The organism is Vibrio chagasii (assembly GCF_024347355.1).
GTDB classification, from domain to species: Bacteria; Pseudomonadota; Gammaproteobacteria; order Enterobacterales; family Vibrionaceae; genus Vibrio; species Vibrio chagasii.
Window position 1 is genome coordinate 1095181 of the sequence record NZ_AP025466.1, and the last position, 57671, is coordinate 1152851.

The 57671-nt window shown below is 43.2% G+C and carries 47 protein-coding genes and 3 pseudogenes (2 of these 50 only partly in view); 28 read left to right on the forward strand and 22 right to left on the reverse strand.

Annotated features, from left to right (window positions below):
• On the forward strand, positions 1–2928 hold the 3' portion of the coding sequence (locus OCV52_RS20640; RefSeq protein WP_170222429.1) for an RHS repeat-associated core domain-containing protein. 2376 nt of this gene lie to the left of the window's left edge; only the last 2928 of its 5304 coding nucleotides appear in the window; the start codon falls outside the window, past its left edge; its stop codon occupies positions 2926–2928.
• Between the two features lie 29 nt (positions 2929–2957).
• Entirely contained in the window at positions 2958–3254 is a 297-nt protein-coding gene (locus tag OCV52_RS20645; RefSeq protein ID WP_137407110.1) for a hypothetical protein, read from the forward strand.
• Positions 3255–4382: 1128 nt separating this feature from the next.
• Here the strand turns inward: OCV52_RS20645 and OCV52_RS25695 are convergent.
• Positions 4383–4478, reverse strand: a pseudogene (locus tag OCV52_RS25695) (hypothetical protein); the annotation flags it as partial.
• Between the two features lie 432 nt (positions 4479–4910).
• Between OCV52_RS25695 and OCV52_RS20655 the strand changes: the two are divergent.
• Positions 4911–5246 carry a hypothetical protein gene (locus tag OCV52_RS20655; RefSeq protein ID WP_137407108.1) on the forward strand — a complete coding sequence of 112 codons (336 nt, stop codon included), beginning with the start codon at positions 4911–4913 and terminating at the stop codon, positions 5244–5246.
• Between the two features lie 758 nt (positions 5247–6004).
• On the opposite strand, the gene OCV52_RS20660 is transcribed toward OCV52_RS20655, so the two are convergent.
• Positions 6005–6250: a hypothetical protein gene (locus tag OCV52_RS20660; protein WP_004737054.1), complete on the reverse strand. Its 246-nt coding sequence runs from the start codon at positions 6248–6250 to the stop codon at positions 6005–6007.
• A gap of 23 nt (positions 6251–6273) precedes the next feature.
• A complete protein-coding gene (locus OCV52_RS20665; RefSeq protein ID WP_102426003.1) occupies positions 6274–7143 on the reverse strand; it encodes an AraC family transcriptional regulator in 870 nt (289 codons plus the stop codon).
• Positions 7144–7258: 115 nt separating this feature from the next.
• Between OCV52_RS20665 and OCV52_RS20670 the strand changes: the two genes are divergently transcribed.
• The 3 genes from OCV52_RS20670 (at position 7259) to OCV52_RS20680 (ending at position 10072) form a co-directional block, all read left to right on the forward strand.
• The gene (locus OCV52_RS20670) at positions 7259–8407 is read left to right on the forward strand and encodes an aminotransferase-like domain-containing protein (RefSeq protein ID WP_105023960.1); all 1149 of its coding nucleotides are present in this window, start codon (positions 7259–7261) and stop codon (positions 8405–8407) included.
• 261 nt (positions 8408–8668) lie between these two features.
• On the forward strand, positions 8669–9658 hold the full coding sequence (gene trhO / locus OCV52_RS20675) for an oxygen-dependent tRNA uridine(34) hydroxylase TrhO (RefSeq protein WP_137407106.1): 990 nt from the start codon (positions 8669–8671) through the stop codon (positions 9656–9658).
• A gap of 156 nt (positions 9659–9814) precedes the next feature.
• Entirely contained in the window at positions 9815–10072 is a 258-nt protein-coding gene (locus OCV52_RS20680; protein WP_032498145.1) for a YdcH family protein, read from the forward strand.
• Positions 10073–10126: 54 nt separating this feature from the next.
• Here OCV52_RS20680 and OCV52_RS20685 read toward each other — a convergent pair whose 3' ends face one another.
• Together OCV52_RS20685 and OCV52_RS20690 are read right to left on the reverse strand one after the other, a co-directional pair.
• Entirely contained in the window at positions 10127–11401 is a 1275-nt protein-coding gene (locus tag OCV52_RS20685; RefSeq protein ID WP_137407105.1) for a sensor histidine kinase, read from the reverse strand.
• The gene (locus OCV52_RS20690) at positions 11373–12041 is read right to left on the reverse strand and encodes a response regulator transcription factor (RefSeq protein ID WP_137407104.1); all 669 of its coding nucleotides are present in this window, start codon (positions 12039–12041) and stop codon (positions 11373–11375) included. The genes OCV52_RS20685 and OCV52_RS20690 overlap by 29 nt, the downstream gene beginning before the upstream one ends.
• 104 nt (positions 12042–12145) lie before the next feature.
• Here OCV52_RS20690 and OCV52_RS20695 point away from each other — a divergent pair, with 104 nt between their 5' ends.
• On the forward strand, positions 12146–13357 hold the full coding sequence (locus tag OCV52_RS20695) for a DUF5666 domain-containing protein (RefSeq protein ID WP_137407103.1): 1212 nt from the start codon (positions 12146–12148) through the stop codon (positions 13355–13357).
• 112 nt (positions 13358–13469) lie between these two features.
• Positions 13470–13937, forward strand: a complete 468-nt coding sequence (locus OCV52_RS20700; RefSeq protein WP_137407102.1) for a GNAT family N-acetyltransferase — start codon at positions 13470–13472, stop codon at positions 13935–13937.
• Positions 13938–13963: 26 nt separating this feature from the next.
• Here the strand turns inward: OCV52_RS20700 and OCV52_RS20705 are convergent, their stop codons facing one another.
• Positions 13964–16879 (reverse strand): alkaline phosphatase family protein, encoded by a 2916-nt coding sequence (locus OCV52_RS20705; protein ID WP_137407101.1) that lies wholly within the window; start codon positions 16877–16879, stop codon positions 13964–13966.
• Positions 16880–17238: 359 nt separating this feature from the next.
• Between OCV52_RS20705 and OCV52_RS20710 the strand changes: the two genes are divergently transcribed.
• Both OCV52_RS20710 and OCV52_RS20715 read left to right on the forward strand, forming a co-directional pair.
• Entirely contained in the window at positions 17239–18951 is a 1713-nt protein-coding gene (locus tag OCV52_RS20710) for a hypothetical protein (RefSeq protein WP_240700665.1), read from the forward strand.
• Between the two features lie 26 nt (positions 18952–18977).
• On the forward strand, positions 18978–20186 hold the full coding sequence (locus OCV52_RS20715; protein ID WP_261900882.1) for an IS256 family transposase: 1209 nt from the start codon (positions 18978–18980) through the stop codon (positions 20184–20186).
• Between the two features lie 24 nt (positions 20187–20210).
• On the opposite strand, the gene OCV52_RS20720 is transcribed toward OCV52_RS20715, so the two are convergent.
• Positions 20211–20636 carry a hypothetical protein gene (locus tag OCV52_RS20720; RefSeq protein WP_137409184.1) on the reverse strand — a complete coding sequence of 142 codons (426 nt, stop codon included), beginning with the start codon at positions 20634–20636 and terminating at the stop codon, positions 20211–20213.
• A 485-nt stretch (positions 20637–21121) separates the two neighbouring features.
• Entirely contained in the window at positions 21122–22078 is a 957-nt protein-coding gene (locus tag OCV52_RS20725; RefSeq protein ID WP_137409185.1) for an integron integrase, read from the reverse strand.
• Positions 22079–22422: 344 nt separating this feature from the next.
• Between OCV52_RS20725 and OCV52_RS20730 the strand changes: the two genes are divergently transcribed.
• The 9 genes and pseudogenes from OCV52_RS20730 to OCV52_RS20770 all read left to right on the forward strand — a co-directional run.
• On the forward strand, positions 22423–22758 hold the full coding sequence (locus OCV52_RS20730; RefSeq protein ID WP_137409186.1) for a hypothetical protein: 336 nt from the start codon (positions 22423–22425) through the stop codon (positions 22756–22758).
• 143 nt (positions 22759–22901) lie between these two features.
• Positions 22902–23387: a GNAT family N-acetyltransferase gene (locus tag OCV52_RS20735; protein WP_004741846.1), complete on the forward strand. Its 486-nt coding sequence runs from the start codon at positions 22902–22904 to the stop codon at positions 23385–23387.
• A 60-nt stretch (positions 23388–23447) separates the two neighbouring features.
• Entirely contained in the window at positions 23448–24134 is a 687-nt protein-coding gene (locus tag OCV52_RS20740; protein ID WP_170222482.1) for a DUF4937 domain-containing protein, read from the forward strand.
• 483 nt (positions 24135–24617) lie between these two features.
• A complete protein-coding gene (locus tag OCV52_RS20745) occupies positions 24618–24836 on the forward strand; it encodes a hypothetical protein (RefSeq protein ID WP_137409046.1) in 219 nt (72 codons plus the stop codon).
• A gap of 72 nt (positions 24837–24908) precedes the next feature.
• Positions 24909–25313: a putative signal transducing protein gene (locus OCV52_RS20750; RefSeq protein ID WP_105023324.1), complete on the forward strand. Its 405-nt coding sequence runs from the start codon at positions 24909–24911 to the stop codon at positions 25311–25313.
• A gap of 415 nt (positions 25314–25728) precedes the next feature.
• The gene (locus OCV52_RS20755) at positions 25729–26466 is read left to right on the forward strand and encodes a helix-turn-helix domain-containing protein (protein ID WP_137409047.1); all 738 of its coding nucleotides are present in this window, start codon (positions 25729–25731) and stop codon (positions 26464–26466) included.
• Between the two features lie 9 nt (positions 26467–26475).
• Complete coding sequence (locus OCV52_RS20760) at positions 26476–26835, forward strand: hypothetical protein (protein WP_137409048.1); 360 nt, start codon at positions 26476–26478, stop codon at positions 26833–26835.
• Between the two features lie 182 nt (positions 26836–27017).
• Complete coding sequence (locus OCV52_RS20765; protein WP_137409049.1) at positions 27018–28874, forward strand: MFS transporter; 1857 nt, start codon at positions 27018–27020, stop codon at positions 28872–28874.
• A gap of 78 nt (positions 28875–28952) precedes the next feature.
• Positions 28953–29659 (forward strand): annotated as a pseudogene (locus OCV52_RS20770) (IS5 family transposase); the annotation flags it as partial.
• A gap of 155 nt (positions 29660–29814) precedes the next feature.
• On the opposite strand, the gene OCV52_RS20775 reads toward OCV52_RS20770, so the two are convergent.
• From OCV52_RS20775 to OCV52_RS20790, 4 genes are all read right to left on the reverse strand, one after another.
• Positions 29815–30054, reverse strand: coding sequence for a hypothetical protein (locus OCV52_RS20775; RefSeq protein ID WP_063524886.1), 240 nt, complete (start codon positions 30052–30054; stop codon positions 29815–29817).
• A gap of 91 nt (positions 30055–30145) precedes the next feature.
• Positions 30146–30916, reverse strand: coding sequence for an SDR family NAD(P)-dependent oxidoreductase (locus OCV52_RS20780; RefSeq protein WP_137409050.1), 771 nt, complete (start codon positions 30914–30916; stop codon positions 30146–30148).
• A 393-nt stretch (positions 30917–31309) separates the two neighbouring features.
• Complete coding sequence (gene safD / locus OCV52_RS20785) at positions 31310–32680, reverse strand: sulfoacetaldehyde dehydrogenase SafD (RefSeq protein WP_137409051.1); 1371 nt, start codon at positions 32678–32680, stop codon at positions 31310–31312.
• Between the two features lie 17 nt (positions 32681–32697).
• A complete protein-coding gene (locus OCV52_RS20790) occupies positions 32698–33453 on the reverse strand; it encodes a sulfite exporter TauE/SafE family protein (protein ID WP_137409052.1) in 756 nt (251 codons plus the stop codon).
• Positions 33454–33722: 269 nt separating this feature from the next.
• Here OCV52_RS20790 and OCV52_RS20795 point away from each other — a divergent pair, with 269 nt between their 5' ends.
• Positions 33723–35108, forward strand: a complete 1386-nt coding sequence (locus OCV52_RS20795) for an aminotransferase family protein (RefSeq protein WP_206383582.1) — start codon at positions 33723–33725, stop codon at positions 35106–35108.
• Here OCV52_RS20795 and pdxR read toward each other — a convergent pair.
• The gene (gene pdxR, locus OCV52_RS20800; protein WP_137409053.1) at positions 35092–36582 is read right to left on the reverse strand and encodes a MocR-like pyridoxine biosynthesis transcription factor PdxR; all 1491 of its coding nucleotides are present in this window, start codon (positions 36580–36582) and stop codon (positions 35092–35094) included. The genes OCV52_RS20795 and pdxR overlap by 17 nt on opposite strands.
• 160 nt (positions 36583–36742) lie before the next feature.
• Between pdxR and OCV52_RS20805 the strand changes: the two genes are divergently transcribed.
• On the forward strand, positions 36743–38317 hold the full coding sequence (locus OCV52_RS20805) for an alanine/glycine:cation symporter family protein (protein WP_261900883.1): 1575 nt from the start codon (positions 36743–36745) through the stop codon (positions 38315–38317).
• A 53-nt stretch (positions 38318–38370) separates the two neighbouring features.
• Here OCV52_RS20805 and OCV52_RS25615 read toward each other — a convergent pair.
• Together OCV52_RS25615 and OCV52_RS20815 are read right to left on the reverse strand one after the other, a co-directional pair.
• Positions 38371–38782 (reverse strand): annotated as a pseudogene (locus OCV52_RS25615) (transposase); the annotation flags it as partial.
• Between the two features lie 117 nt (positions 38783–38899).
• On the reverse strand, positions 38900–39664 hold the full coding sequence (locus tag OCV52_RS20815) for an SDR family oxidoreductase (RefSeq protein ID WP_137409055.1): 765 nt from the start codon (positions 39662–39664) through the stop codon (positions 38900–38902).
• Between the two features lie 510 nt (positions 39665–40174).
• Here OCV52_RS20815 and aphA point away from each other — a divergent pair.
• Positions 40175–40909 carry an acid phosphatase AphA gene (aphA, locus tag OCV52_RS20820; protein ID WP_261900884.1) on the forward strand — a complete coding sequence of 245 codons (735 nt, stop codon included), beginning with the start codon at positions 40175–40177 and terminating at the stop codon, positions 40907–40909.
• A 263-nt stretch (positions 40910–41172) separates the two neighbouring features.
• Here the strand turns inward: aphA and OCV52_RS20825 are convergent, their stop codons facing one another.
• Both OCV52_RS20825 and OCV52_RS20830 read right to left on the reverse strand, forming a co-directional pair.
• Positions 41173–42549 (reverse strand): IS4 family transposase, encoded by a 1377-nt coding sequence (locus OCV52_RS20825; RefSeq protein ID WP_102265919.1) that lies wholly within the window; start codon positions 42547–42549, stop codon positions 41173–41175.
• A 170-nt stretch (positions 42550–42719) separates the two neighbouring features.
• On the reverse strand, positions 42720–42995 hold the full coding sequence (locus tag OCV52_RS20830) for an HU family DNA-binding protein (RefSeq protein ID WP_063524878.1): 276 nt from the start codon (positions 42993–42995) through the stop codon (positions 42720–42722).
• A gap of 638 nt (positions 42996–43633) precedes the next feature.
• Here OCV52_RS20830 and OCV52_RS20835 point away from each other — a divergent pair.
• Positions 43634–44341, forward strand: coding sequence for a DUF445 family protein (locus OCV52_RS20835; protein WP_137407942.1), 708 nt, complete (start codon positions 43634–43636; stop codon positions 44339–44341).
• Between the two features lie 112 nt (positions 44342–44453).
• Here OCV52_RS20835 and OCV52_RS20840 read toward each other — a convergent pair whose 3' ends face one another.
• Positions 44454–44942: an Lrp/AsnC family transcriptional regulator gene (locus tag OCV52_RS20840; RefSeq protein ID WP_004736894.1), complete on the reverse strand. Its 489-nt coding sequence runs from the start codon at positions 44940–44942 to the stop codon at positions 44454–44456.
• 278 nt (positions 44943–45220) lie between these two features.
• Here OCV52_RS20840 and OCV52_RS20845 point away from each other — a divergent pair, with 278 nt between their 5' ends.
• Complete coding sequence (locus OCV52_RS20845) at positions 45221–45391, forward strand: hypothetical protein (protein ID WP_008218011.1); 171 nt, start codon at positions 45221–45223, stop codon at positions 45389–45391.
• 707 nt (positions 45392–46098) lie between these two features.
• Entirely contained in the window at positions 46099–46620 is a 522-nt protein-coding gene (locus OCV52_RS20855; protein WP_137407944.1) for a MerR family transcriptional regulator, read from the forward strand.
• A gap of 71 nt (positions 46621–46691) precedes the next feature.
• Here OCV52_RS20855 and putP read toward each other — a convergent pair whose 3' ends face one another.
• From putP to OCV52_RS20875, 4 genes are all read right to left on the reverse strand, one after another.
• Positions 46692–48182 (reverse strand): sodium/proline symporter PutP, encoded by a 1491-nt coding sequence (gene putP / locus OCV52_RS20860; RefSeq protein ID WP_032498305.1) that lies wholly within the window; start codon positions 48180–48182, stop codon positions 46692–46694.
• Between the two features lie 183 nt (positions 48183–48365).
• Entirely contained in the window at positions 48366–49070 is a 705-nt protein-coding gene (locus tag OCV52_RS20865) for a 1-pyrroline-5-carboxylate dehydrogenase (protein ID WP_137407945.1), read from the reverse strand.
• Positions 49071–49081: 11 nt separating this feature from the next.
• Positions 49082–52237, reverse strand: coding sequence for a bifunctional proline dehydrogenase/L-glutamate gamma-semialdehyde dehydrogenase PutA (gene putA, locus OCV52_RS20870; RefSeq protein ID WP_137407946.1), 3156 nt, complete (start codon positions 52235–52237; stop codon positions 49082–49084).
• 181 nt (positions 52238–52418) lie between these two features.
• The gene (locus tag OCV52_RS20875; protein WP_017071242.1) at positions 52419–53243 is read right to left on the reverse strand and encodes a helix-turn-helix domain-containing protein; all 825 of its coding nucleotides are present in this window, start codon (positions 53241–53243) and stop codon (positions 52419–52421) included.
• A gap of 482 nt (positions 53244–53725) precedes the next feature.
• On the opposite strand from OCV52_RS20875, the gene OCV52_RS20880 reads away from it, so the two are divergent.
• From OCV52_RS20880 to OCV52_RS20890, 3 genes are all read left to right on the forward strand, one after another.
• Positions 53726–54829 carry a PEGA domain-containing protein gene (locus OCV52_RS20880; protein WP_137407947.1) on the forward strand — a complete coding sequence of 368 codons (1104 nt, stop codon included), beginning with the start codon at positions 53726–53728 and terminating at the stop codon, positions 54827–54829.
• A 185-nt stretch (positions 54830–55014) separates the two neighbouring features.
• A complete protein-coding gene (locus OCV52_RS20885; protein WP_137407948.1) occupies positions 55015–56847 on the forward strand; it encodes a formylglycine-generating enzyme family protein in 1833 nt (610 codons plus the stop codon).
• Between the two features lie 375 nt (positions 56848–57222).
• Positions 57223–57671 carry the 5' portion of a helix-turn-helix transcriptional regulator gene (locus tag OCV52_RS20890; protein ID WP_137407949.1) on the forward strand. The gene runs 334 nt beyond the window's last position, so only the first 449 of its 783 coding nucleotides appear in the window; its start codon is at positions 57223–57225; its stop codon lies beyond the right edge, outside the window.

The following is a 57671-nucleotide window of genomic DNA, read 5'->3' on the forward strand; positions in this document are numbered from 1 at the left end:
CCTAATGGCTGGCTAACCCAGCGTGATGTAACACTAGAGGATGGAAAAACACAAAGCACGTACTACGATTACGACGATAATGGGCAAGTTATCAAGGAGTCCACATCATCTAGATTGGGCAACAGTTTTGCTATCGAAACCGCCTTTAAAAATGGCGCGGCGTATAAATGGAGTAACGCTGAAACAGGCTTAGTATACAAAGAGATCTTGTCAGAAGATGCGCAACAAAGACCGACTCACGTAAGGTTTGGTAACGGTATAGAGGAGTTTTACCAATATGACCGTGTATCAGGCCAAGTCACGCAGCAATCTGCAGCACGAAACGGTTTATTGGTTTATCAGTTTGATTATCAATATGATCTCGACGATAGGTTAATCCATAGGCTACGTCATTTTTACTATAAAAACCGCAGTGAAACTTCATTTGAGGATGAGTACGGATATGACGATAACGGGCGTTTAGCTTCACATGAAATAAAGCAATTTTGTATCAATGGCATATGCCAAAATATTGATGCAGGTAACTATATTTCAGCTGTCGCAGAGTACGAATACGACCAATATGGCAACATTACCTACAAAAAAGGGGTTGGCCAGTATTACTACGAATCAGACGATCCGTTCAAGTTAACACGCCTTGAAGAAGAAAACGGTGAAAATCGCGATTTTAGTTATGACTTAAACGGTAACTTACTAACTGATGGTGTTCGAGAGTTCGAATATCAAAACAACCGCTTGGTGCATGTCGCGAGCCATGACTCACAAGACAACAATGTTGTCGATCGTGATGAAACGCGTTTCACTTATGGCCCTGATGGTCAACAAATCGTTCGTACCGACAAACGCTTTGATATTGCAACATTGGAATGGACGACAACAAAAACGCTATCAACGGGGGCGTACAGCTATACCCAGAAGGATGGGGAATTTAGCGCACAAGAAAGTTTTGGTGGCAATGGTTTTTCGGTAAGTTGCAACGAGTCACTGTGCGGCACGGCCTACTCTCATACTGATCGCTTAGGCCAACGAATTATGGTCACAGGTTCTGAAGGCGATATCACCTCTCAGACCTTTACAGACCCGTTTGGTGCCACGCACAACATACTATTACCTGAAATGGATGACGCTTTTGCCGTGTCAACTGCCTATAGTTCAATGTTCGGACATGTGGGCGTGGCAGGCTTTGACCTTATCCATATGAAAGGAAGAGTCTATGACCCATACCTTGCTAGGTTCATTCAAGCTGACCCATTTGTAAAAGGGCAAGAGTCTGTTCCGAATTACAATCGCTACAGTTTCAAGCAGAACGATCCACTAAATACCCTAGACCCTAGTGGTTATTGGAGCCTAAAAAAGAAATGGAAAAAAGTAAGAAGGAAAGTCAAAAAGGTCTTCAAACGAGCAGAAAGCAAGATCAGGAATGAAGCCAAGCGCGCAGAGAGTAGAGTTCGAAATGAAGCGAAACGTGCTGAGAGCCGAATTAGAAAAGAAGCGAAAAGAGTTGAGAGCCAAATACGCAACGAAGCTAAGCGTGCTGAAAGCAACGTTCGTAATGAAGTGAAGCGTGTTGAAAGTCGGGTCCGAAACGAAGCAAAACGGATAGAAAGTCAAATACGTCACGAAAGCAAACGTTTTGAGCGAAGAATCCGCCATGAAGTAGGACGCTGGGAATCAGATGTTCGCCATGGTGTCAAAATCGTCGGCATGATGATCAAAGAAAATCCGGAAATGGTGATTGCCATGCTGGCTGCGGCCTGGGTTGTTGGGCCAGCGGCACTTTATTATTTTCAAACCACTATGCCTGCACTGCTGGGGACCACAGGAGCTGTTGCTGGTTCACTATCGGCAGTAATGACGCAAACTATCGCAGCTATGGCCGCAGGTGCCGTTACAGGTGGCGCAACTCACCTCATCGCCAATAAGGGAAGCTTAAAAGGTATCGAAAAATCGATATTAATGGGGGCGGTAACAGGCGGCATCGCAAATGGTATAGCTCACGGCATCATGGAAAGTCAATTTATGGTTGACTTACTAGGTAACAATACGTTGCTGCAAAGTGCTACGAACATCGGTTTAAAGAGTGCGATGTTTGCGAGCGCCGATAACCTGATTTACCACCGAGATTTTTCTGATGCTCTGTTAGCCAACATATTGATGACCGCTACTAATAGCCAAATTGGTCAGCACATGTCGGATTTCAGCACCACGCTTCAGAGCTTTGTTGCGGCTGTAGCCGGTGGTATTATTACCACTGAGATCTATGGTGGTGATTTTGCGACAAATGTCGCTTCAGGGTTTATCCGTTCCTATATTGATTACACCAGTAATGAGTTAGGCGGTAACCTATTCGACGGTGATATCGTCGAAGCTTTAGAACTGACCATGGATTTCATTCCGGTTGTCAGTAATCTTAAAGCAGCGTACGAAAGTACGATGGGCACCACGATTTTTAGCCATAATGAGCTAACGGGGGGGGAACGTGGGCTAATTGCGGCGGCGATTTTCCTTGGACCTGCGGCGAAAGTGGCAATTCGTGGCACTCAATTTACTAAAGCCACTTTAAAGCATAGTGACGACATACTGGGGTCACTATCTCATGTTACAAAGAGTGCACCTTCTGGAGCTAAAAATCCTGCAACAGCAGCGTTATTAAAACGTCAGTTATCAGCAGAGCAGATTGCAAAAGGACATGCGTTCGAGAAACATGTATTGCAACAAGGACAATTTCCTTTTATCAAAACAAAGAAGCAGTTTGCAGAACATATAGAAAGCGTAATGGCTAACCCAACGCACTCAAAGAAACTGGGTGCTGGTCGTCATGCATATTACGATGATAAAACCAGTACATTCATTGTTACTAACCCTAGAGATCCTGATGGTGGAACAGCATTCCAGGAGTCCCTGAAGTATTTCAATAATCAAAACTAAATATAGTTTTTCAAGTGAGGATTGTATAAGTGAGCAACATTGAAGAAGTAATCAAAACCGCATTGACTCAGCTTGAAGAGTCCGGCGATATAGTGATTACAGCTTCTTCGCCAGAGCCAATAGCCGAAAAAATGATTGGCTCTCTAGGAAGCAGTTTAGGAGCTTTACTAGACGGTGAGGAATATAGAGCTGTAACTAATTCATTGAATGCGCTTGTTAACGACGTAAAAGTCGATGACAGAGATTTTCAGACTATTATTGGTTTAGATAAAAGTGAGCTGGGAGAAGTACTTGATAAATTAATCAAGCATATGCCTCCACTATAACTTCCCAAATCCTAATGCACCAAAGGGCTCTGTCGCAAATTCTGGAAAGACGTGGCAGAGCCATTCCCTAGACCCAATTATCCTGCTCGTACATAAAACGGTTCCGTCGCAAAGTTTGAGCTTTAGAATTAAACTTTGCTTAATTTCTATTCATGAGACTGATCCTTAATGTTTAATGGCTGCTACTTTTCCTCGGAAGTTATTCTCGAAACTATCCGCTATTACCTTGCATACAAACTCAGCTATCGTGACATTTAAGATATACGATTAGAGCGTGGTGTCGTTGTGGATCATGCCACTACCAATCGTTGGTTTATCAAATTTGCATCATTATTAGAGCATAAAGCGAGGGGCTTTGTTTCCTTACTCAACTCACTCTGTCTTTTAATATCATTAGGCGACTTGGTAGCTTTAGGGCATACCAATCTGGGTAAATCAATTCAATATTGATGCCGCTAGTATCATTTCCTGTTGTTGATTATTAAAGTCTCTACTGTGTAATTTGGGGCCTATCATTGGTTTGTAACGTTGCATCGCATTCTCTGACTCATTCCGTCTTCAATACTGCTTTTTTTTTACCAGCGTACAGGACCTGAGGAGGAATACGCCACCAAATTACTCATTCTTTTAGGGTTATGAGCGTCGTCTGCATACAGATTTTCTTTAGGAGGAATGGCTGGTTCACTCTCTGAAAATTTGCTCGTTAAGACATCATCGATATCGAAATCTTCCGTCTCAAAGAAAGAAAAGTCGGTCATACCAATATTGTGGCACTACAAAACGAGATAAATGTTGAATCCTTTACACTTAGCTAGGGTCTATTGAACTTTCGAGCAGTTCTAAAAGCAAGCCTAAGGTTACAGCATAAATAGCGAACCGAAAACTTAAGCCCCTTGCTGATTCGTTAGTCATCAAACATCATGTTGATAGCCGCACCCAGCAGGATAAGCCCAATAATTGGCCCCATTACCGCCAGTGGTGCACGTTCAATGTATGGCAAGTTCTCTGCAATCATAAACACCATTCCGGAATTGGTGGTTTTGTCCCTACTCCTTCATCGGGTTTGTTTGTTTTTTTGAATTTCGGTGCCTTAGCTCCAAGCTTAGAGAGACGCTTTGATAGACACGAAAAGTCAGGACAAGAGAAGTTTGTGTAGCCCATTTCCTTTAGAAGGCTATCGATAAAGCCTTGAGGCTGACGAAGGTGATGACCCTGTGCCCTCATAAGAACGTTGCTCGGTTTGCCAGTTCTCTAGGATGTCGTCAGTAACCATATATCAATGCATCTACGATCTCGCAGACTTTGGTTGTATTCAGCATAATTGGTTTGCCGATAGATAGGCTTTTTGAAGTGATGGCGTCTGGATTCGTTGTATTTGTAAAGCATGAGTTTTGAGCTAGACACAAAGCTAGATGGTAAGGATAAAGAAAGACAAGCTCAAATCAAAATTGATGCTTTAATGAGCGCTTCAACAAAGCCGCTTCGTGTTTGGAAAACAGTGGATACGAGCGCTCACAATCACAGAAATACGAAATAAACATAGGATCCTATTAACATATACAACTACGCACCCATTAATGTATTCACCTATGGATGATAAATGTTATCATTCAAAGTCACACATTCTGAGTAACTTTGTAAATTATAGGAGTAAGTATGAAGGCTAGGTTGTCTTTGTCGTTGTTGGGCATTTTATGTTCACCAAGTTTAGTTGCTAGCGAAAGTAATGGTAAAGTAATAGATTATTGGATTCATAATACACATGACAGTTTTGCATTTAGCGTTGAAAACCAGACAGGAAGACCTAGTTGTGCCACGTATGGAAATCCTACTGGAAGATATGTTGTAGACACACGTACACAATCAGGGAAGCTAGTTGTTTCTGCAGTTATGGCAGCGAAAGCAAGCGGTGCAAACATATCAGCAGTGGGTCAAGGTAAGTGCGATTACTATATAGATTCGGAAGATCTTCTGTATCTCAGGGCTTATTGATTATTAGATAGACAGGATTGTTAGAAAAAAGGAGGCTGTCGCAAACTTTGAGCCTTTTAGTTAAGAATTGCTTCATTTCCACTCATTATACTGATTCTTGATGCTCAAGTCTGGGCCTAAGTTTGGTATAGGGATGGGCTGTGGGGTTTTAAGAGAGCACTTCGATGCATTTGATGAAAATTTATTAGATCCAAATTGAGTAATACCAAAGCCCTTCGGGGCTTTTTAACTTGCAACTTGTTGGATCACCGCAGCTAAAATTTCCATCTCAAACTCGAGATGCTCTGCTTACCCATAACGAAAAAGGTTGCCTGAACGGCAACCTTCTGTGGCTCTAGTTAAAGCTCCCTCATGATGATTTGACAATATATGTCGTTTTCTGGGCAAAAACTTAACGAATTGTTCATCTCGTTGTTGAGTTCTTGAGCGTGACTGGTAGAAGCCAACATGAGTTGTATCAGTGCGGCCAAAATGGTTGTTTTCTTCATTACTGTTTTTCCCAATGTATACTGAAATAGAGAGCCCTTAAAATTTAAGTATATTAAAGCTGGCTCACTCCGAAGAACCATACTATTCAGAACTTTAAACATGAATGCCCATTTCTTAAAAAAGACAATGGAAGACTCAAAGCCGCATGAACTTTCTTTGAATAATGACTACCAGTCCGAACCAAGCTAAGTTTAGTGATAAGCGATATTAAGGATTTTCAATATGTTACAATGCACTTTGTTTAAACGAGACCATACTCATCGCTATGGTTACGCACTAATGAGTGTCGCTAACTCTTGCGCAGAATAGTGCTCAGCCTCTTGACCTCTGCTGACCAAATCAATCACTTGAAGTTCACTCATATCACCAAACTCTTTGGCCAAGTAATCACGAAACGCTTTTTCGTTCGGCCATTTTCCTCGCACGATATAACCCTCTTCTTTGTCGAAATCTTCCGTTTCAAAGAAAGAAAAATCAGTCATACCAATATTGTGACAATACAAAACGAGATACATGTTTACTCCTCAAAATGGGTGGATTAATAAAAACTTACCGGAAGATAGAAATCAAGTTCAAACACTTCATCACTATTTAGGAAATGATTCTGATGATAATGCACATAGGCGGGAGTTGAACGCTGCTTGAAGCCTGATGTAGGTAACCATTTTTCTAATACCATACTGATTTGTGGTAGCAACTCTCCATAACGGCCATTGAGTCGAAACACGGCATGCAAACCACCGGGAATCACCATCTGATTAACCACGCTACGGTACTTAATCGGTTCACTGATCGCGATACACGCCACATAGCGACACTGGTCCATCTCGACCCAAGCAGGGTTTGAATGGTGCAAACCAAACTGGGTCGAAAAATCACGTTGCTCAGAGTTCGCCCACGCTTTCAATATCAACCACGCATTGCGAATAGAACGGTTATAGCCAGTGTGGCGAACATAGGCTGCCATACGTTCAGGTGTTTCCACTATTTTGGGTTCGGGTAGTATCCGCTGTGCGACATTTTGATAACCCGCCGCCACTTCAGGATCTTTCAAATAAGGCTTTTCGGCGATCTGTAAATCGTGTTTGCGCCACTCGCCCGGAGACATATTAAAGGTCGCTTTAAACGCTCGGCTAAACGAAGACACCGAACTGAAACCACATTTATTGGCTATCTCAACCACCGACGAGCGGGTATCGAACATCAACTGATTAGCGGCATACTCCATTCGGGTACGTCGAATGTATTGATGTAACGACTCCCCCACCACACTTTTGAACGTGCGATGAAAATGTTGCTCTGAGTAAGCCGCAATCTCAGATAGCGCTTTGGCAGACAACGGCTGACTGATGTCTTGATGAATATGGAACAGAACATCATTGATTCGAGATATATGTTGACGTGACATCGTTTAAATAGCATAAATGGACATGTTTAAGAGCATAAATGGACACGCTAGTTTTTACAATTACCGTGTAATATCAAGCGATAGAATAAAAACGGAAAACGACGAGACACAACACATGGAAATCGCACAGTCATTACAACAAATTCAATCTTCATATATTCGAGAGATCCTCGCTGCAGCAAGCGATCCAAACGTCATCTCGTTAGCAGGTGGTCTGCCGGATGAGAAAACATTCCCAATCGATTTAATGAAGCCAACGCTAGAAAATCTAGCGAACATGCCTGAAGTTTTCCAATACGGCTCTACGGCTGGTTACGGCCCATTGCTTGACCATCTAACGCAAAGCTACCAATTGCCAGAAACTCACACTGCGATGATCTGTACAGGCTCTCAGCAAGGTCTAGATTTGATTGCTCGTGCGTATGTCGATCCGAATGATGTAGTGGTAATGGAAGCGCCGAGCTACTTGGGTGCGATGCAAGTGTTTGGCTTGGTTCAAGCAAACATTGTGACTGTGTCTCAAACTGAATTTGGCCCTAACCTAGATGAACTAGAAACGTGCTTCGCCGAGCAATCGCCAAAGATGTTCTACGCGGTGCCAGATTTCCATAACCCAACAGGCGTATGCTGGACAACAGAGACTCGCCAAAAAGTGGCTGAGCTGTGTATCAAATACAACGTCGCGTTCATCGAAGATGCACCATACCGAGAACTACGTTTCACAGGTACAGAGCTGCCGTTGGTTTCGTCTTTCTGCCCTGACAACTCTATCGTTCTTCGTTCATTCTCTAAGATCGCATCACCTGGCTTACGTATTGGTGCGGTAACGGGTAAACGCAGCTACCTTGAACCACTGATCAAGGTGAAGCAAGGTGCAGATTTACACTCAAGCGTTCCGATGCAGGCCCTACTGCTTGGCCTTCTAAAGCACCAAGACTTTAACGCACACATGGAAAGCATTCGTTCACTGTACAAGTCTCGCTATGAAGTGCTGTTTTCAGAACTAGAACAACAACTGCCTGCTGACTGTGTATTAAAGGCAGTAGATGGCGGGATGTTCATTTGGGTTGAGATTCCAGAATGCGATACTTTTGAACTGGCTAAGACCCTACTTTCAAATGGTGTGGCGGTTGTACCAAGCCCAGTATTCTATCCAAAGCCGGAGGGAGCAAAAGCTGCACTGCGCTTAAACTTCACTAACGCTAACCCAGAAGAACTGACTGAAGCGGTCAAACGCTTAGCGGAAGTACTTAACCAAGCGTAATCGCTGATTAAGTAAGACAGATTCAACACCAAGCCCTACTGTATTTGTACAGCAGGGCTTTTTCGTTCCTCAAATCATAAATCCACAATAAAACAGGTGATAAATAGCCCTACACTTGGTTGGTTTTTGTCCTACATCGCCTTAGTTATACTGCTGCGGATTTTAATAAGCCATCATGACGAGCTAGGTATCAATACCCAGCTATGATCAGAATAGGCAACCGCTCTGGATTTACGTTCCAGCTCGCAGAAAGGAAAAACCATGTCTCAATATGTTGTATGTGCTCTGTATAAATTCGTAGCACTTGATGATTACCAAGAAATTCGCCAACCGCTAACTGAGCTTCTAGAAGCCAATAACATTCGCGGTACTTTGTTACTTGCAAGTGAAGGTATCAACGGTACCGTTGCAGGTAAGCGCGAATCTATCGACGCCCTCCTTCAATGGTTCAAGCAAGACGACCGTCTAGCGGATGTTGTTTACAAAGAGTCGTTCAACGACGAACAACCATTCAACCGCACCAAGGTTAAGCTTAAGAAAGAGATCGTAACCATGGGTGTTGAAGGCATCGACCCTCGCCATGTTGTCGGTACTTACGTTAAGCCAAACGAATGGAACGACCTTATCTCTGATCCAGATGTGGTCTTGGTTGATACTCGCAACGACTATGAAGTGGACATCGGCACATTCAAAAACGCGGTAAACCCAAACACGGAAACTTTCCGTGAATTCCCTCAGTACGTTGAAGACAATCTAGATCCTAAGAAGCACAAGAAAGTCGCGATGTTCTGTACAGGTGGTATTCGTTGTGAAAAATCAACAGCCTACATGAAAGAGCAAGGCTTTGAAGAGGTTTACCACCTTGAAGGCGGCATTCTAAAGTACCTAGAAGAAGTGCCTGAAGAAGAGAGTATGTGGGAAGGCGATTGCTACGTGTTTGATGGCCGTGTTGCCGTTAACCACCAGCTAGAAAAAAGTGGCTACGATGTATGTAACGCTTGTCGTCTACCAATCACAGAGGAAGACAAAGCCTCTGAGCACTTCGAGAAAGGCGTAAGCTGCCCTAAGTGTTTTGATAAGCACACGGACGAGCAGAAAGCGCGTTTCCGTGAGCGTGAAAAGCAAGTACAGCTATCAAATGCACGCGGCGAAACTCACGTAGGTGGCGATGCTGCTCACCTAATCGAGCAACGTAAGAAAGAAAAATTGGCATACAAAGAGCAACAACGCTCTGGCAAAAAAGCTCAGTAATATTTGATTCTGCTGAAATAACAAAGGGCATTAACGTATCCACAATGGAAGGTTAATGCCCTTTTTTGATCCTACTCTCGCTTTGTGTTTAGGGACACATTTATCTTCAAAAATAGGTTCTATACTGAAGTTAATTTGATGAAAGAGGAAGTGCCAATGCTCAATGAAAACCATGCCTTTATCTTAGATTTCCCAGAGCTAAAATTAGACATTGTTCAACTCAACCACGACGACGAAACCTTCAAAGCGGACATGCAGAAATACCATCAACTCGACTACGACATCCGTCAGCTTGAGATCTCGGGTAGTCCAATTGATGACGACAGCATGCACAACCTAAAAGTAGAACGCATGGAGCTCAAAGACTCGCTTCACAAGCAACTCACTCGACATCACGCCCTGAAAATGGTGTAGCCATACAAACACTTAGTGTGGCCGCAATCGTCACACTAAGTGATTAGCTAAACGTTAAGTTACCTTATTCCCATCAGAAAAATTCAAATAGGTATGAAACCTCTCGCCATCATCTCGGGTTTCAAAATGCCAATTCATACGCTCACAAATACGCTGAACAATAATCAGACCACAGCCGTAGCCTGCGTTATAGGTTTCGTTACCATCATGCCTATTGACGATCACCAACTCTTTCTCAATCAATTGAATATCAATGTCGCCGATACTGTAGCTAAATGCATTCTTGATTAAGTTGTTCATGACCACGGTGATGAAGCTTTCAGGCGCATACACGGTAGCTGATCTTGAAACATTAAGGCGGTAGCTCGCATCCTGTTTGGCAAACAAAATTGCCAACTCTTTCAGTTGCTGTCGGACCATGGTTTCTAAATCATGCTCAGAGAAGCGGTGTTCATCGACACTTTCTTTCCCAAGCAGCAAAAACATCTCAGTCAGAACACGCATTTGTTCACTGGCTTCTTGAACTCGATTGATAGCTTTCAACGCCACAGGAGGCTGGTTGTCGACTTTGGCGAGTAAATCTGCAGAACCTTGAATTACCATGATTGGCGTACGAAGTTCATGAGCGGCAAAGCGACTAAACTCCTCTTCTCGCTGAAAGTAGCCCGATATATCGTTTTTAGAATCGAGTAGAGTTTGCTCGATATGACGGGTTTCCGCGTAACCAGTTGTCACCTCAAAAGAGGGCTGGTCGGGCTGCATTAAACTGATTTTTTGCTCTATCTGATTCAGTGGACGTGACAATGAACGCACGACATAAACACTATAAAAAACCATAGCCAAGGAAATAAAGCCCACCAACAGCATGGTGTAATAGTGGAGGCTCCACTCGTAGTTATCTAGGTAATCATCTGCATCATCTTGAAAGACGATGTACATCATCCCCTTGCCCGAAGGATGCTTCAAAACGATGAAATGTTTGTCCTCCGCCCCCAGAAGGTATTCATAGAAGCCTGGTGTTTTATAGTAACTTAACCAACGGGGTAATTCGTTCTCGCTCCAATAGGTGGAGAACTCATTCGGATTGGGCAATAAGGTATTTTCACCATATAACTCATACTCTGCGGTATAGCGGCTCGCTTCGGTATCTAACCAGTGGTGTAAGCTAATGACTTCCATCTGGTTTTCGGCCAAATAAATGGCTGTCCAGAACATGCTGAACATAACAAGTGTCATGATCCCAAAGCTTCTACGAATTTTCTTGTAGATACTTGGGTACGTGCTTTCTTTGACTGAGCTTTTACGCTTTAAGTCGGTATCCTTGTCCATGAATCGTCTCTAATCTTGAATGCTCAAAACCCTTATCAAGCGCATTTCGTAAACCATAAATGTGGCTTCTTAATGCATCACTCGATGGAGATTCGTCTCCCCAAACTGAGTCAATTACTTCTCTGCGCGACACTATTGCTGGGGCGTGTCGAATAAGCACTTTCAATATTTTCAGTTGAATACGACTTAGCTTAATCAGGTTGTCACCACGGAACACTTCATCGGTTTGAGAGTCCATCGTGATATCGGCAAAGCGCACCTTACCAACATCTAGCCTAGGACCACGGCTTGCCAATGCGTGCAGTCGTAAACTCAATTCTTGCATCGCGAAAGGTTTCAGCAAGTAGTCATCACCACCCGCTTGGAATGCTGCAATTTTGTCGTCCAGCTGCTCTTTTGCTGTCAGAAACAGAATAGGAGTACGACATGCTTGCTCTTGTCGCAGCTTTCTGACCGCCGAAATGCCATCTAATTTTGGCATCATGATATCCATAATAATGACATCGTAATGGTTTTCAGCTACTAGCTTTAATGCCGCTTCGCCATGATATGCGCAGTCAATACCAATACCTTCTAACTCGAGATAATCAGCAATGGTTTCAGAGACACTATGGTTATCGTCAACAATCAAAACTTTCATCGATTTATTTCACCTTTCTTCACGAGTGCTTCACGTTCGAGTCTATAAGATAGCGCCTAATTAAAACAAATAAACTTAAATTAATTCTATTAAAGAGTATAAAAATGAGAAAGTTAGCGTTAATTATAGCGATTAGTTTAGTCCTAACTGGTTGCGGTGGCGGCAGTAGTGACAGCAGCAACACAAACGAAGCTCACACACCTTCATCTATCCAAAGCACGATCGACTCTGTTTCAGGCGATACCATTGTTGTTAATGGTTATAGCTATCAAGTAGGCAGCGCGAACTACGCAGGCGAAGAAGTCGCGATTGCTGACCTAGAAAAGAACATGATGGTTTCGATTGCATCTAACACTCGCAGCGCATCCGCTCACACTGGCGGGGCCCAAGTTGGTCTTGAACCGACGATCGTAGGTCTGATTGCAAATACTAACCACGTAAATGGCACATTTGAAGTCAACGGCATACCTCTAACTTTCTCAGCGCTTTCGACTGAGATTGAAGATGGCGATTGGGTGATGGTGTCTTCTCTACCGACCGCTAACGCAGGTTACAAAGTACTGTCGGTAGTGAAATTCGAACACTCTAACTTAACAGAGTCAGTTGAAGTTGAAGGCCTGATTAGCGAGTTAGACAGCAACGCAAAAACATTCAAACTCGGTGCAAATCTAAGCGTTGATTATTCAAATGCTCACATCGATAACGACGATTACAGCTCTGAGTTATCTAATGGTCTTTGGGTTGAAGTAACAGGCTCTGAGTTATCTAATGGTCTTTGGGTTGAAGTAACAGGCTCAATGACAGGCTCTGTACTAACAGCCAATGAAGTCGAAGTTGAAGACTTTGATGAAGTCAGCAATGACACGGAAATCGAAGGCATTATTACTTGGGTGGCGAACGACCAATCATCATTTGATTTAAGCTATAAAGGTCGCTTTGTTGTAAATAACAGCACTCGTTACGAAGACGGAAACAAATCGAACTTAACCGTTGGTGCAGAAGTTGAAGTCACAACGAAAAAAGCTAACGGCGACAATGTTGCAACCGAAATCGAATTTGAACACGACGATGATGCACTAGATTGGAATGACAACGATATCGACCTAGAAGGCATTGTTCAGAGCATTGATGAATCAGCATTGAGCTTTGTTATTCAGACAACTTCTGGTAATAAAACCGTCTACGTTAACCACAACACTCGCTATGAAGATGGCTTAACGTTCAACACGCTAACCAATCAACGAGTTGAAGCAGAGACGTATAAGGTAAATAACCAATACATCGCTAGCGAAATCGAAGCTGAAGACAACAACTAAATGTCATGAGTTTAAAAGCCACGTATCTACGTGGCTTTTTCATTTAGTATAAATATCAGCCGCTTATGGTATTGTTTGCCTATCCAAGATTCAGGGTAAGGAAATAGAAGGAATGACTATCATATACGGAGAACTTCGATTAGAAACCGTCTTAAGCTCCGAGTTCGGCGACCTGTTTGATTGCGTTAAGCAAGGTATCTTCGAACACGTCGACAATGTATTTGGCTGGGATGACGAGTTTCAACGTAACCGCCTCTCAAACGACTACCACCGCTCTTGGTTTCATTGGGTGTATAGAGACTCTCAAAAGGTCGGACTTACCTGCTTCAAACCTTATGACAACGCATATCATATCCACCTTCTGATCATTGACCCTCAATACCAAGGCAAAATGCTCGGTAAAAAAGTAATGTCACTCATCCACACCAAAGCCCTTCGAGAGCAACGAAATCAAGTCACCCTCTCTAGCTTTAGGAGTAACGCTCGCGCCATCAGCTTTTATCAGACGCTTGGCTATAAAGTTGTTGATGATAGTGATGAAGATTTTGTCGGAATGGCTCTCTCCCTAAATAACCATTAATGAGCCATTAGGGAGAGAATAAAACATTAACGAGCTGAAGTAATATCCAACTTATTCAACAATGAAGGGAATCCCCAACCATTCTCGCCTGCTACTACGGGTTCTCCGGTCAAGTACTCATAGAGAGTCGGTGCTAACGAACCATTGGCTTCGATCTTTAATGGTAATGAGTTCTCACCAATTGGGGAGCCCCAGAATCCGATAAATGCATCTTTCTCTAAATAGTCTTCACCAGCGTGACGCCCCGGCACTATTGTGTTGTAACCAATTCCCGCTTTAGGGAACAAATTAATGGTACCGGCTCTATCCTCAAGATAAATGTTAGCCAGTTGATTGACCGAATCAGGTCGAGGAGTCAATTGGGTTAAATCCGTCCACTCACTGCGACTACACCACGTTGAATCATCTTCTTTAACTGAACGGTTAATGCACTTTTCCACTAGCCGAGAGTAAACAGAAAAGTCAGCTTTACTCGGTGATGCAAGGTATGGGTTTAACGTTTGTATATTCAGTAAAGTAGGTGCCTGATTTCCCATTAATGACTCATAAAATAGTTTGTCACCGTGTCGAGTGATCAACTCGTCAACGCGCTTAAGATCGCGGTTGCCGATCACTCGAACAGAACAAGCTCGCTCGTCACAGGCACTCTCTCTCACCACCATATAATCGAGACTCTCAGGTAAGCGTTTTGCTATCTCGTCAATAACATTAATACTGTCACCTTTGTTTGCTGCAATGGGCGCCCACTGTACCAACTCTTGATAAACAGGCTGTACAGTCCAACCCTGCTTTGAGTTAAAGAAATCCATCATAAAGTTGCCACCCGCGGTCGAGGCAACCACGACATCAACATGTTTAGAGCTTGGATAATTCAACGCATTCGTTATTTTAGGCCCCTCACCTTCATCCGAAGAAATTTTCTTCACCACAATTGAGTAATCAAGCTCTGTTTGTAACCCATCAAAAACTTGCTTCTCAGGATTCAATGAATAGAACACAGGTGTTAGCCCGTGATCCCCTGCCATTCCCCACAACGTTCTATCGTAGACACCGGCACTTTGGTAAGTCGCCTCAATTTGACGAATCCAATAATCCAAGCGATTTAACTCACCGGTTGGCATCAAAATCTCATCACTAAAAGGCCCTGTAAAATGGGCGAAATGATCGGGCCACGGGTTATACACCAAGGTGTAATCTGGCATCCCGTTGCCATCAAGCTCCGCCAACTGAGTGATCGACTGTTTAACTAGCGCTTTTTTAGAGAGCTTGGTGAACAAGTCAAAGCTGGAGATAGACTGGTAGGCCTCGATGTCTTCTATCAAAGCCGTTCTTTTCTCTCGTAAAGCGACTTCAACTTCAGAGCGTGCCTGAAGCTCTTTTACACAACGTTTCTCACCGTAATCGCGTAATGACTCCCCTAAGCCTAAGTTCACCAGACCATCATAACTTGTATGCGCATTCCAATCGTATTGAGCATTACAATTCAGAGTTTTAAGGTATTCGAGACGATCAAACATCGTCTGTACCTTGTTGTCTGCCATTAGTACATCAAGCTGTAGAGCATCATTCCCAAAGAAGTAATAAGCTCGGTCGATATCCCTGTCGACAAAGTGGAAGTTAGGCACGCCTGTACCACCTTCACCAGAAACCTTAGCGCCCGTTTTGATGATAGGCAGGTTACGCACGCTGATGGTTGGAGTCGATGAGATACCGACGCGGCTAATGTTGTCTCGATGCTCTTGATAAAGCTTTTTAAAGAAAGGCAGATAATGTGGATCACGATAGGTTTGTTCAGATAGAACTTCCATGAACCTCACTTGTTGTTGATGCTCAGGTTCGATCACCTTTTCTATCTCGGGTTTATATTTCGCTCGGTCTTTATGGTTCTGATAAGCAACCGAAATAAAAGGCGAGTCTTCATTGACCAAACCCTCAATCAACCCTTGCTGTAAGCCATCTACCGTCACTTGCACAGCAAAGCGTTTATTCTGTTGGGATTCCAAAAACTGGATTAGAGAGTCCGGCTGATCATCAAAAGCTTGCTGCATCCAATCATCAAGCGCTTCAGCTCGCTCATCTTTATAAACAAATTGTCGGTAGGCTTTGAGTAAATTCAAGCGAACAAAATCAATAAGGGTGATAGTAAGAGCTTGTGCTTTGTTATTCGACTTATCGGCATTTTCCGGCTTACCATCCTCGGCAATTGCGAGCATTGCCGATTTCATGTCACCCTCTTCCATTCCCGACGCTACCTGAGCAATTAATTCGACAATAATCGGTTGAATCTGATTAATGATTGCTAAATCTTCAGGACTGTTAGTTAAATAGGTGTAGCTCTCTGGCAATGTGTCCATATCTTGCCAAACGCCAATCTCAAACAGCGCATCGTAGATCACAACCATGTTCGCAATGAAGTGTTCGTCGATTCGAATGCCCTCATGATGTCCGGTTGCTTCTGTGGACGTATCAGGCTCTTTGTAATCAGAATCAGGCGCAGCACCCACATAATAGAGGCTATGTTCAAAACCTCTTAATACCTCATCATCGTAGGCTGTCGATAGGTATGCTTTGAATACATCTTCACTACCCAAGCCCGAATAGCGATCGTAGTAACTATAGAGAAAGTAGCCCAAAGGAATGGAATAAGTCGGGTTAGACAACTGAGCGATCACCCGCGCTTTCGTTTTAGCATCCAAAGGCAGTGCGAGAATGTACGCATCAAGCGTTACACCCGCGATCGTAAAGATCGCTGCATCGCGAGTTAGTGTGGCCGAGTAACTCAGGCTTGAAAGCACCTGGTTTTTCAAAACCTCACTTGAACTGAATACACCACCAATGACAGGCGTTGTCGATATATCGGCAACACTAGACGTTGGTACAACCGCTAAGGAAAGAGTGCTAAATAAAAAGGCACGGCAACGACTTGGGGAATAGAAACTCATCAAATACCCTTAGTTTAATGTGTTTTTATAAATGTAAGTTATTGTTCCAGTTTAGTTTAACAACCAAAAAATGCGCAATGATGCACATCTCAACTCCCAAATGAGCTGTCACTTATTAACTGGTAGTAATATCAATTACAAACACCATTCATTCACTAGAGATATAACTCGCATATAAAAACATTCAAATTTGATGTAACTCTAGAATAAAAGCTCCTGTGCTTTCCGCGTAATCCCTACTTGATACATTCCACAATAATGGTACTCGATTTATAAATAGTCATATTTATCAATGACATTCCGCCAATTGATTTCTGAATAGAAGACTTTTATCAATAACTCAACAAAGGAGAACTAACATGAATGGTCAACGTTCACTGTTAGCTGTGGCAATAGCCCTAGGGATAGCAGGATGTGGTAGCGATAGTTCGAATAGCCCAACAGATAGTGGTGGTTCAACGGCAACAACAGCATCTCTCACCGCCAAAGCCGCAGATGGCTATTTGGTAGGTGCTAATGCATGTTTGGATCTAAACAACAACAAAGAGTGTGATAAGGATGAGCCAAATGCCGTAACCGGTGACAATGGTGAATTCACCATTGATAACTTAACTCAAGAGCAACTAGAACAGAGCACTCTGTTGATTGAAGTTGTCGCGGGACAAACCATCGACACTGATAACCCTGGTGTTGTGTTGAACAAAAGTTACCGCTTAACGGCTCCGCCACAATCAGAGTTTATTAGCCCATTAACCACACTCATACAAAATGAAATTGAAAGTGGCGCATCATTAGATGAGGCCAAAGCAACTATTCAAGAGAAGTTAGGGACAACGCTCGACTTAACTCAAGATTACATTGAGGCCAAAAATAACAACAAGCTAGCAGACTCACAAAAAGCAGCTTTTGAGAACCTACACCGCGTTGCTCAAGTCACCGCATCGGTCATGGCAGAGAATACTGACGCACTATCAGAAACCGCAGCGGGTGCTGGTATTTCTGTAGGAGCGCTCACGGCGTTGATCAATGAAGAAGTGACTCGAGTCCTAGATGAAGTCGTCAAAAATATTGAAGCAGCGGGAGAGAACTTCAACCCGAGCGACATTGCTGGCAGCATTAATCGCGACCACATCGCCATTAACGATTCAAACCTCGAAAACAAAATCAAAGAAAACGAAGCAGATAGGGGAGCCAAACCAGTCGATCTTGCGAAAGTCATTAAAACAGATGGCATTAATTGGTTTGATGGTGCAAAAGAGTCCGGTACAGACTTAGTGATTTCATATGGGACACTAAAAGCATCTTCAGATAACTCTGTTACCGAGACTAATTTCATCTATGACTACGATACAGAGCAATTTGTTGAGTTTGAAAACACTCCAGACGAAAACAATATGGTACTCGACAAAAACGGTTGGGTAACACTTGATTATACCTTAGCTAGTATTACGTCGAATAAAGATGGCAGTGTAACCCTAAAAACTAACAGTTCAGTTTTTGATGAAATTGCTAATGCTAAGCAGTTGGATATCAGTGGTCTTAATATTCGCTCAATCATGGACCAAACAGATGATGAAAATGTTTGGTCCAACCTTATGCCAGCAAGCTTAAAATTTCCAGATAACACCAAAGCATACAAACTTTCTGTGGAAAATGTCTATGGCAACATTTACTACTACTACAAGGGGGATTGGTGTGCAGAAGATACTCCAGATCGTTATAAAGCGCTCAATAACTCGTGTAACGGAATAAGCGCTTTCAAGAATGGCGGCGTTACAGATACATGGCTTACAACTTTAGCATCGACCATTGCTGACGATGAGTCAGATCGTCATGAAACAGCGTCTAACAATCATGATGATCTAATCCCGATGGCAAGCCTAGAAAATGCTGAGGTATTTGCACAGCTTCTTTCTAACGGAACCGTTGTTTATTATTCAAGAGCGTCGGAAGGAAATACTCAATTTTCAAGATATCCAACGCTCGGTTTATGGAAAGATATTTCTTTAAACGGTGAGGTTTTACGTCAGGTGAGAGCCTGTAATTTAAATTGTGTATCTGCTTATAATTAAGCCAGTCATGGCGAAGGATAAGCAATATGGATAAGAAAGCTTTAGAAGCCTTCGCTCGCGAAGCCGCTAAGTCAATTAAGACTCCTTCGGATCTTGATGACTTCAGGAAAATGTTAACCAAGGTGACGGTTGAGACAGCTTTAAATGCTGAACTTGATGATCACCTTGGCTACGAAAAACACTCACCGACCAACGATAGTAACAGTCGAAATGGCTACTCATCTAAACGCCTAATTACTGACGATGGTGAGATCCAACTAGAAATCCCTCGTGACCGTGACGCGTCCTTTGAACCCAAGCTCGTTCGTAAGCATCAAACTCGATTCCAATCGATGGACGACAAGATCTTAAGCTTGTATGCCAAAGGAATGACTACCCGAGAAATCGTCGCAACCTTCAAAGAAATGTACAATGCTGATATCTCCGCCAGTCTAATATCTAAAGTCACTGATGCTGTTTTAGAACAAGTTGTTGAGTGGCAAGCCCGCCCTCTTGATTCGGTTTATCCCGTCGTTTACCTAGACTGCATTGTTGTGAAGGTGCGCCAAAATAAGCAAGTCATCAACAAAGCCATTTACCTTGCTCTCGGTGTCAATATGGAAGGTCAGAAGGAACTTCTTGGGATGTGGATGTCCGAAACTGAAGGGGCGAAGTTCTGGCTCAGTGTACTTACCGAACTTCAAAATCGTGGTGTAAATGATATCCTCATCGCTTGTGTTGATGGCCTCAAGGGCTTTCCTGATGCCATCAATGCCGTTTATCCAAAAACTCAAATCCAGCTCTGTATCGTACACATGGTACGAAACTCAATGAAATACGTTCCGTGGAAAGATTACAAGACTATTACCGCAGACTTAAAGGAAATCTATCAAGCTACGACTGAAGATGAAGCTCTGTTGGCGCTAGAGCACTTTGGTGATAAATGGGATGAAAAGTACCCTCAAATCAGCCGCTCGTGGACGGCTCATTGGGATAACCTCAACACTCTGTTCAGCTATCCTCAAGATATCCGCAGAGCTATCTACACGACCAATGCGATAGAATCACTAAATAGCGTCATCAGGAAAGCGACCAAGAAACGTAAGCTGTTCCCGACAGATGAATCCGCCAAAAAGGTGGTGTACCTGGCGATTATGGATGCTTCCAAGAGGTGGACAATGCCAATTCATCACTGGAAGCAAGCGCTAAACCGTTTTATGATTATGTTCGAAGATCGATTAACTGAATACTTGTAACCAAGAGCAGTTACACAGAATTATTTACAGGGTCTCGAATCGCTCTTGAATAAGTCTTTTATTTGAGTGTCTGTGCCCTCTAACGTTGAGCCTTGAAACTTCAATACCATGATTGATGTCTCCATGCGTCATGAACATCGGCATAAACCAGTCCACAGAATTCCAAAAATGCTCATAGTCTTGGTTTGGCTGAACGTTTTGGTTATACAAGTCGATTTCACCTAACTTTTGCCGAGGATATAGTGCTGTGCCCTCGTTTGTTTTAATCTGAATAGCTTTGATTCGGGGATTATATCCAAAGTCCACCTCTTCAACGCTTTCAACTATTAAACCTCGTTTCTCTGCAAAATCTTTTATCTCACCAAGAGTCACTATCGACATTTTGTTCGGCTTATTGAAGCGATCCCATGTTGCTCTGATGTGTTTATTTGTTTTCTCATTGATTGCCACAAGTTTCCCCTAACTTTTACAAATGTCTGTGCATTGCAAAATAAGCAATTTGTACTGACCTGTCTTTTCCCCAAAGTGCACTGGAACAGTAAAGGTGGTCGCTGCTCGGTAGTCTGAACGAGTATTTTTCCTTAGTTCAGATTATCTGAAATATTCCCATCCTTCAAAAGTCGTAACAAGGTTTTGTCCAAAGGCGTGCTGACGCCGAGCTCGGCAAACACGTCTTTGCCCCAAGACGTGTTTAGTGCGCATGAAACCAACATGAGATTTATCTGTACAACAAGCTGCTGCACAATTAGTAAATTGCCTGCTTCATCGAATGTCCAACAGGCTGCTGGACAAACTCCAACCCCAATTTTGCAACAGCCTGTTGCAAAATTCACTATGAAGCACTTCTGCCCCAAAGCAATTAAGATTGTTTACTCCACTCAAGTATCTGTTCCAAATAAGCCCTAATTTTCCTTATGTTTGGTTCATGGCCAGGATCATTGGTTTTCCTTATAGTTTTCAATAAAGATTTTATTTTGTGGGCTTACAGTACCCGCAAAATGTTCGCCAATAACATGGTTATAGATTTGTGTCGTCGCTACATCTGAATGTCCTAATAGCTCTTGGACTGTACGAATATCTTGCCCCGAGCGCAGCAGTTCGGTAGCGAAGCTATGACGGAAGGTATGGCATGTTATTCGTTTATTAAAGATTTTAGCCTGTTGCACCGCTCGTTTGAGAGCCTTTCTTGGTGCAGAATCGTGTAAATGATGCCGACAGATGCTTAAAGAAGGAAAGATAAACATCCAAGCAATTTGTTTAAAAGCGTTCGGGTACTTTTTACCAAGGGCGTGTGGAAGCGAGGGACCGATGCCTTGTTTGATATCTTCTTCTTGTATTTTTGACGCTTTCTGAATTTGCAATTGAAGAGAATCAATTAACGTTGGGCTAAGTAAAGTTACGCGATCTTTTTTTCCTTTCCCATCTCGCACGGTTAAAGATAGGTACTGTAAATCAAGATCTTGAACTCTAATTCTCAAACACTCATTAACTCTAAGTCCAGAACCATACAACAGAGAAAAAATGCTGTGATTAACACCAGAAAGGTGTGACAGTATCAGTTGGACTTCATTTGGCGTAAGTACGCTCGGAACCTTGCGCTGCTTTTTAGCATAAGTAAAACCTAGATCACCAAGGTGTCTTTGTAAAAACTGGTTGTAAAGGAACGCAATCGCATTAAGCGCGACTTTTTGAGTGTTGATAGCAACGTGTTGTTCATTAGCAAGATAAGACAGATAGGCTGTTACCTCAGTCGTTCCCATATCTTGAGGATGCTTTAGCTTATTAAAGCGAATGAAGTATTTTATCCAGTATATATAGGCCTTTTCTGTTTTGAGACTATAACCTCGCATTCGCATGTGTCTACGGATTTCTTCAATGAATTTGCTTGCCATTTCCCACCTCCCAAAACTGTTTTTTTATACAGTTTATTGGTGTTAGAAGGAGTTTGAGTATGAAAAACGGCTTGTTTTATCAAGAGTAGTGGCTCATTTTGTCGGCAGAGCAATTAGTAAGTCGTTGTTAATAGGTAAGTTGAAGCAAGAACTCCCCAAGATAACATGCCACGTAAAAAGTGATAACAGTCCGGCTCGTTTTTATGTGAAGGTAAAATAATAAAATTTATGTATATTCTATATTTTTTAATGGTTTATGGTAGATTGATTGTAAGTTAGGTTGGAGGGAAAACGAGCCGGCCTGTTATTAAGAATGTTATATTTTTGAAATGTATGAGGTATATATGAAGAAATTAAATTTAATCTTATTAGTTTGTCTTTTGCCAAGTTTAACTTTGGCAAGTGAAGCCAATCCGACAAAGATCAAACAAGTTTTGTCTGGTCCCGAATATGGGAAACAGGTTCTAATTACGGTGGATACTAATCCTTCTGGTTTGCCTGAGTGTCATACAAATCAATGGTATAACTATGTTTTTGATGGAACAACGCCTGAGGGACAAATGACGCTAAGTCTTGTTCTAACTGCTTATGCAGCACAAAAACCTGTTTGGGTAGCTGGAACAAATAGCTGTACCATCAGAGGTGGAGTTGAAAACTTAAAGCACATAGTAGTCAAATAAATATAACAAAGCCATCAATACGACCACCAACGCTCGGCATTCTAGGTATTGATTGGCTTTAGTGTTTTCGGTGGTCTATCAACATTATCGTAATACGTTGTGGCGTATTATGGCAGGCGTTATGTGGCTCAATTAAAATAATCATGAAAATCATATTTGCTAATAAAACACATATTGAACAGATATTGCCTATCTTTATGGAGCTGGAAGAATATTACTTTGGTGGTAAAGCAGCTTCGCTTGAAAGTATTAGGAATTATTTTCAGAGCAGAGTTTTCTCCGAAATATCTGGGGTTCAGGTTCTTCTCGCTATAGATGAGTCAGATCAAGCGGTAGGTTTAGCAACATTCTCAGTCTTATATCCTGCGCCAAGACTTTCTGGTCAAATCTACATGAAAGATCTTTTTACGTCTGCATCATCAAGAGGTACAGGAGTTGGAAAACAGCTTATGCAATTCATTGCAAATTACGCTCTTGAAAATGGTTGCAATCGACTAGATTGGACAGCAGAAAGTTCAAACCCTGTAGCTGGTGAGTTCTATGCTGCAATTGGTGCAGATCAAGTTAAAGAAAAGCAGTATTTCAGGTTCGAGGGTTCTGCTCTCAGCAAATTTGCAACCGCCACATAACAAAGCCTTCCAGCCGACCGCCTTCGGCGGCGGCTGAAGGCGGCGTTAGGAGCTTCTCTATTGGCAATTACAAAACTAATCAAATGCACAATCAAACCCGATAGAAAGGAACAGTTTTACCGAGGACAGCTAGCTTGGAGTGAGCTAGATAGTTGTGATGGTTTTGAAGGCCAACTCGGTGGTTGGACGAATGATGAGGAAGCTGTAGTTCTTGGTGGATGGAAGTCTGATGAAGACGTTGTACGTTTTATGGATACAATCCATGACAGTATATTTGAAAAAAGTAAGCAATCAGATACCTTGAGCCATTGCCAAATCCAATACTTTGAAAACGTATTGAATATCCCCTCCTTGAGCAACAACGATGCACCTATAGAAGGCTGTATTCTTCGTCTTGCTCAATGTGAAGAAGTACAAGATGTAGATAGATTCATGCTCGACCAAACGCGAGTTTGGAACCCAGAAATGCAAAAAGCTGAAGGAATGCTAGGTGGTTTTGTAGCCCGCAGTCTGACGCACAGTAACCACTTTTTGGTCATTACTCGGTGGGCATCCATTTTGCACCATAAGAATTACAGAGAGAATATATTTCCCAGCTTAAGCCGACAGATAGCGCCAGAGACTTACATAAATAAGCTCTCAGGTTACGTTGTGCATGAGATTGATTCGTGGAAGGTCGCTCCTAACAAATGCATTAACGGGACGTTTACTCGTGGCGCATTTTTTCAAAGGAACACTGTGATTTAGGTGTTTCATTCAATTTTGGCTAGCAAAAGCCCGTTATACTAGACGTTACTTTTCCATACTTGGACTAATTCGTTATATTCTAATTTAGTAATATAACTGACTCAGTTCTGTCCAATAATGAGTTACGATTAGTTGAAAGTCGGTGTTCTAAACTCTTAAAGAGCACATCAAATATACCGGTACAGTTAAGCTTCACCTGCCTTGTCGTTGAGAGGCTGTATCTTTTATTTTGATAGTGAAATTACTACGACTAATGCCCAATAACTTCGCGGGTTTTGCTTAATTGTCACGAGTATGCACAATTACGGCTTTAAGAGCTTCATCTTTGACCATCGCCATGACCCAGGAAACGTCGGTATTTTGGGCTTTATCGAGTAACATCGGTTTAAGATAGATTTGTAAGTGTTTCAGGATAGCCTTGTGGCTAATGACTTTATTATCTTTGTTCATTGAGTGGGAGTGAGGCTGTTGAAAGATTGAAGTATGTATATGGATATTTCTAATCGACCTGGGCTCATGCTTATAAAACAAGCATTAATCCTAGAAACGTTACTTTCTGATGAAGCACTTGAGGGGATCCACCTTGTCTTCGGTTTCAAAATTCATGAGCTAGACAGTGAAATGTTGAACAAGTTAGAAGTGAGTCATTTAGAATCTGTAAGCTTTTGTGATGATAAGGTTATCTACTCCACAGCGTCATAATCGAGAAATGGTGACTGTTAGGACTTTAGCTCATTCGTGGGGGCATTATGTCTATGCCTTGAGGAGAAATTCATGATTGTAGTAGCAAGGTTTTCTTTTCCACATGAAGCCCATATTGCCAAAGCTAACCTAGAAAGTGCTGGTATTAAAAGCTTCATTGGAGATGAACATACGGTGAATACACAATGGCTATATTCGAATGCAATTGGAGGTGTTCGGTTAATGGTTTCAGAAGAAGACTTAGAGGAAGCAACCGAAATTCTTAATAGTGATTTTTCTGAATGCCTAGAAAGTCACTCTCAAGAAATAGGAGAAAAGCTAGACATTTGCCCTCACTGCGGAAGTAGTGACTTATCTGCCTATACAAAGGGTAAGCGGCCAGCGTTTCTGGTGTTCATATTGTTAGGCTTTCCTCTGTTTTTCTATAAACAGGGTTATAAGTGCAATCAGTGTGATGAGTTCAGCGAAAAACTTTGAGTCGTGACTTAAATAGAAATGTAAGCAAAGCCATAAAAACAAGAAGAAGCAAGTTAAGTGGTTCAAATACTGATTTTATATCTGTCTTTCTAGCTAATTTAGCCACTTTCTTTCCAATCGATAAAGACGATAAGTACCGAGCATATTGAATCATGTGAGTTACATTTTGCAACACTGCAAAAGGGCTTTTTTCCCCCAATTAATCGCAATTATCACCGACCAGATAAATAATTAGTCCACACTCATCATTGGGTCGATTTCTTTTAGATTAACGCTGTCGTGTGTAAGAATATCCAGCTTAGATTGAACAGTATCAACTGGATACAGCGCTTGAGATAGTCGAATATGCGAATCGAGAACATTGAACAGTAAATCAATCTCGCTAGAATAATTACACTGAGGAGTAAAGGTTAATATGTCAGAAAGTCAAGACCTTATCAAAGAACTCAAACGCCAACTCAAGCTGTATGGCTTGCACTATGTCGATGTTGCACAACATTTGGAGTTAAGCGAGGGCTCCGTAAAGCGCTTATTGGCAGAAGGCAGTCAAATTAGCCTCGATCGATTGGAGCGTATCTGTCAACTAATTGGTTTGGAGATGTCTGAGCTATTTAAGCGGGCTGCGGCACACAACAAAGGGCTGGAGTCGCTCACGCTAGAACAAGAAAAACAGCTGGTTGATGATAAAGGCTTATTGTTGGTTGCGGTTTGTGTGGTCAATGGTTATCGCTTCGAGCAAATCATCGAGCAATACACCTTTGATGAGTTAGAGCTGATACAAAAGCTCGCCCAACTCGATCGTCTCAATATCATCGACTTGCTGCCAGGCAATAAGATTCGTCTGCGTATTTCCCCGACTTTCCGTTGGCACACAGGTGGCCCTATTCAGTGTTTCTTCCAGCAACAAGTTCAAGAAGCTTTCTTCCAGAGCTATTTCTCTAGCGAGGGTGAAAAGCTAGTGATGGCAACGGGCTTAATGAGCTTGCCAACTAACAAGAAGATGCAGCAGAAGCTACAAAAGGTCATTGATGAGTTTTATACGATCTGTCAAAGCGACGATTCACTGGAAATGAACGAGAAGCACGGTACCTCTCTGGTGATTGCGATGCGTCGTTGGACGTTCCCGCTGTTTAACCCTTGGGAACGTAAATAGGAAGAACTGATGCTCGATAAACTCAAAAGCCTATCTATCAAGACAAGACCTATTCTCACTTTGTTTATGTTGGTTGCATTTGCTGGTTTTGCGGTGTTCATTGCCACACTCTTGCAACTTTCTGATGTGGTTGGGGAGTCCTATCTTATTCCGAGTGGCGTAACGGCGTTGTGGGCGCTTGCCGCTTGGGTGATGATCTCAAGCTTTCAGCATGTTCCTGAACTTACACCAAGCCTCGGTTTTTTCAAACGAATGAAAGCTCGCTTGGTGCGTCTGTTCTTTTATCTCATCACCTTGGGCTTTATTGGACTGTCTGGCTTTATCTTGTTCGTTACATTGAGAATGCTCAGCGTCTGGTTCCGAAATTAAGCTAATCTCGTAACGTATAAAAGCACCTATCCGTTCAATGTCTCAAGTTAATGAAACCAGAAGTATCGCAAAGTGTTACTTTTGGTTTCTCATAACGTAACTCTTTTCTTTACGCTGGTTTCCTAAAGATCAGCCATTAAAGTGCTCCCATCTCAACGCGATTTTGCCCCTACGGAGCCAGCATGTTTTTTACTAAACGATTCTTCCCCTATTTCGTTACTCAGTGCCTTGGTGCACTGAACGACAATATCTACAAAAATATTCTCTTGCTGATGGTGACCTACAGCCAAATTGATTCACTACCGATGTCGGTCGATCTTTTTGTTAACCTTGCGGCTGGCTTATTTATTCTTCCCTTCTTTCTGTTTTCAGCTCACGCTGGTGCGATTGCCGACAACATGGACAAAGCTAAGCTAATCCGCCGCTTAAAACTTATTGAATTGGTGATCATGAGTTGTGCTGCGACGGCTATCATGACGCAGAGTGCTATCCTAATGCTGGTGCTACTCTTCATGACTGGCACTCAATCGGCTTACTTCGGCCCTGTGAAATACGCTCTACTTCCTCAAGCGCTAAAATCGGATGATCTAGTGAAAGGTAATGCTTGGGTTGAGATTGGGACTTTCCTTTCTATCCTGATTGGTACATTAAGCGCAGGTCTTCTGCTTGCAGTTCCAAACGGCATGATTATCGCCTCTTGCATTGTAATTACGCTTTCACTTCTAGGCTTTTTAAGCAGCGCTAACATCCCTTCTCTGCCAAGTAAGAAAAGTGACAAAGTAAAATTAGAACCTATTACTGGTTTGAAGAAAACACTCAAACTGGCACAAAAACAACGCGGTATTTGGATGTCTATTCTCGCGATCAGTTGGTTCTGGTTTATGGGTGCGACTTACCTAACTCAATTCCCAAATTTTGCTCGTGAACACCTATTTGCAGACAGCACTGTGGTTTCTCTATTGTTGGCTCTGTTCTCAGTGGGTATCGCAACAGGTTCATGGTTGTGTGAAAAGCTGTCTTTCAATCAAGTTGAACTGGGTATTCTACCATTTGGTATTTTGGGCTTAACGATTTTCAGTGCCGACCTTTTATGGGCAGTGCCTGCAATCGAATCTTTCCCAAGCCAATATTACGATGTACAAAGCTTTGTTGCTCAGTCTTCGCATATTAGAGTGATGATCGACTTGTTCTTGGTAGGTGTGAGCGGAGGTGTATTTATTGTTCCCCTTTATGCGTTTATCCAATCGCGCTCAGAAGAAGGCGAATGTGCTCAATCTATTGCGGCAAACAACATCATGAACGCACTGTTTATGGTCGCTTCCGCTGCTGTTTCTATCTTGGTGTTAAGTGTTTTTGAGTTCTCTATTGTTGAGCTATTTGCGATTTTGGCCGTCGGTAACTTCATCGTAGCCATCTATGTTTACCGTCAAGTACCTGAGTTTACTCAGCGCTTTATTAGCTACTTGCTAAGCCACTGCCTGTACCGAGTTTCGGTAACCGGTCGTCAGCATATCCCGGAGCAAGGCGCTGCCCTGATTGTGGCAAACCATGTAAGCTATGTGGACGCTTTGATTCTAATGGGTACATCAACCCGCCCTGTTCGATTCGTGATGGACAAGTCAATCAGTGAGCTACCTGTTCTTAAACACGTTTTTCGTCATGCTGGAGTTATCCCAATCTGCTCTCCACGCAAATGTGCAGAGACTTACAAAAGAGCTTTCGAACAGATTGAGCAAGCGTTTAGTAATGATGAAGTAGTTTGTCTCTTCCCTGAAGGTCGTTTGACCTCAAATGGTGAACTGGGCGAGTTCAGACCCGGTGTTGAGAAGATTTTAAAGAGAAAACCTGTACCCGTGATTCCAATGGCGTTAAAGGGCTTATGGGGCTCTTTCTTCAGCCATAAAAATGGACACGCGTTGACTAAGCGCCCGACTCGTTTTTGGTCTCGTATCGAAGTCAATATTGGTGAGCTATTACAACCAACCACGTTAGATCGCCATTTGTTACAAAAAGAAGTGCATGATTTGCTAATTCGCTGACAGTAGTGCTACGGAGGATTTAGTAGGATAAAATTAACGTCATAAATCTAGGAGATATTATGAAAATCATAATCTTAAGCGCTGCAAGGTTTTCTAAACTCCGTATTTAAGCTGGCTAATATTCCGCTGGTTTGCCCACACTACACCTGTATAAGCCGTCGATCTAAAGATGTTGAGGTTTCATTTAAAACTAAAACCAGAGGTGTGATACAACACCTAGCCATTAATGCCACTGGTCTCAAGGTTAATGGCGAAGGTGAATGTAAAGTCAAGAAGCATAGAACTGACGGGATACGCAGAGTATGGCGTAAGCTGCACATCGCAGTAGATACAAGCCCCCACGAAATAGCACAGCAGAGCTGAGCTTATCTCACGTAACCGATGCCGAAGTGCTCCCCAAGTTACTCATGCAGACACGTCGGAAAATCATCGAGATATCAGACAATTGCGCTTATGACACAAGGATTTGCCATGATGCCATACGGATCAAGCGAGCTGTTCCGCTCATCCCGCCAAGAGAAAGGGCAGCCTTCTGAGAACAAGGGCATGTTCGAAACTTAGGGGTAGGTTGCCAGAAGCTCTGCGGCTCCAACAAGAAGTGTAAAAAGCGGTATGGCTATCACAAGCGCTCTCTATCCGAGACCGCAATGTAACGAGTAAAGCAGCTGCTAGGTGAAAAATTAAGCCTGGGGAACTACAATGCTCAGGTGGGTGAAACCTATGCGATTATAAAAACGTTGAACAAGCTTACTGGATTAGGTGTGCCTAAAACTTTATCGTATTGACTAAGAAATACAAGAAACGGGCGACTCTATCTCTAAGCTGAATTACGTAACAAAGCCCGTCCACATTATTACCTAGTTCGCACCAATGCTCCCCCTAATCACAAAACGAAAAAACTGCACCCGACGGCACAGTATTTTCATGGCATGATTTAGCGTTAATCACGACGACCTTTCAATTGGAATTTTTGGTCATGTGAAGCATTCGAACTAAATTTCAAACCGCCATTTGACGCTTTATTTCTTCCTTTAAGAATAAAATCAACCTTAACACGCTCTACCTTTACTTGATTGCCTTTGCTCGTTGTCGTATCAATAGTTCCTGTATAAGCCCCATCTGCAGCAAAAACAGTATTCATTGAAGTAGCCATTAATCCAAGTGCAATTATCTTACGCATACATTAGCCTTTCTATTTCTAATTTTTATTCGTTTGGTTACAGTATTTCTTTATTGAAACAACTGCCACATCTTGAAAAGTCGTAAATAATTTAGTTTCGACCCGCCATCACGCCGCCATCGACGTTTAGAATCGTACCCGTTACCCAAGAAGACTTATTCGATAGTAGGTACTCAATCCCGTCGGCAACATCGTCTGTAGAACCAATTCGACCGATTGGGTGGAAGTCGTTAAAGCCTTGTAATGCAGATTCAATCTCATCTTCAGCGATGAATGACTTATAAATTGTTGACATCACGACTGCTGGAGCCACTGCGTTTACACGTACACCGTGGTCACCTAGTTCAATGGCCAAGTTTTTTGTTAGTGCATGTAGTGCCGCTTTCTGCATTGAGTAAGCTGAAGAAGGCGTTGCTTTAATTGCTTGATGTGCCCACATAGAACCGATGTTTACAATTGCACCACCACCGTGCTGTTTCATATTTTTCGCAACAGCTTGTGTAATGAAGAAGAAAGCACGGTTCATATCTAACTGAAGGTCGTAATCTTGCTCAGAATGCTCAAGGAAATCGACAGGTTTGAAGAAACCAGCCGCATTCACCAAGTAGCCAATGTGACGTTTTTCTGCATTTAACTGTTCAATAAAGCTTTGAACAGCAGAAGGGTCGTATAAATCAACCTGAGCCGTTTCAACATGACCATTCGTGGTTGATTCCAGATCCAATTTTGCTTCAGCAAGATTCTGTTTGTCATGAGAGAGAATCATTACAGGCACACCAGACTTAAGCAGTCGCTCTGCTGTTGCTTTACCCATACCAGAAGAACCGCCAACAATTAGTGCAATAGAAGATGTGTTAAACATAATGAAACCCTTAATCTAAAAACTACCTACTAGTAGATAGGTAGCTTATTCAAAAAAATGGAGGAGTAGCAGAGACCATCTCCTCGTCAGTGGGTGTACTTTAAGATCGGATCGGTTTCGCGTCAACAACCTTATCTACCTACCAATAGGTAGATAAGGTTGTTCTCAATAAAAGCCCATTTTTATCATAAACATAGGCTATAAAATTATTTTTACAAAAATGAGTATCGCTCTCAAAATCGAAGCCTGTGAAGTATTGTCCGATAAGCCCGTTAAAACTTCACGGGCTTTAATTTAGAGAAAAACGAGTTACCTTTTGCTTAACTTCCCCATAAATGAGTGAAGTTGCGTAATCTAATGTCCAAACTACATCAACACACCATAGATAAATATTTATAACACTAGCGTTTTAGTAACAGACATTTCTCTTATCGCATACTTTATTCCTTCTCGACCAATACCACTATTCTTCACTCCTCCGAATGGAAAGTGCTCTGCTCTAAATCCAGGACCGTCATTCACCGCAAGAGTCCCCACATCTAGCTCATCGAACAACCTATTTATTGTTCTCAAGTCATGAGTAAATACACCAGCCTGAAGACCATAATCACTACTATTGATAACAGGAATAATCTCATCGATAGACGCAAACTCACGCAATGGAATAACCGGGCCAAACACTTCCTCTGTCATCACTGGGCTATCATCTGGCACATTCTCTAATATGGTCGGAAAAACAATATTGCCTTCTCTTTGTCCACCAAGAACAATGTGGGCACCCATTTTCACACTTTGATCAATCACATCTTGTATTTGAATAGCGGATTGCTCGTTGACAAGCGGCCCGACAAAAGTCGCTTCTTTAGCAGGATCACCTACAACAAGCTCACTGCTCGCGCTCAACAGTGAGTCACGAAATTCATTATATATGTCTTGGTGGACAAACAAACGTTTCGCAGCAGTACAGCGCTGACCTGCCGTAGCAAAACGCTGTTGAATAGCAGCATTAACCGCAGCTTCAAGATCTGCATCAGGCATGACAATGAGTGGATCACTGCCTCCTAATTCAAACAGCATTTTTTTATAACCTGCGTGGGCAGCGATAGCTTCAGCCGCTGGATGACCTCCGGTGAAGTTCACCGCATTAACGTCTGGATGACTCACTAGCCCAGCCATTTGATCAATATCTGGCACAAGAAGCTGCAGCACTTCTTTTGGGATGCCCGCTTCGTAGCAAAGCTCGACCAACTTTGCTGCTGAACCATGGTTAATCGGTGCTGGTTTAAAAATAATCCGGTTGCCTGCAGCAAAAGCTGGGCCAATTTTGTGCATTGCTATATTAATAGGGAAATTAAAAGGTGTAATACATAGCACGGTACCGATAGGAGTGTAACGAACAACACCAGTTTTGCCTCTCGCAGGTGCATAGGCATCAGAGTCCAGCACTTCACCTTGGATTTGACGTGCTTCTTCACTGCAAGCAATGGTGGTATTAATAGCACGCGTCAACTCGATTCGGCTATCTGCGATCGTTTTTCCTGTTTCTTGCGTTATCATTGATGCTAAAGATTCAGCATGGGTTTCTAATAAACCCGCTAATTTACGCAAAATATCAGAACGCTGAAAAGCCCTTAGCTTCGACTGTACTTCACGCCCCTCATGAAGGATGGCAAAACAATTTGCAATTTCTTCTTTTGAACTAAAGTGAAATTGACCAATGCTCTCTTGTGTATAAGGGTTTTTTACCTGATAAGCCAATGTCATAAGTCTTTCCTATTATTCTAGTTAAGGTGTATTGTGATAATTTGATAGGCCAATTGCCCGCCAGATATTAGCAGTGCCCACCACATCAAACGTAAAAATAAGGCTGTGTTTACCTTAGTCAGTAGAAACACTCCTAGCTTTGTTGCTAAAAATGCAGCCAGAGCAAAAATTACAATCAGCCCCGCATTGTCAGAGAATGAAAAGCCAAGATAGAGAAATGCCGGTATTTTGGTTAAGTGGACAAGAAGCTGCATGATAGACTTGTTGGCAACAATACTTTCCTTTGACAAATCATCACGCATGAAAAATGCCGTAAGCAAAGGGTCAACTGCACCCGCTATAATTCCTAAACTTCCTGCTGCCAACCCTACCCAAAAAAAACTCCGATCTTTTATCTTTAACATCGGCAGTTTTTTGGGTTTAAACAATGTATAAGCAATCAGTATTAGTAATAGATATAAGGCAAACAAATCACTTACTAGCTCAACCAGCAATCTGGTCGTCAACGCAGCACCGATCAAAGCACCAATACAAAATGGTATGCACATTTTGGAAGAAACTTCACGGCGCAATAACCAAGCACGAATGCCATTCCCCACAATCTGAATGGATGCATGAATTGCAATTAATGGCCTCACGGGAATGAATACACTCATGCCAGTGAACATCAAGATACCACCAGCACTCCCTGTCAAACTCGATAGCACAGAAGCTAAAACCACCACCAAGGTGGTTAAAGCTAGGGTTGTGGTTGACAGAGAAATAACGTCCATTGCTTGTTTTACTACCCAGTCATAAACAGAACCATTAATGTAGGTGACCTAACCCATTGAGCGTAGAGCCAACAAGCATTTTTTTTGGTACCAGAACTGGACTTAAAACTATCCACATCTGGCTCTACTCAACTCGTCACATTGATCTGTAAACTTTATTCACACGCACAACACCTTAACTAAGCAGTGGTGAGTTAACCTGACCTAATGGTTCATTCATCGAGTATCAAAGTTAAGCCGTTATAAAAAGTAGTAATCTTAAGGAGCTGATGATGAAGGACATGGATATTCAATCACTGGTTGACAGCAACAATGAACACGTCTGGCACCATATGAAGCCACACCAAGCTACGCCTATGATGATCGAAAAAGGCCAAGGTATGTATGTCTGGGATGTCCACGGCAAACAATACTTAGATGCTGTCTCGGGTGGCGTTTGGTGTGTCAATGTTGGCTACGGCCGCGAAGAGATCGCGAATGCCGTTAGAGACCAATTAGTGACTATGAACTACTTTGCTCAAACCGCTGGTAACCTGCCCGCTGGGCGCTTTGCCAAAAAGCTCCTTGAGAAAATGCCCGGACTAAGCCGCGTTTATTACTCAAATTCTGGTTCTGAGGCCAACGAGAAAGCATTTAAACTAGTAAGGCAAATTGCTGCAAAAAAATATGGCGGAAAAAAGTACAAGATACTTTATCGCGAGCGCGACTATCATGGCACAACGATTACGTGCTTAAGCGCAACAGGCCAAGAAGAAAGGCGCGATCAATACGGGCCATTTACTCCTGGATTTGTTAGCGTACCTCACTGCTGTGAGTATCGTTCTCAATGGGGCGAAATGGAAGATTATGGTCTTAAAGCCGCCGATGAAATTGAAAAAGTAATACTGAGAGAGGGACCTGATACCGTTGGCGCTATTTGCCTTGAGCCTATTACGGCAGGAGGCGGTGTTATTGAGCCACCAATTGGCTACTGGCAACGTGTACAAGAAATATGTCACCAATATGATGTACTACTGCACATCGATGAAGTCGTATGTGGCCTTGGCCGAACTGGTAAGTGGTTTGGCTATCAGCATTACGGCATACAGCCTGATATCGTCACTATGGCTAAAGGTGTTGCATCAGGTTATGCCGCTATCTCATGCACGGTAACCACGGAGCGTATTTATCAATTGATCCATGATCAAGATACAACCAGTCGTATGGATTTTTTCCGCGACATTTCTACGTTTGGTGGTTGTACTGCAGGGCCTGTCGCTGCACTAGCTAATCTAGAGATCATAGAAAGAGAAAGCTTGGTCGAAAATGCACGGATACAAGGCGAATACCTGAAAGAAAAGATGCTTGAGTTACAGAAAAAACACCCCATTGTCGGTGATGTACGTGGTAAAGGTCTCTTCGTCGGCCTCGAGATTGTAACAGACAAAGAAACCAAGCAACCTGTTGATGAGAGTATAAGTGCTGCCATTGCGGCTAACTGCCTAAAACAAGGCGTTATTATTGGCAGAACGAATCGCTCATTCCAGACACTCAATAACACCTTGTGTTTGAGTCCTGCGCTTATTACTCAGCAATACGAGATCGACCTGATAGCACAAGCAATCGACAAAGCACTGACAGAAGTAGAAGAGAAGATACTCACGCCAGCGTTGTAGTCGAAAGCACTTGCTCAACCGCATACGATAAAAGACGGACTCCATCTCGAATACGGTCCGTCTTTATCAGAGAAAACCCCAACCTGAAATATCGGCTTGCCTCATATTCGTTATTGGACAGTTGATGAAAGTGCTGTATTCCAGTCTCGATATACACACCATGTTTCAACGCTTCTCTTTGTAAACGGACACAGTCTAAATCTGGAGCTCCTTTAAGCCAAATCGCACTTCCGCCTAATGATGGTGTTAATTCCACGCTAGGAAGAAACTCTTGTAAGGCTGTTTTTAGCACCTCATAGCGCTCAGAATATCTAAGCGTCAGTCTGTGTACTAAAGTATCGTGGTACCCGCCAGCTAGAAAAAGTGCTAATGCGCGTTGATTATTCGATGGAGTGTGACGCATCATTAATCGCCGCAGCGCACGAGCTTCACGTATTAAGGCTTCTGGCCCAACCAAGTAGCCAACTCTCAAGCCCGGAGCAAGTGTTTTTGACAAACTACCTATATAAATGACCCGACCTTCATTATCTAGACTCTTCAGTGCCGGAGTTGGCGCTGAATGAAAATTAAGCTCGCATTCGTAATCATCTTCGATAAGCACAAGATCATGGTCAGCCGCTTTTTGCAACAGCTTAAGGCGACGCTCAAGCGGCATGGTGACAGTTGTAGGTGATTGATGGCTGGGCGTTACAAATACATAGTCACAACCATCAATCTTTTGGTTCACGACCAACCCACCTTCATCTACGTCCAACTCACGAAGTTGTGTTTGGTTAAGATCAAAAATGTGACGAACATCGGAATAACCGGGAGTCTCTAACCCGAGACAAGCGTGATCGCCTCCGAGCAATTGACTCAGTAGATATAATGAATGCTGGGTACCCACCGTAAGCAAGATCTCATTTTTGTTACAACGAACTCCTCGGCGAGCAAGAATACGAGTCCTAAGTTGATCAATTAATAACGAGTCATCTTCATCGAAACGGTCTTGAAGCCACTCTTTTGCATGCAAAGTCTGTGCAGCTCGCTGAGAGCACTCGCGCCATTCCCTAACAGGAAAAAAATCAGGGTCAGGTTGCCCATAAATAAATGGGTATTCACACTGTTTCCAAGCATCCGGTTTATAAAAAAGATGTTGCTCAGACGGCATCAGTTTAAGCTTATTATCCCAATTAACATTCGATCCTCTTGACGGTAAAGAGGAGTGACTTGCCACTAGATTCTCGTCATAAGTAGAGTGGACGAAGAATCCTTTTCTCTCTTTGGCAATTGCATACCCTTCCTCAATCAGCCTCTCATAAGCAAGAACCACAGTATTACGGGAAACTCCAAGCGTTTTTGCTAGCTCTCGACATGAAGGTAATGGTGCACCTGAACTAATGTGACCATCGAGAATGCTGGAGGTGATCATATTCTTAATCTGAGTTTGTAGACTGGCACCTTCGTCAAACTCCATGTAAAACAAATGTTTCATTTTATTATAACTATCAACAATTTAGCAACTTACTGGCCCCATTTTTAACATACTTCTGGCTCTAATAGTATTCGGATCTTTTATCTAAGATGAATCCTATGCCGTTAATAACGCAGGACTTTAAGCAATGCATCTACATCCACTTAATCAAGCCTTTCGAGTGCTAGCTTGGTTTGTACCATTAAGTTTGTCTTCTCCCGCTTTGGCCACAAACTCTGCTCAAGCACTTAACTTTGATCAGCAAGTCAATTCCATCATTTCTCCTATCGCACACCAACTCTCTTCAATCGTTTTCTACAAAATAAACTTATTCGGTTACTCAGTGCCCATCATTGTTCTCTGGCTAAGCGTTGCCGCTATTTTTTTCACCTTTTATTTGAATTTTGTTAATTTACGTGGTTTGGCAACAGCATTTCGATTAATTAGAGGCGACTACACCAACCCAAGAGCAACGGGGGAAATTTCTCACTTTCAAGCTGTTGCCACTGCAATATCAGGGACCGTCGGGATTGGTAATATTGGTGGCGTCGCCGTAGCAATCACTATTGGCGGACCAGGCGCAACTTTCTGGCTTATCATGGCTGGCTTTCTCAGTATGTCGACCAAGCTGGTTGAGTGTACTTTGGGTGTAAAGTACCGAAAAGTAAATCCAGATGGCAGTATTTCAGGTGGCCCTATGTACTACCTTGAGCATTATTTAAAAAGTCGTAACTACCCGACTTTAGGTAAATGTTTAGGAAGCTTTTATGCACTTGCTCTTGTTATTGGGTGCTTAGGAATTGGCAACATGTTCCAATCAAATCAAGCCTATTCACAGTTACTGGTTATCACAGGAGAAAGCCAAAGCTTCTTTGCCGATAAAGGTTGGCTGTTTGGTTTGATTATGGCGGTGCTAGTAGCTCTAGTCATTCTTGGAGGTATCAGTTCCATCGCTAAGGTAACCGCCAAACTTGTTCCGATCATGGCTATTCTCTATGTGATTTCTGCCTGCATTATTCTTATCAAAAGCGTAGAGCACTTACCAAGTGCTGTATCACTCATATTCTTACACGCTTTTAGCCTAGAAAGTGCCACTGGTGGTGCAATTGGAGCCATCATAGTTGGATTCCAACGGGCCGTATTCTCTAATGAAGCCGGAATAGGCTCATCATCCATTGCCCACTCGGCGGTACAAACAGAGGAACCAGCTTCTGAAGGCCTAGTCTCCTTGTTTGAACCACTGATTGACACCGTTGTTATTTGTACTCTGAGCGCCCTGGTGGTGATTTCTACTGCTTATCCAGCCGGTCTGATTAATGGTGACCTTGTCGGTATTGAATTAACTTCGGCTGTCTTTGCACATCATTTTACTTGGGCCCCTTATCCACTAGCAATTGCAGCTCTGTTATTTGCTTTTTCAACTACCATTGCATGGTCATACTATGGGTTGAAGGGGTGGACGTATCTCTTCGGTGAGAAGCGTCACTCAAAATTTTTATTCAAACTTATGTTCTGTTGCTTTGTTGCTCTAGGCAGCATGCTCCATCTCGATGCTGTACTGATGTTCTCTGATGCCCTAGTATTTCTAATTGCGTTGCCTAACGTCATCGGTCTTTATTTGTTTGCCCCGTTAGTTAAACACGAAGTCGAAGACTATCTAAACCGAATTAAGCTTGGAGAGATCATAAATTACCGTCTTCTAGGCAATAGCCTAGATGATCAACCAAGCCATAAAACTATGACATCATCTGACTAATCGCGCTTTGAGACAGTAGGGTAAATATCGTCGAGAGGTCGCGACTGACATTAAATCACTTAATCAGCACCGAGCCCGTTACTTTTGATATCTGCGTTGGTGAGAAAGCAGCATCATACATTTCCTTGAACGTTGCGACGATGTCACGTGTGGCCATGCCCTTTGCGTACAAGCTTAATATATTGTGGTCCATGGATTGAAAGTGAGTTGGGTGTTTGCGGACGAGTTGAGGCTAAAAACTAGCTTCACGATCGCGAGGATTAACTTACCCTATTAGCCGTTGCGGGAATTGGAACTCACTCTAAATTCGTGGTTTTGCTATCCAAGGTGCTCATCGAGTTCAGCGTTTAAGGCCGTTTCAACGGTCACCTTGGTTAACAGTTTTCAAGAGTCATCAAGATCAGATTCTGTCTTAATTGACTTTGCTGCCTCACGAGCAAAAGCTTCAAGTGCTTTCTTAACCATATTGTCGATCTTTAGCCTTTGAGGCTAAAGTCTAGACAGCTACACAGAATTCTGGACACTCTCAAAGGAGCCGTTGAAAAGCTACCTCTGAGTCCATACAAGTTTAAAATAATTCAATCAATACGCCTTGTTAAAACCACCATCTAACAAAATATTTTGCCCTGTCATATGATTCGCTAATGGACCTAACAAGGCAACTATAGATTCTGTAACATCGTTTACCGTGGCGTACTTTTTCAGTGGGATATTTGCAACTTCACTAACCATAAATTCTTCAAAGCTGACCCCTTGAGCCTCTGCTTTATCTCGCATCTTTTGAGTGTAACTCTCAGTCATGACACCTCCGAGTGAAATAGTGTTCACAGATATGTTCTGAGAGGCTAAATACAACGCCATCGTTTTTGCTTGTCCAACCCAAGCACTTCTCAGACAATTATTTGTAGAATAATGTGTTAGAGCACTCTTTGAGCTTAGACCGGAAATCAACACGATCTTACACCCACTGTTTAATCGTGAGTGATTAACAAGCTTTTTGATAAGCCTCAAAGGTAATATAAAATATTTTTCGTACAAGTCTCTCCAAGCCTCATCGTCCGGAAATACACTACTAGAAGGCGGAATCCTTGGAATGATAAAAACTAATCCATCCAGCCCACCAAACTCAGTAATGGAGTCTGCACACAGGTCGATAGATCCTTTGTCGAAGAAGTCCAGGTGATGTGCCAGTACACTATGACGCCCTGATGTGACGACGGTATCGACAATATTGTCCAATTTAGCTGTATCTCGAGCGGCAAGATAAAGCTCGTTGTCTGCAGCCAATCTTTTAGCTAGAGCTGAGCCAATATTACTGGTAGCACAAGTGATCAATATTTTTTTCATTTTTTGACCTAATTTAATTATGAAAGAACTTTCAATAATGTGGTTTCTGATTGATGACTTACTTCAAGTTCCACTAATTTAGGTTTAACTTAAGGGAAGGTTTGGTATTTCTATTTGTTTTCCTTGGTTTGAATGTCATCAGAGCTATGATGCTGGCATGGATTATAAAACTCAATTTACATCAATCTGTTATGTGAATCGAAATTTAATTTAGAGATAGAACTTCGGAAGGTTTCAGTATGGACACCTCAAGATACGACTTAAATCAATTCGATTTACATCAATGTTCACCAAACGGTAAGTTCATCGGATCTAAAAACTTCAGGACAAAAAGTGAATAGATAACATGGGTCAACGAGACTGTCAGTACCATTAAATAAACAGCACACCACACTGGGCACACTTCTAAATCGACAACGATGAAACACAGGATTTCAAGACACTTTGAAAAGCCATTAATAAAAACTAATTTTGAGCGAATGCACAGCATAATAAAAGATGTAAGATCGATTGAAACCTAAGCCACAAGCATACAAACTCTTACTAGGATTAAAAATGAAGACGTCTACCATCATTGTACTTAGCTCACTTTTTTCGGTATCAGTACTCGCCAATACTAATGCAACCATAGATATGCATACTCTTTCAAAACAAGCACCAACGCATTACTCGGATATCAGTTGGACAACTGTTGACAAGATTGCTTCAGAGCTTCCTGAGCACCCAATTAATGTTGGTTTAGATATTGATGATACTATGTTGTTCTCAAGTCCTGTTTTTCATTACGGTAAACAAAAATATTCTCCGGACTCTTTTAATTACCTAAAGAACCAAAATTTTTGGAATGAGGCTTCTACGGGTCTTGACCGTTTTTCTATCCCAAAAAAGTCAGCGGTAGAAATAGTATCAATGCACCTAAAACACGGTGATACCATATACTTCATTACTGGCCGCACTGCTCCTCAAGGACAAGAAACTATCACCGAAACCTTACGCAATATATTTCCAAAAGAATACAGGGAACAAATTCAACCCGTCATATTCTCTGGCTCTTTAGATAAGGTAAAACAACTTAAAATGGCAAAAATTGCCCAATACTACGGTGATTCAGACGAAGATATCACCAGCTCTCGTGAAGCAGGCGCAAAAGCTATACGCTTTCTAAGAGGCGCACAAACAACCTATACTCCGCTGCCTCAGGCAGGTAGGTATGGCGAAGAAGTTCTAATTGACTCAAACTACTGAAGTGGGTGTGACGTCTCTTAGACTGAATTCAAATCACGCGTCATAGCGAGTGCTTTCTGATCATAGCAATGGCTTCGTTTGATTATGAACAAAAGAAGGTTATGGGAAACCCAAGTAAGATAAGTAAGCATGGATGATCAAAAGTATACAGACCGTTGCTTACATGATTGTCCTACGTTGAAGATCAGGTAAGTGTTAATAATAATTGGACTCGTTAAACTAAAAAGGCTGCCTTTTGACCTGTCTCTTGATCACAAGTCTGGTTAATCAAGAGACTTGGCGAGTTCATACCCTTCAAGGATGGTTTGTAACCTAAGCCATCCTTGCCATAACGTCTTTATAGAAGCGCGACCTGTTCGCTTGGTATTCTTCCAACCACCTAACCGAGCAATACCGTTGTAAGCCCATGATATATTAGGCGCTTCTTTCGGTAGTTTTTTGCTCTCCAACTTGAGCCACATTAACTTCCACGCTTTGCCTTTTAATACCTGCTCACAACTGCTCTTAGATAACTCGTCTGATTCATTCATAAACCTCAACTGGAGTAACCGAGTCGCGATAAAAGCCAAAACGACGCTGAGCCTTTCTAAGTTATCCTTACTTTGCATTCTCAGTTGCTCAACTTCAGTCCCTTCACTTTTCCAGACTTTATGAAAATCTTCTATCAGCCAGCGCCGCTCATAATAACTGACGATTTTGAGTGCCTCTTCCTTGCTCGTTATCGGCTCTGAAGTCAGTAAGTGCCATGCGAGCTTATTACCACTCTCTCCTTGTTCTATACATCCCACGTAGTAAAGCGGAATGTTATCGAACTCTTTCTTGTTAGCAGGAGACTTGAGTGTCACGGGGGCATATTTGATATCTAAATGAGCCTTGCGAGCTTTACGACCGCCTTTTTGCGGTATTTCGAGCACTTTCTCTCCGGCTGATAACAGGGTAGAAGCATAGCTATAAAGACGATTATCGTGCTCTTCAATACAGCGGCTTTGCATTGAGCGAACGAGGAACCTTTGTTGTTGCTCTCGCTTGTAAGTGAGGTATTCAAATAGGTCGGCTTCTCTATCGCACACAGAAATGACATCCGAAATTTTATCGCCAAGTCGCTCAGCGACATGGCGAGAGGCTTGTTCCCACTTATAACTTTCTTTCTCTTTGTATGGTCGAGTCGCATGCTGGTGCCTTTGACCTCGCTTTTCTATATCACGAGTCCAGCGCTGTTGTTCAATTAAACCAATAACAGATTGAGTGTCGGGAGCAAAAAGTAAGGTTGAGTGTACAAACATGGCGCGATGTCGATTGCCTTGATTAGAGTGCCCGAGTTCATCTCGAATGCTGCGATGGGAGTAACTGAGAGAAGTGGTGTCTTCTAAGGCAAGAAGTGTTTGTTGCTCTAATGCTTCTTGTGCGGTGACATAAAAACCCGCTTCTGCGATATCTTCTGCTTTGATTTGCTCATTACGGATGAAGCGATAAGCCCCTTCCATTTCAGCAGGGGATATAATGAGTTTCGAGACGGGTACGCCAGGCTGCTCGGCCAGTGAGGCTGCGAGAGCAACGAGTCTTTGAGTGCGTCTAGGGTCATTAAGGTGGGCTTGACCGAACTGTTTTTGTGCCCAAAGGGTTGGCTCTATATAGGTCATGATAATCATCCTTGTCATTGCTTAGATGATCAGATCATGAAACCTAAAAATAGTTCAAAAAAAATCCCCAAGCGTGGCTTAGGGATTTGTGTATAAGAGACAGGCCTTTTGACAGCCTTTTCTCTATGTATGTTTTTACTAGCTGAAGTTAGAATTTAGGTAAACCGCATTTAAGCGTTGCATTCCGCCTTCAGTTTTGTTCCAGCTTTAAATGTCGGAACTTTTGCCGCCGCAATCGTTATTTCTTCACCTGTTTTCGGATTACGCCCTTTACGTTCAGCACGCTCGTTAACTCTAAATGTACCAAATCCGACCAGCGCAACTTCATTACCATTAGAGAGCGCATGGCTCACACTTTCCATAACAGCTTTCAAAGCCTTTTCAGCCTTCGTTTTTGATATATCCGCTGACAGCGCAATTTGATCAACTAGTTGAGACTTATTCATATGCTATTTTTCCTTAAATAGTGGTTTCACTACTTATTGTTTAGTATCTGCTGACAATTAATGCAAGAACAAAAATGGAAATTTCTAAATATAGCCCAACACTCGATCTGTATGTTTTATATACAATTTGTATTATAAAAGTGCCAAACATAAAATGTAGTTCTATGATATTTTTGGCCTATTGTGAGTTTGTCTTTTATATAACAACCTAACCTTACAGTTAGCCCTGGTATAGAAATCAGGAAAGGTATGAAGTCAATATTTTCTTTGCACCAGTAGAAATCACTCTATCAGTGTAGAGAGTAAATTTCCGGTAAGATGACAACCGTCTCGATAGAACATTCTGCAACTACTTATGCTATTTTAAAAGTGCGGCGTATTTCACACCAATTTGCTAAATAGCGGCAAATTACACATGGCAGAATGTTATGTCGTAATTATATAATGACTTTAACAAACCAAGACGGCTTCGCTTGCACGTTCTGGAATAAGGCTAGACTTCGGGGGGAGGCTAGCCTTTCTTATGTCCGTAGTTCAGCGATCTTTGCCACCTGTTCCATCAACTTCATCGATCCTTTTGTTTTTTTCTTGGCGTTTTTTTCTTAAAATGCGCGCAATATTCTTTCTAGAGATCAACCATGAACAAAAGTGTCTTAACTAACGTTATCGCGTTAGCACTGCTTGCTGGCGGCTATGCGACAACAAATCAATACCTACTTTACGCGGGACTATTCGCCTTTTCTGGTGCCATCACCAACTGGCTTGCGATTCACATGTTGTTCGAGAAAGTACCCGGCTTATACGGCTCTGGCGTTATTCCAGCGCGATTTGAAGAGTTCAAAGCAGCCATCAAACAACTGATGATGGAGCAATTCTTTACTGAGCGTAACATCGACCGCTTCCTAAGCAGCGAAATGAGCGGTGGCCAATCACTGAACCTAGAGCCTGTGATTAAGAAAATCGATTTCAACCCTGCATTCGATTCGCTGGTTAACGTTATCGAAAACTCACAGTTTGGCGGCATGCTAGCAATGTTTGGTGGTACGGAAGCATTAGAGCCAATGAAAGCGCCATTTGTTGAGAAGATGCAAGAATCTGTCATCGAAATCAGCAAGAGTGATTCAGTGAAGAATGCCATCAAGGAAGAACTGGAATCACCAGCAATTATGGATGAAATCAAAGAGAACATCGAAGCCATCATCGACCAGCGTTTGAATGAACTGACACCGAAACTGGTAAAAGAGATGGTTCAAACCATGATCAAGAAACACCTTGGCTGGCTTGTCGTGTGGGGTGGTGTATTCGGTGGTGTGATTGGTCTTATTTCAGCGGCGATTACACTGTAAATCGTCTATAACCATACTTATCTGATTGCTCCTTTCTGGCAGTCAAAAAAAATGGAAGCTCATTGGCTTCCATTTTTTATATCTATCAAAACTGGCTCAAGTTAGAAGCGCGCTAAGTTAAAGTCGCTAACAGCTCAGGGTTCACACCAAAGCCCTTTTTATGCTCTTCAATCACCACTTCACTGCGCGTCTGAATCACACCAGGCAAGGTCCCTAACTTGGTGGCCATAAACGCTTGGTATGCCTTCATGTCTTTCACTCGAACCTTGATCATGGTGTCAAAGTCTCCCGACAACGAATAACACTCTTCCACCTCAGGCATCATTTCCACAGCTTGGGCAAATTTATCAAAGATTGAAAAGCTGGTTTGGTCGAGACGAATATGGATAAAGACTTGAACATCGAGCCCCAACTTCTCGGAACACAGCTCTGCGTGGTAACCCGTGATGTAACCCTCTTTTTCTAATCGCTTCAATCTATCAGAACAAGGAGAAGTCGTTAGGTTAACCTGCTTGGCCAGCTCAACCACAGGCAAGCGCCCCTTCATGTGCAGAATTCTTAGTATCTCTTTATCGATACGATCAAGCTGATGCTGAGACATAACATTCCTTAAACATTCTAAATTCGGCTCAGTATATTCCATACCTAGAGCGATCGAAGAAAACCCCGCTCACACATTTAAAAACTAAACGCACAAGTCGCATTCACACCAAATATAAATTCATACAAATGGATAACAATCGTTACAAATCAAACCCTGGTTATTAACAAATTATTATAGAAATGACCCGATAAACAAATAAGTTGAGCCAGAAACGAAAGAAAGGATATATGGCAAAGTGAATAATAGAATTATCAAAGAGAAAGGATGACTCTATTATGAAAACACAAGAACTCGCATATAAACCCTACGGTATCGGCTCATGGACACACGTAACCGTGTCAAAAGATGTGGCTCAAGCACTCGCTAATGAATACTCAAACTACGGATGGGAAGTAAAAATTGATGGTAACGCCATTAGCAGCGAGATCGCGCTTAAAGCGGCTTAAATGACAAAAACCTCCCAAACGGAGGTTTTTTTGATATCGGTTAGTAAGCACTTACCATCAGCTAAGCTAGGCCAAATTGAGGAACTGAGCTTCCCGTTTCACAACGACAATTGCATGTACGACAAAAGTGCTGCGTTTCCATATCGTAATATAAGTTGCCACTAAATAGCTTTGAGGTCCATTGCAACACACGGCCAGAGGCTGTCTCGGGCTCTGATTCACAACGTTTCATTATAGACTTATGTAGTGTTGTTTTTTTACATCCTTTGCAATAGAGATCAGGCATACCTTTGTCCTATAGGTCTTTAGTGGTTACTGACAATTGACACATCATGTCCAATTCGGTTCCACAATTCATCGAGCTAATAACAAAAGTGAGCGCCAAGTTCAAAAAATCGCCACTTTTCTGTTTCATTTTTTGACATCACACGCCATTGAGTAAGTTGATCTTTCCCTTCTCACACAAGATCCAACCGCTTCGATTTACATTGTAAAACCCCACCAACCGTTCGATCACGCCTGATTCCACCCCGATCTTAAGTACGACAAACGTCGCACCTCACTAACAAAATACCGATATCATAGGCTGCTCAAATTGCCGAATCAAAACCCATCACCTATACACCTTTATACGACGCGATTAGAATACTTGGCTATCAATTAAACATGCCTGTTTAATTCACGCGCTCGCAACCAATGAGGTAGAAATACTCACCGTTACTCAAATTGCCAAGGCCTACAACATATCTCGTACCACCATTCTCTACTACGAGCGTGCCGGGCTGCTGCTTCCTCACAGTCGCTCCGATAATGGCTATCGTTGGTATGGCAAAAAAGAGCAAGCTCGGTTAGAGAGTATTATCTCTTACCGATCGTTTGGTTTGTCTATACAGGAGATAAGCGCCCTGCTTGATCGCACAGACGATGTGAAACAAGAGCAGACACTAGTGAATCAGTTCAACGCCTTGGAAAAGGAAATTCAGAGCCTGCGTCAACAGCAGAAGGCGATCGTGGTGTTACTTGAGCAACCTGAGTTGCTAGAGCAGAAGATGCTGACAAAAGAGCGCTGGGTACGGGTGATGGAGAATGCTGGGTTTGACGAAAAGGATATGAAGAACTGGCACAAGCAGTTTGAAAAGATGGAGCCTACCGCTCACCAAGAGTTTTTGGAGTCATTGAATATCGATGAGCAAGAAGTCGCGAGCATTAGAGAGTGGTCAAAAAAATAGAGCCACCGAAGTGACTCTATTGTTCTTAACTAATATCTTTTTCTAATTCATTTGTATTTTTACAATGTAAATTAGTCTAGCTCAACGAGGTTCTTCTCGAACTCAGCGTGTTGCTTCTTAACTTCGTCTTCTGGCTCGCCAGTGATTAGGCTCACGATAACGATAGAGATAGTTGATAAGATGATTCCCGGTACGATTTCGTAAACATCGAACCAACCGCCCGTGAACTGTTTCCAAAGTACGATAGTCACACCACCAACCACGATACCCGCTAGAGCACCGTTGCGGTTCATACGAGACCAGTAAAGGCTCATCACGATAGCTGGACCAAATGCCGCACCAAAACCAGCCCAAGCGTAAGACACAAGGCCAAGTACAGAGCTGTCTGGCGTCATCGCTAGGAATAGCGCGATAAGAGAAATAATGATTACTGCAAAGCGACCCACACGAACGATCTCTTCAGATGTCGCATCTTTCTTAAGTACTTGCTTGTAAAGGTCTTCTGCCATTGCAGATGAAGATACAAGAAGTTGTGAATCCGCAGTACTCATGATTGCCGCAAGGATAGCAGCTAGTAGGATACCAGCGATTACTGGGTGGAACATCGCGTTAACAAGAAGCATGAAGATCTTCTCACCATCGTCTAGCTTAGGCGCACCAGAGTTAGTCACGTAAATAAGACCAACCAGACCCACTAGCATTGCACCAACCATAGACAGAGCTGTCCATACCACCGCGATACGACGCGCTGTTGCTAGGTCTTTATTAGTACGTGTTGCTTTAAAACGAGCAAGGATGTGCGGCTGACCGAAGTAACCAAGACCCCAAGCCGCTAGCGAGATGATCGCGATAGCAGATAGCGGTTCACCTTTCGCATCATTCCATAGCGTTAGCAGCTCTGGGTTGATGTTGTGAAGATCAGTCGATAGCTGACCAAGACCACCGTTCATCGCTGCGATTGGTACAATCAATAGCGCAGCAGACATCAGTAGACCTTGAACCAAATCCGTCCAAGATACCGCAAGGAAACCACCAAATAGCGTGTAAGAAACCACACATACTGTACCGATGATTACCGCTGTTGTGTAATCTAGACCGAATACCGTTTCAAACAATTTACCACCCGCTACCAAGCCAGAACTTGTGTAGAAAAGGAAGAATAAAAGGATAAAGAAAGCAGAAATTGTTTGGATCAGCTTCGAATTATCATTGAAACGACGAGATAGGAACTCAGGTAGCGTCAGTGACTCTGTTGTAATGCTGTAAGTACGCAGACGCTTAGCACTGATTAACCAGTTCGCCCAAGTACCAACTAGCAGGCCACCAGCAAGCCAGAATGCTTCAAAGCCAGCAGCGTATGCGTAACCCGGTAGACCAAGTAGTAGCCAACCACTCATGTCTGATGCACCAGCAGAAAGTGCAGCAGGCCATGGGCCTAGCGAACGACCACCAAGGAAGTAGTCTGTCGAGCTAGAAGTACGTTTGTAAGCAATAACACCGATTGCCAGCATCATAATTAGATACGCAATGAACGTCGTCGTTATTGCAAAACTGTTTTCTATCATTTGATAGTCCTCATTTGTAAAAAGCCTTCCATGCCTAATTCAATGCAAGACACTCACCGTAAAGGCAAGCGAGTGCATTGAGTTAGGTATTGAGGCTCCAAGGCACTATGAGTTAAATCCAAAGATGGTGAAACCAACAATGGAGAAAACAAAAGTGCTTAGAGCCAATGTTACTGAAGGTTAGTGAGCTTCGCTTCCAAGTTCGAGCAAGGTCGCGTTACCGCCCACGGCTGTTATATTTATAGTTCGCGTACGCTCGGTAATGAAACGCAGCGATAGGTGTGGATCGTGAGCAACATGCATTGCTGTCAGATCCGTTTCAGCTACTAAACTGACGATGGCACCGTCACGCTTAGCAAGTTGTAAATTGATAGCTTGAGCCGTTTGTGAGTTACCTACGTAACCTGCGCTACGTACATCGCAAGACAGCAGCTGTTGAGCCGCGTCGTACGAAGCAACCTGCACCAAGTTCGTCGGTAAATTCGCTTGTTTCGCTGCATCAGCGATCAAGGTGTTGAATTGCACGTCATCACTGCACAATTGCACGCTGTTACCCGCTAATAGTGCTGCGGTAATCATCGCGGTTGCTGTTTGCAGTGCTGGCTCTTTGTCTTGGCAATCATCAACAATCACCAAAGCCACACCGCGTCCTGCAGCATACAGCTCGTTTGTTTCACCAGTCGGGCCAGCCATTAGGTGCTGCTCAGAAAGCAGCGTAGAGGCCTGCTCTAGGTGATAAGTTGCCACTACCGCCAAAGACGTAGATTGGCTTTCGATCTCTGATTTGAATGCAAGTACCTGAGCACTCTTATGATCAAAATCGGTAAGATTCCATTGTTCCCACGCCAAGAAAGCATCAGAAAAACCTGTCACTTGATGAACCATGATACCGCTCCTTATGCCTTGTCTTGTGATTGAGAGAAATGAACATCAGTAAAGCGGTATAGGTAGTGAGGACCACCCGCTTTAGGGCCAGTACCAGACAAGCCTTGACCACCAAATGGTTGCACACCAACAACAGCGCCGACCTGGTCACGGTTGATGTAACAGTTACCCACACGAACGTGTTTTTCGATCCAACGGTAAGTTGTCTCGTTACGACTGTGGATACCCATAGTTAAGCCAAAACCGGTTTGGTTAATTTGGTCTACCACTTGCGCCAGTTCACTCGCTTTGAAGCGAACGATATGCAGTACAGGACCAAACTGCTCTTCTTTCAAACAGCTAATGTCATCGATTTCAAATGCACTTGGTGGAACAAAGTCACCATGTTCACAATCCGCTCCTAGAGAAAGTTGAGCTACTTTCTTCTGGGTCTTGGTCATGTTTTCTAGGTGCGTCATCAACTTCTGCTTCGCGTTTTGGTCAATAACTGGGCCCACATCCGTTTTATGAAGATGTGGAATACCAACGCTTAGCTCATCCATCGCACCGTGAATTAGTCCAATCACGCGATCTGCAATGTCTTCTTGAATGTAAAGCACACGTAGCGCAGAACAACGTTGACCTGCTGAAGCAAAGGCAGAACGAATAACATCACGAACCACTTGTTCAGGCAGTGCAGTACTGTCGACAATCATCGCGTTCTGACCACCGGTTTCCGCAATAAACGGCACAGGCTTAGCGTTGCGGCTTGCCAATGACACGTTGATGCGTTGTGCAGTTGGGGTTGACCCCGTGAAGGCAACGCCTGCAATCGCATCGTGGCTAGTTAGCGCACTGCCGATCTCTGCACCACGACCAGGTAGAAGTTGAATCGTGCCAGCAGGGAAGCCCGCTTCATTCATCAGTTCAACCGCGCGAGCCGCAATCAAGCTAGTTTGCTCTGCAGGTTTCGCCACAACCGTGTTACCCGCCACTAGTGCAGCTGTAATTTGGCCAAGGAAGATCGCCAATGGGAAGTTCCAAGGGCTGATACAAACGAACACACCACGACCTTGTCGCGAAGCTATTCGAGTTAGACCATCAAAGCCTTTAAGCTCAAAACCTTGCAGGTTGTTCGCTTGTTTTGCGTAGTAACGACAGAAGTCGACCGCTTCACGTACTTCATCAATGCTGTCGTGAATTGTCTTACCCGCTTCTTGATGACAAATTGCCACCAGCTCAGCCAGGTTCTCTTCCATCAGATCAGCTAGCTTCTCAAGCGCTGCGGCTTTGGTTTCAACCGATGTCGCATTCCAATCAGCAAATGCGGCGTCTGCACCACTTATCGCTGCGGAAACATGATCAAGGTTTGCAAAAGCCACCTGACCCACGTTAATACGACGATCGTAAGGTGCTGTTACTTGTTCAACATTCTGATCAGCCTTGATCATGCTTTCGGCAAGAGATTCGCCGTTGATCACAGGTCCAGCAGTCCATTGATTGTTCAAAAAGCCTTTTACTTGCTCTTCAAACTGATGCGCTTCGCTCTCGATATCAATGTTCACACCGTATGAGTTCTTACGCTCAGGGAATACCGCTGGCGGCAGAGGAATCTTAGTGTTGTTCAATGTATCGAATGCCAAAAGCATGTCGACTGGATGCTGTGTTAGCTCTGCCACAGGGCAACGAGCATCAACCAAACGGTGTACAAACGAGCTGTTTGCACCATTCTCTAACAGGCGACGTACTAGGTATGGCAGTAGATCTTTATGGCTACCAACTGGCGCGTAAATACGTACCGACTGTTGGTAAGCTTCCATTGCATGGTTGTAAAGTGAATCACCCATGCCGTGTAAGCGTTGGAATTCAAAGTCTTTATGGTCTGTCATCACTGCAATAGCAGAAACCGTATGAGCATTGTGGCTCGCAAACTGCGGGAAGATATTGCCACGAACACTTGGGCTCAATAGATAACGCGCACACGCTAGGTAAGCTACATCAGTCGCTTCTTTGCGAGTGTAAACAGGGTAGTTATCGAAACCAGCTTGTTGTGACCATTTGATCTCACTATCCCAGTAAGCACCTTTAACTAGGCGAAGTGGGATTAAGTCACCCTGCTCTTTTGCTAGGCGGTTTAGCCAAACTAGAACTGGTAACGCACGCTTTGAATACGCTTGAATAACCAGACCAAACTTGCCCCAGCCTTTCACTAGCTCGCTGCGATACAGTTTTTCGAATAACTTAAGCGAAAGCTCTAGGCGATCCGCTTCTTCTGCATCAATCGTGATCGCAACATCAAGCTCAATCGCACGGCGCAGTAACTGCTCTAGCGTATCGCATAGCTCAGTCAGTACGCGGTCTTCGTTCGCCACTTCGTAACGAGGATGAAGTGCAGAAAGCTTGATAGACACAGATGGCGCTGGGCTAGATTTTGAAGAGACCTTTGATTGTGGAGAAACATAGTTGTCTCGACCTACGGCTTCAATCGCCATTAGGTAATCTTTAAAGTACTTATTTGCGTCAGCTGTAGTCAGTGCCGCTTCACCTAGCATGTCGTAAGAGTAGGTAAAGCCTTTGTCGCGCATCGACTTACCGTTCTTTTGCGCTTCAGCAATGCTGCGACCAAGAACAAATTGGTGACCCATCACTTTCATCGCTTGGTGCATCGCTTTACGAATCACTGGCTCAGAAAGCTTGTTCACTAAACGGTTAACCGCTTGTCCAGCACTCTGCTCATTCGATGAAAGTCCAACCACCTTGCCTGTTAGCATTAAGCCCCAAGTCGAAGCGTTAACAAAAACCGAATCAGAATTCTTTAGGTGAGACTTCCAATCCGCAACGCTTAGCTTGTCGCGAATCAGTGCATCAGCCGTTGCTGAATCAGGAATACGCATCAAGGCTTCCGCCAGACACATCAGCAAGATGCCCTCTTGAGTATCTAAGCTGTATTCAAGCAACAGCGCATCGATCATCTGGATAGAAGTCTTATCCGCACGGATAGCTTCGATCAAAGAAGTCGTTTTGTCTGTGATTTGCTGCTTTTCAGACTCAGAAGGGGTAGCTAGTGGCAGAAGTTGCTCTAGCCATTGGGTTTCATCCACCATATATAATGGTGAGATAAGCGACCATAGATCATCAAGCGACTGCTCGTTGAATTCTGGCTTTAACACATCAGTAGCTGTAAACATGCGTTTTCCTTAATCTCACACCCGGAATTAGCCCGGGATCTCTACAATGGCTGCAGTGTATTTAGAGTATATAAGGAATACTTGTCAAAAACTCCGAGTTTTTTGCTAAAAACTCGCTTTATTAACAAAACAAACACAATGTCACATATGAAACTTTAATATAATATGCCGTTTCGTTTCACTATTTAACAGAAATTTGCTTTTTGTATTGAGATGGTGACATGCCTTGAAGGCGTGAAAATGTGTGGGTAAAAGAGGATTGACCGGAGAATCCAGCAAGTTCTGCGACCTGACCAAGGCTTAAATTCCCTTGTTCAATAAGACGTCGAGCACGGTCGATTCGCTTACCTAGTACATACTGGTGAGGAGTAATGCCCATTTGCTCTTTAAACAACATATGGAATTGGCTTTCGCCTAAGAACACGCTACCTGCAAGTTGCGCGACTGAAATCTTACTTGCTAAATGTTGCTCGATGTAACGATCAAGCGCTTCAAGATCGAAGCGCGAATCCTTCACTGACGTTTCAAATGCCGAAATGTGCCTTTGCATTAAGGCGATAACCGTATCATTACACGCTCGGCTTAATAAGAGATCATCAGGACTCGCCTGCATCTCTTGCACTAACATATGGATAAGCTTCTGAATTTGCGCATCTAATTGAAAATAGACGTTCGAAGATTCGAGCTGGTTAATCTTCTCTAACATCAGTGGGTCGTCGTCACTCGGCACGGGCATGTTAAGCACCAAAATGTCGGACTGACCGACCACACCACCGAAAGCATGATCAGAGCTCGCTGTCACCACACAACCTTGTCCTGGGCCAACAAGATTCCCCTTACCACTCACTTCAAATTCCGCCTGACCTTTTAAACCAATCACCACCTGAGAATAATGGTGATCGTGGCAATCCATATGCGATGGCAAAGTGATAATCTCAGCAGGACGAGGGCCAGTAAGGCCTAGCGGAGAAAGGTCTAGGTTAGGAAAGGGTAAAGGTTTAGACATGACAGAAAAATACTCGGGTCAACATAGTAAGAATAATACTCTTAAATGCGCATAAGATGAATTTGTAAATGCTCATGACAGTTATTTGCTCGCGAGAAGGAAAAGATCATTATCGCGATCATCTTGATCATGCCTCCGGAAGGATGATCAAGAGTGTACAAACTACGGCTTATGTAAAATCAATATTTTCGGTGCTTTTTTATAAATCTCAACCTCACGATTCACTCAACCAAGATGACTCATAAATGAGAAATTAATCATCAGAGCATCACTAAAACATTTGCTTATATAGCTCAAACAATTCGCATAAAACTTATAAAAAGTGTATCCAAAGTACCGAAACGCGGCATTTGAGTAGATTGAAATACAATAAAACGGTATAAAGACGGATACTGTGTTAATTGCTAATAACTAGTGACTCACAACTAGGAAGCAGACACATTATCAATGAGCTAATTTCAATCTATAAGTTGCAGGGACCTATGACTAACTTTCGAATTTCAGCGCTTTTACTTGCGCTATCCCCACTTTGGGTATCTGCATCGGTATCAGCTGAAGAACTGAATCAAGTCGATCCCGTTTCAGCCATCGATGCAAAAATAACAGAGAAAAACTCAGATATTGAGCGTATTTCAGCAACCAAAGTATCGGCGACTGAGAACCTAAAACAACTACAAAACACAAACAGTAAGTTGTTGCGCGAAGGTGAAGAACTTAAGGCAAAACGTAACAGAGCCAAGTCTGTACTAGACAAACAGTACAGTCGTCTACTTGAAGACCCAGAAACGGACCTGGTCTCTTTTCAAAAAAGTTACCAAGATGCATGGGCTGCAGTTAAAGAAAATCAATCGGCTCAGCTAGACAATCAACAAGCGATGAATGAGGGTGAGATTCACCTTTCTCAGATCAAACAGAAGCAAGCTCGAATGAACAATGAGCTGGCAAGCCTGAGAGAGTCAAAAGTTGAAGCTCGCGTAAAACGTATCGCAACAGAACTGCGTGAAAGTGCAGTTTTGGAAACCAGCTACACCACCACATGTGAATCCACAATGACCCTTGGTGAGTGTACAGCTCAGGGTAAATACCTAACGAACCAAAAAGCGGTGCAAACGTTCAAGAGCCAGTTACTTGAGCAGCTCACAGAAAGCACTCTGGCGAAGCAGAACTTGCAAGGCGTTCAGTTGAACATCCACGTTCAGGACAGCCAGCCAATCAAGAGCGGTTTCTCTGGCAACAACTCTTACTTCATGCAGATGCAAGCTCAACTGCAAGCAAAACCTGAAGCGGTTGCCGCATGTAACCTATTGAACGTTTCAACACGCTACTGTTTAACTGGCAGCGATGCGGCTGCAGTTAAAAAGAGCGACAAGAAATGGGCAAACGTAACCGTGCGTTCTGACCAATACAACGACTCTGTGATCATCAACGGTATTAAGTATGGCAGCACACCTCTTGAGGTAGCGCTACCAAGTGGTCGTCATCAAGTAACTATCTCTAAACAAGGTTACGAGTCATACAACCGCACAGTTACCATCAACGGCAGCGACACTATCTGGGTTAAGCTTCTTCCTAGCAAAGAAAGCTAATTCCCTCAGTAGAAGATCGCTATACCGATTTCACAAAGCTGAATGAACACGCGCCATTTTGTTGATAGTTATAAACTGTTGATCGTTATAAACTTATACGGTCATGATAAACAATAACTGCAGACGAAATGGCGTTATCGTTTAGAATAGTCGATTAACCTAAATTACGATTGAAGTAGCCCATCATGCGCCAAGGTTTTCCCACTCTATTATTTGCACTTGCTCCCTGCTTAATGACACCTGCTGTTTTCGCTGAAGCAACACCACCAGCAATCACGGCCGCCTCTGTTACTGATCTTGAAAGTTCGCTTTTCGAAAAGCACGCCGAGTTAACGGCTATCGAAACGAAAGTCGCGGACAAACAAAATCAAGTCGATAACCAAGCACAGCAAACGGCACGTCTTGCTAAACTCTCTGTAGAAGCAGAACAAAAACTTGCAGCGGCCAAAGAAAGCCTAGAGCAAGATTACACGCGCATGATTGATGAGCCAGACTTCGATATCTCGACTGCTCAAAATCACTTCCAAGACGCATGGAAAACCGTGAAAGAAGGCAAACTTGCGATTTCTGACTCAGAGCAGAAGCAGCAAGGTTTGGCTATGGAACTGGAAGCTATCCAAGCCGAGAAAAGAGCGACAGAAACAGCCATCGCGCAGCTAGAGCAAGACAAGCTAAGAGCAAGAGCCGATCGACTCAGAAACGAGATCACCCAAACACAAGAGCAGACGGTCAGCTTTACCAACCGCTGCAGCAGCGACATGACATTGGCGCAATGTTCTGATCAAACGGTAACACTAGCGCTTCAAAAAGCAGTAAAACAGTTCCAACACAGCCTCGTTGATAACACGACAGAATCGAAAACTGTCAAACAACACTTGGCATCGACATCACTGAATATCCACGTGCTACAACACAAGGTGACTTCCTCTGGTTTCTCAGAAGATAACCGATACAGAGCTGTGATTGCTGCGAATCTAGAAACTCGCCCGGATAAGAACACACCTTGCCGCCTACTTGGTATTCAATCGTATAACTGTTTCACGCAAACCGATCAACAAGCCAACGACCAACAAAAAGAGGTCGCTTGGGTCAACTTAGTGGTTCGCTCAAATCAGTACAACGACAAAGTGTTAATCAACGGCGTTAACTACGGCAGCACCCCTGTTGAAATCATGTTACCAACCGGCCCACACATGGTGACGATCGAGAAAGAAGGTTACCTTTCTTTCCACCAAGAGCTAAAAATAACTCGCGATCACAACCTAAGAGCGGTATTACAAGCCAAACAAAACACGTTAAACGTCGGTACCAAGTTTGCGGACCCGATGGAAGATAATACTCAGAGCCCTGAAATGATTGTGGTCGGCTCTGGTCGCTACCTGCTGGGTGAGAACAGTGCCAAGCAAGTGACAATAAAACAGCCATTTGCATTAGCCGCGACCCCGACACGTGTGCAAGATTTTAGAGCGTTCGTTAAGAGTACTGGCTATCAGACAGATGCTGAGCTAATGAACACCTGCGACACCTTCGCTAATGCCGAGATTACTTCAGTCTCCGACAATGACTGGCAAAAACCGGGCTTCAAGCAAGCTGACAACTCACCAGTAGTTTGTGTCAGTCAGAATGATGCGATAGCCTACACTCGTTGGTTATCTGAGAGCACTGGCTTCACGTATCGCCTTCCTACACCACAAGAGTGGGAGGCCGCAGCAAGAGCAGGTCAAGACACCAACTTCTGGTGGGGTAACGAATTCCGCACAGGTAAAGCGAATACAGGCTGGGCTGGTACACCTTGGTCAAACGTCAGTACGTCTCCTGTTAAATCATTCATGCCAACACCAACAGGCTTCTACGACATGGTCGGCAATGTATGGGAGTGGACAACCGTTCAAAAAGGCCTAGCCAAAGGTGGCGCGTGGAGCTTCTCTCCTGAAGAGGCCAAAGCATTTAACGAGCTATACGTTGCGCCTTCAACAGCAGCCAACTACCTCGGCTTTAGAGTGTTACGAGAGCTGTAAGCTCTCGATAGCTCACCCAGACTTTAAAATATTTACTCTAGGCTCTCATTTATCGCATTGAATCGTGTTTATAGGGGAATTCCCCCCTTATGTATAGGTACGCCTAGGAGTAAATTCGTCGATAGAGTAGTAAGTCACTCTGGGTATCTAACTGATGCCTCAGCTTAATTTACCTGACCCTCGTAAATTAAGCTGAAAATCTTCTACATGTCGACAAGGCATAACTTGTCTTTGGCCAGCCCCTCTTCAGGCTGGCTTTTTTTTGCCTATTGAACACGCAGTTCGCCGACCTATCATCCGTGAATCACGCAGTTATTCAGCACTTTGATTAACGAAAACTCACCCAGCCTTTTCTACACGTACTCCAACCTGTAATTGCCATTGCAGCGCAATAGTAAACTGATATCATTGCAACATCGCAATACACGAGATAAAACTTTGCCAGAATCACTAAACCCCATACATCGTTCTTTATTCGAACAACTTCCAGGCTGCTGGGGCTGTAAAGATACTGACTCTGTTTTCGTATACGCAAACCTCGCTTACAACAAATTGATCGGTTTGAAGCCGGGCGAGAGTTGTACCGGCTTGACGGACTTCGATATGCCGAGCCAAACCATCGAATGCGCACAAGACTTTAGAGCGCAAGACAAGCATGTTATGGAAACGCGCTCGACGCTTAAAATCCTTGATATTCACCCCTACCCCGATGGACGCTGGCACGCCCATATCTTCACCAAAACGCCTTGGCTTGATGACAACGATAACGTACAAGGCACCATCTTCTATGGGCAAGAACTCACAGACACAGCGATTTTAGAAGT

Bases quoted from the DNA above. Each gene is read 5' to 3' on its own strand.
- OCV52_RS20655 (WP_137407108.1), top strand. From the start codon at position 4,911: ATGAAGGCTAGGTTGTCTTTGTCGTTGTTGGGCATTTTATGTTCACCA.
- OCV52_RS20660 (WP_004737054.1), bottom strand. From the start codon at position 6,250: ATGTATCTCGTTTTGTATTGTCACAATATTGGTATGACTGATTTTTCT.
- OCV52_RS20665 (WP_102426003.1), bottom strand. From the start codon at position 7,143: ATGTCACGTCAACATATATCTCGAATCAATGATGTTCTGTTCCATATT.
- OCV52_RS20670 (WP_105023960.1), top strand. From the start codon at position 7,259: ATGGAAATCGCACAGTCATTACAACAAATTCAATCTTCATATATTCGA.
- trhO (WP_137407106.1), top strand. From the start codon at position 8,669: ATGTCTCAATATGTTGTATGTGCTCTGTATAAATTCGTAGCACTTGAT.
- OCV52_RS20680 (WP_032498145.1), top strand. From the start codon at position 9,815: ATGCTCAATGAAAACCATGCCTTTATCTTAGATTTCCCAGAGCTAAAA.
- OCV52_RS20685 (WP_137407105.1), bottom strand. From the start codon at position 11,401: ATGGACAAGGATACCGACTTAAAGCGTAAAAGCTCAGTCAAAGAAAGC.
- OCV52_RS20690 (WP_137407104.1), bottom strand. From the start codon at position 12,041: ATGAAAGTTTTGATTGTTGACGATAACCATAGTGTCTCTGAAACCATT.
- OCV52_RS20695 (WP_137407103.1), top strand. From the start codon at position 12,146: ATGAGAAAGTTAGCGTTAATTATAGCGATTAGTTTAGTCCTAACTGGT.
- OCV52_RS20700 (WP_137407102.1), top strand. From the start codon at position 13,470: ATGACTATCATATACGGAGAACTTCGATTAGAAACCGTCTTAAGCTCC.
- OCV52_RS20705 (WP_137407101.1), bottom strand. From the start codon at position 16,879: ATGAGTTTCTATTCCCCAAGTCGTTGCCGTGCCTTTTTATTTAGCACT.
- OCV52_RS20710 (WP_240700665.1), top strand. From the start codon at position 17,239: ATGAATGGTCAACGTTCACTGTTAGCTGTGGCAATAGCCCTAGGGATA.
- OCV52_RS20715 (WP_261900882.1), top strand. From the start codon at position 18,978: ATGGATAAGAAAGCTTTAGAAGCCTTCGCTCGCGAAGCCGCTAAGTCA.
- OCV52_RS20725 (WP_137409185.1), bottom strand. From the start codon at position 22,078: ATGGCAAGCAAATTCATTGAAGAAATCCGTAGACACATGCGAATGCGA.
- OCV52_RS20730 (WP_137409186.1), top strand. From the start codon at position 22,423: ATGAAGAAATTAAATTTAATCTTATTAGTTTGTCTTTTGCCAAGTTTA.
- OCV52_RS20735 (WP_004741846.1), top strand. From the start codon at position 22,902: ATGAAAATCATATTTGCTAATAAAACACATATTGAACAGATATTGCCT.
- OCV52_RS20745 (WP_137409046.1), top strand. From the start codon at position 24,618: ATGTATATGGATATTTCTAATCGACCTGGGCTCATGCTTATAAAACAA.
- OCV52_RS20750 (WP_105023324.1), top strand. From the start codon at position 24,909: ATGATTGTAGTAGCAAGGTTTTCTTTTCCACATGAAGCCCATATTGCC.
- OCV52_RS20755 (WP_137409047.1), top strand. From the start codon at position 25,729: ATGTCAGAAAGTCAAGACCTTATCAAAGAACTCAAACGCCAACTCAAG.
- OCV52_RS20760 (WP_137409048.1), top strand. From the start codon at position 26,476: ATGCTCGATAAACTCAAAAGCCTATCTATCAAGACAAGACCTATTCTC.
- OCV52_RS20765 (WP_137409049.1), top strand. From the start codon at position 27,018: ATGTTTTTTACTAAACGATTCTTCCCCTATTTCGTTACTCAGTGCCTT.
- OCV52_RS20775 (WP_063524886.1), bottom strand. From the start codon at position 30,054: ATGCGTAAGATAATTGCACTTGGATTAATGGCTACTTCAATGAATACT.
- OCV52_RS20780 (WP_137409050.1), bottom strand. From the start codon at position 30,916: ATGTTTAACACATCTTCTATTGCACTAATTGTTGGCGGTTCTTCTGGT.
- safD (WP_137409051.1), bottom strand. From the start codon at position 32,680: ATGACATTGGCTTATCAGGTAAAAAACCCTTATACACAAGAGAGCATT.
- OCV52_RS20790 (WP_137409052.1), bottom strand. From the start codon at position 33,453: ATGGACGTTATTTCTCTGTCAACCACAACCCTAGCTTTAACCACCTTG.
- OCV52_RS20795 (WP_206383582.1), top strand. From the start codon at position 33,723: ATGATGAAGGACATGGATATTCAATCACTGGTTGACAGCAACAATGAA.
- pdxR (WP_137409053.1), bottom strand. From the start codon at position 36,582: ATGAAACATTTGTTTTACATGGAGTTTGACGAAGGTGCCAGTCTACAA.
- OCV52_RS20815 (WP_137409055.1), bottom strand. From the start codon at position 39,664: ATGAAAAAAATATTGATCACTTGTGCTACCAGTAATATTGGCTCAGCT.
- OCV52_RS20825 (WP_102265919.1), bottom strand. From the start codon at position 42,549: ATGACCTATATAGAGCCAACCCTTTGGGCACAAAAACAGTTCGGTCAA.
- OCV52_RS20830 (WP_063524878.1), bottom strand. From the start codon at position 42,995: ATGAATAAGTCTCAACTAGTTGATCAAATTGCGCTGTCAGCGGATATA.
- OCV52_RS20835 (WP_137407942.1), top strand. From the start codon at position 43,634: ATGAACAAAAGTGTCTTAACTAACGTTATCGCGTTAGCACTGCTTGCT.
- OCV52_RS20840 (WP_004736894.1), bottom strand. From the start codon at position 44,942: ATGTCTCAGCATCAGCTTGATCGTATCGATAAAGAGATACTAAGAATT.
- OCV52_RS20845 (WP_008218011.1), top strand. From the start codon at position 45,221: ATGAAAACACAAGAACTCGCATATAAACCCTACGGTATCGGCTCATGG.
- OCV52_RS20865 (WP_137407945.1), bottom strand. From the start codon at position 49,070: ATGGTTCATCAAGTGACAGGTTTTTCTGATGCTTTCTTGGCGTGGGAA.
- putA (WP_137407946.1), bottom strand. From the start codon at position 52,237: ATGTTTACAGCTACTGATGTGTTAAAGCCAGAATTCAACGAGCAGTCG.
- OCV52_RS20875 (WP_017071242.1), bottom strand. From the start codon at position 53,243: ATGTCTAAACCTTTACCCTTTCCTAACCTAGACCTTTCTCCGCTAGGC.
- OCV52_RS20880 (WP_137407947.1), top strand. From the start codon at position 53,726: ATGACTAACTTTCGAATTTCAGCGCTTTTACTTGCGCTATCCCCACTT.
- OCV52_RS20885 (WP_137407948.1), top strand. From the start codon at position 55,015: ATGCGCCAAGGTTTTCCCACTCTATTATTTGCACTTGCTCCCTGCTTA.